This window comes from Pseudoalteromonas sp. NJ631 (assembly GCF_000276645.1).
Taxonomy (GTDB): Bacteria; Pseudomonadota; Gammaproteobacteria; order Enterobacterales; family Alteromonadaceae; genus Pseudoalteromonas; species Pseudoalteromonas piscicida.
Map to the genome: position 1 here is coordinate 403,700 of NZ_AKXJ01000002.1, position 57,671 is coordinate 461,370.

The 57,671-nt window shown below is 42.1% G+C and carries 46 protein-coding genes (2 of these 46 running past the window's edge); 31 read left to right on the top strand and 15 right to left on the bottom strand.

The genetic code is table 11. The features are described from left to right. Positions 1 to 666, bottom strand: partial view of a phosphoenolpyruvate synthase gene (gene ppsA / locus A587_RS0106245; protein WP_010378656.1) — the 5' portion only. 1,710 nt of this gene lie to the left of the window's left edge; 666 of the gene's 2,376 nt are visible here — the first part of the coding sequence; the start codon lies at positions 664 to 666; its stop codon lies beyond the left edge, outside the window. 143 nt (positions 667 to 809) lie between these two features. On the opposite strand from ppsA, the gene ppsR reads away from it, so the two are divergent. Beyond that, the gene (gene ppsR / locus A587_RS0106250) at positions 810 to 1,619 is read left to right on the top strand and encodes a posphoenolpyruvate synthetase regulatory kinase/phosphorylase PpsR (protein WP_010378654.1); all 810 of its coding nucleotides are present in this window, start codon (positions 810 to 812) and stop codon (positions 1,617 to 1,619) included. 31 nt (positions 1,620 to 1,650) lie between these two features. Here ppsR and A587_RS0106255 read toward each other — a convergent pair whose 3' ends face one another. Further along, positions 1,651 to 3,006, bottom strand: a complete 1,356-nt coding sequence (locus A587_RS0106255; RefSeq protein ID WP_010378652.1) for a class II 3-deoxy-7-phosphoheptulonate synthase — start codon at positions 3,004 to 3,006, stop codon at positions 1,651 to 1,653. A gap of 2,535 nt (positions 3,007 to 5,541) precedes the next feature. Between A587_RS0106255 and A587_RS0106260 the strand changes: the two genes are divergently transcribed. Next, positions 5,542 to 6,408 (top strand): DNA replication terminus site-binding protein, encoded by an 867-nt coding sequence (locus tag A587_RS0106260; RefSeq protein ID WP_017216874.1) that lies wholly within the window; start codon positions 5,542 to 5,544, stop codon positions 6,406 to 6,408. 593 nt (positions 6,409 to 7,001) lie between these two features. On the opposite strand, the gene A587_RS0106265 is transcribed toward A587_RS0106260, so the two are convergent. Beyond that, positions 7,002 to 8,216 (bottom strand): hypothetical protein, encoded by a 1,215-nt coding sequence (locus tag A587_RS0106265; protein WP_017216875.1) that lies wholly within the window; start codon positions 8,214 to 8,216, stop codon positions 7,002 to 7,004. Positions 8,217 to 8,918: 702 nt separating this feature from the next. Between A587_RS0106265 and A587_RS0106270 the strand changes: the two genes are divergently transcribed. The 7 genes from A587_RS0106270 to rmuC all read left to right on the top strand — a co-directional run bounded on the left by A587_RS0106270 (position 8,919) and on the right by rmuC (position 17,334). Beyond that, the gene (locus tag A587_RS0106270) at positions 8,919 to 10,151 is read left to right on the top strand and encodes an AAA family ATPase (RefSeq protein ID WP_017216876.1); all 1,233 of its coding nucleotides are present in this window, start codon (positions 8,919 to 8,921) and stop codon (positions 10,149 to 10,151) included. 13 nt (positions 10,152 to 10,164) lie between these two features. Further along, positions 10,165 to 11,127: a ParB N-terminal domain-containing protein gene (locus tag A587_RS0106275; protein WP_017216877.1), complete on the top strand. Its 963-nt coding sequence runs from the start codon at positions 10,165 to 10,167 to the stop codon at positions 11,125 to 11,127. 170 nt (positions 11,128 to 11,297) lie between these two features. Then, positions 11,298 to 14,390 (top strand): DEAD/DEAH box helicase, encoded by a 3,093-nt coding sequence (locus A587_RS0106280; protein ID WP_017216878.1) that lies wholly within the window; start codon positions 11,298 to 11,300, stop codon positions 14,388 to 14,390. Between the two features lie 264 nt (positions 14,391 to 14,654). Then, complete coding sequence (locus A587_RS25245) at positions 14,655 to 14,876, top strand: hypothetical protein (protein WP_083838438.1); 222 nt, start codon at positions 14,655 to 14,657, stop codon at positions 14,874 to 14,876. An 18-nt stretch (positions 14,877 to 14,894) separates the two neighbouring features. Continuing rightward, positions 14,895 to 15,098: a hypothetical protein gene (locus A587_RS0106285; protein WP_010376203.1), complete on the top strand. Its 204-nt coding sequence runs from the start codon at positions 14,895 to 14,897 to the stop codon at positions 15,096 to 15,098. A gap of 5 nt (positions 15,099 to 15,103) precedes the next feature. Beyond that, positions 15,104 to 15,790, top strand: a complete 687-nt coding sequence (locus A587_RS0106290; protein ID WP_017216879.1) for a response regulator — start codon at positions 15,104 to 15,106, stop codon at positions 15,788 to 15,790. A gap of 62 nt (positions 15,791 to 15,852) precedes the next feature. Then, positions 15,853 to 17,334 carry a DNA recombination protein RmuC gene (gene rmuC, locus A587_RS0106295; protein WP_017216880.1) on the top strand — a complete coding sequence of 494 codons (1,482 nt, stop codon included), beginning with the start codon at positions 15,853 to 15,855 and terminating at the stop codon, positions 17,332 to 17,334. Between the two features lie 72 nt (positions 17,335 to 17,406). Here the strand turns inward: rmuC and A587_RS0106300 are convergent, their stop codons facing one another. Then, the gene (locus tag A587_RS0106300; protein WP_010376200.1) at positions 17,407 to 17,892 is read right to left on the bottom strand and encodes a hypothetical protein; all 486 of its coding nucleotides are present in this window, start codon (positions 17,890 to 17,892) and stop codon (positions 17,407 to 17,409) included. Positions 17,893 to 18,250: 358 nt separating this feature from the next. On the opposite strand from A587_RS0106300, the gene A587_RS0106305 reads away from it, so the two are divergent. After that, on the top strand, positions 18,251 to 20,794 hold the full coding sequence (locus A587_RS0106305) for a TonB-dependent receptor plug domain-containing protein (protein ID WP_017216881.1): 2,544 nt from the start codon (positions 18,251 to 18,253) through the stop codon (positions 20,792 to 20,794). A gap of 288 nt (positions 20,795 to 21,082) precedes the next feature. Here the strand turns inward: A587_RS0106305 and A587_RS0106310 are convergent, their stop codons facing one another. Both A587_RS0106310 and A587_RS0106315 read right to left on the bottom strand, forming a co-directional pair. Further along, a complete protein-coding gene (locus tag A587_RS0106310) occupies positions 21,083 to 23,131 on the bottom strand; it encodes an ATP-binding protein (protein WP_017216882.1) in 2,049 nt (682 codons plus the stop codon). Positions 23,132 to 23,619: 488 nt separating this feature from the next. Next, the gene (locus A587_RS0106315) at positions 23,620 to 25,224 is read right to left on the bottom strand and encodes an isocitrate lyase (RefSeq protein ID WP_017216883.1); all 1,605 of its coding nucleotides are present in this window, start codon (positions 25,222 to 25,224) and stop codon (positions 23,620 to 23,622) included. A gap of 247 nt (positions 25,225 to 25,471) precedes the next feature. Here A587_RS0106315 and A587_RS0106320 point away from each other — a divergent pair, with 247 nt between their 5' ends. Further along, complete coding sequence (locus tag A587_RS0106320) at positions 25,472 to 27,649, top strand: malate synthase G (protein WP_017216884.1); 2,178 nt, start codon at positions 25,472 to 25,474, stop codon at positions 27,647 to 27,649. A 350-nt stretch (positions 27,650 to 27,999) separates the two neighbouring features. On the opposite strand, the gene A587_RS0106325 is transcribed toward A587_RS0106320, so the two are convergent. Beyond that, positions 28,000 to 28,515 (bottom strand): cysteine hydrolase family protein, encoded by a 516-nt coding sequence (locus tag A587_RS0106325; protein ID WP_017216885.1) that lies wholly within the window; start codon positions 28,513 to 28,515, stop codon positions 28,000 to 28,002. A 101-nt stretch (positions 28,516 to 28,616) separates the two neighbouring features. On the opposite strand from A587_RS0106325, the gene A587_RS0106330 reads away from it, so the two are divergent. From A587_RS0106330 to A587_RS0106380, 11 genes are all read left to right on the top strand, one after another. Further along, the gene (locus tag A587_RS0106330) at positions 28,617 to 29,528 is read left to right on the top strand and encodes a GlxA family transcriptional regulator (RefSeq protein ID WP_010376188.1); all 912 of its coding nucleotides are present in this window, start codon (positions 28,617 to 28,619) and stop codon (positions 29,526 to 29,528) included. Between the two features lie 304 nt (positions 29,529 to 29,832). Continuing rightward, a complete protein-coding gene (locus A587_RS0106335; protein WP_010376186.1) occupies positions 29,833 to 30,333 on the top strand; it encodes a hypothetical protein in 501 nt (166 codons plus the stop codon). Beyond that, positions 30,326 to 30,538, top strand: coding sequence for a helix-turn-helix transcriptional regulator (locus tag A587_RS0106340; RefSeq protein ID WP_010376185.1), 213 nt, complete (start codon positions 30,326 to 30,328; stop codon positions 30,536 to 30,538). Before A587_RS0106335 ends, A587_RS0106340 begins: the two co-directional genes overlap by 8 nt. A 215-nt stretch (positions 30,539 to 30,753) precedes the next feature. Beyond that, positions 30,754 to 31,605 (top strand): substrate-binding periplasmic protein, encoded by an 852-nt coding sequence (locus tag A587_RS0106345; protein ID WP_017216887.1) that lies wholly within the window; start codon positions 30,754 to 30,756, stop codon positions 31,603 to 31,605. 301 nt (positions 31,606 to 31,906) lie between these two features. Further along, positions 31,907 to 32,497, top strand: coding sequence for a transcriptional regulator BetI (gene betI / locus A587_RS0106350; RefSeq protein WP_017216888.1), 591 nt, complete (start codon positions 31,907 to 31,909; stop codon positions 32,495 to 32,497). Position 32,498: 1 nt separating this feature from the next. Continuing rightward, complete coding sequence (betB, locus tag A587_RS0106355) at positions 32,499 to 33,962, top strand: betaine-aldehyde dehydrogenase (RefSeq protein WP_017216889.1); 1,464 nt, start codon at positions 32,499 to 32,501, stop codon at positions 33,960 to 33,962. 9 nt (positions 33,963 to 33,971) lie between these two features. Continuing rightward, complete coding sequence (betA, locus tag A587_RS0106360; RefSeq protein ID WP_026000894.1) at positions 33,972 to 35,639, top strand: choline dehydrogenase; 1,668 nt, start codon at positions 33,972 to 33,974, stop codon at positions 35,637 to 35,639. A 151-nt stretch (positions 35,640 to 35,790) separates the two neighbouring features. Beyond that, on the top strand, positions 35,791 to 37,008 hold the full coding sequence (locus tag A587_RS0106365; RefSeq protein ID WP_017216891.1) for a choline transporter: 1,218 nt from the start codon (positions 35,791 to 35,793) through the stop codon (positions 37,006 to 37,008). A 12-nt stretch (positions 37,009 to 37,020) separates the two neighbouring features. After that, positions 37,021 to 37,722, top strand: coding sequence for a TorF family putative porin (locus tag A587_RS0106370; protein ID WP_017216892.1), 702 nt, complete (start codon positions 37,021 to 37,023; stop codon positions 37,720 to 37,722). A gap of 100 nt (positions 37,723 to 37,822) precedes the next feature. After that, a complete protein-coding gene (locus A587_RS0106375) occupies positions 37,823 to 38,206 on the top strand; it encodes a VOC family protein (RefSeq protein ID WP_017216893.1) in 384 nt (127 codons plus the stop codon). A gap of 297 nt (positions 38,207 to 38,503) precedes the next feature. Next, positions 38,504 to 38,812 carry a cupin domain-containing protein gene (locus A587_RS0106380; protein WP_017216894.1) on the top strand — a complete coding sequence of 103 codons (309 nt, stop codon included), beginning with the start codon at positions 38,504 to 38,506 and terminating at the stop codon, positions 38,810 to 38,812. A gap of 25 nt (positions 38,813 to 38,837) precedes the next feature. Here the strand turns inward: A587_RS0106380 and A587_RS0106385 are convergent, their stop codons facing one another. Beyond that, the gene (locus A587_RS0106385; protein ID WP_017216895.1) at positions 38,838 to 39,773 is read right to left on the bottom strand and encodes a LysR family transcriptional regulator; all 936 of its coding nucleotides are present in this window, start codon (positions 39,771 to 39,773) and stop codon (positions 38,838 to 38,840) included. 122 nt (positions 39,774 to 39,895) lie between these two features. Between A587_RS0106385 and A587_RS0106390 the strand changes: the two genes are divergently transcribed. From A587_RS0106390 to A587_RS0106400, 3 genes are read left to right on the top strand one after another with little or no spacing between them, the layout of a single operon-like run. Continuing rightward, positions 39,896 to 41,890: a ligand-gated channel protein gene (locus A587_RS0106390; protein WP_017216896.1), complete on the top strand. Its 1,995-nt coding sequence runs from the start codon at positions 39,896 to 39,898 to the stop codon at positions 41,888 to 41,890. After that, entirely contained in the window at positions 41,890 to 42,981 is a 1,092-nt protein-coding gene (locus A587_RS0106395) for a PepSY-associated TM helix domain-containing protein (RefSeq protein WP_017216897.1), read from the top strand. The genes A587_RS0106390 and A587_RS0106395 overlap by 1 nt, the downstream gene beginning before the upstream one ends. Before the next feature lie 2 nt (positions 42,982 to 42,983). Beyond that, positions 42,984 to 43,811: a DUF4198 domain-containing protein gene (locus tag A587_RS0106400; RefSeq protein WP_017216898.1), complete on the top strand. Its 828-nt coding sequence runs from the start codon at positions 42,984 to 42,986 to the stop codon at positions 43,809 to 43,811. Positions 43,812 to 43,943: 132 nt separating this feature from the next. On the opposite strand, the gene A587_RS0106405 is transcribed toward A587_RS0106400, so the two are convergent. Then, positions 43,944 to 45,473 carry an ATP-binding cassette domain-containing protein gene (locus A587_RS0106405; RefSeq protein ID WP_017216899.1) on the bottom strand — a complete coding sequence of 510 codons (1,530 nt, stop codon included), beginning with the start codon at positions 45,471 to 45,473 and terminating at the stop codon, positions 43,944 to 43,946. 368 nt (positions 45,474 to 45,841) lie between these two features. On the opposite strand from A587_RS0106405, the gene A587_RS0106410 reads away from it, so the two are divergent. Further along, a complete protein-coding gene (locus A587_RS0106410; protein WP_017216900.1) occupies positions 45,842 to 48,394 on the top strand; it encodes an insulinase family protein in 2,553 nt (850 codons plus the stop codon). Between the two features lie 568 nt (positions 48,395 to 48,962). Here A587_RS0106410 and A587_RS0106415 read toward each other — a convergent pair. Continuing rightward, positions 48,963 to 49,718 carry a DUF3307 domain-containing protein gene (locus A587_RS0106415; RefSeq protein WP_017216901.1) on the bottom strand — a complete coding sequence of 252 codons (756 nt, stop codon included), beginning with the start codon at positions 49,716 to 49,718 and terminating at the stop codon, positions 48,963 to 48,965. Positions 49,719 to 49,756: 38 nt separating this feature from the next. Next, positions 49,757 to 50,365 carry a hypothetical protein gene (locus A587_RS0106420; RefSeq protein ID WP_017216902.1) on the bottom strand — a complete coding sequence of 203 codons (609 nt, stop codon included), beginning with the start codon at positions 50,363 to 50,365 and terminating at the stop codon, positions 49,757 to 49,759. Positions 50,366 to 50,680: 315 nt separating this feature from the next. Between A587_RS0106420 and A587_RS0106425 the strand changes: the two genes are divergently transcribed. Beyond that, on the top strand, positions 50,681 to 52,813 hold the full coding sequence (locus tag A587_RS0106425; RefSeq protein WP_017216903.1) for a winged helix-turn-helix domain-containing protein: 2,133 nt from the start codon (positions 50,681 to 50,683) through the stop codon (positions 52,811 to 52,813). A gap of 15 nt (positions 52,814 to 52,828) precedes the next feature. Beyond that, positions 52,829 to 53,056 (top strand): hypothetical protein, encoded by a 228-nt coding sequence (locus tag A587_RS0106430; RefSeq protein WP_017216904.1) that lies wholly within the window; start codon positions 52,829 to 52,831, stop codon positions 53,054 to 53,056. Between the two features lie 116 nt (positions 53,057 to 53,172). Here the strand turns inward: A587_RS0106430 and A587_RS0106435 are convergent, their stop codons facing one another. Continuing rightward, on the bottom strand, positions 53,173 to 55,005 hold the full coding sequence (locus A587_RS0106435; RefSeq protein WP_017216905.1) for a S41 family peptidase: 1,833 nt from the start codon (positions 55,003 to 55,005) through the stop codon (positions 53,173 to 53,175). A gap of 294 nt (positions 55,006 to 55,299) precedes the next feature. Between A587_RS0106435 and A587_RS0106440 the strand changes: the two genes are divergently transcribed. From A587_RS0106440 to A587_RS0106450, 3 genes are read left to right on the top strand one after another with little or no spacing between them, the layout of a single operon-like run. After that, entirely contained in the window at positions 55,300 to 55,860 is a 561-nt protein-coding gene (locus A587_RS0106440; protein WP_017216906.1) for a hypothetical protein, read from the top strand. A gap of 11 nt (positions 55,861 to 55,871) precedes the next feature. Then, the gene (locus A587_RS25345) at positions 55,872 to 55,994 is read left to right on the top strand and encodes a hypothetical protein (RefSeq protein WP_017216907.1); all 123 of its coding nucleotides are present in this window, start codon (positions 55,872 to 55,874) and stop codon (positions 55,992 to 55,994) included. Between the two features lie 46 nt (positions 55,995 to 56,040). Beyond that, positions 56,041 to 56,400, top strand: coding sequence for a nuclear transport factor 2 family protein (locus A587_RS0106450; protein ID WP_017216908.1), 360 nt, complete (start codon positions 56,041 to 56,043; stop codon positions 56,398 to 56,400). A gap of 93 nt (positions 56,401 to 56,493) precedes the next feature. Here the strand turns inward: A587_RS0106450 and A587_RS0106455 are convergent, their stop codons facing one another. The 3 genes from A587_RS0106455 to A587_RS0106465 form a co-directional block, all read right to left on the bottom strand. Beyond that, the gene (locus A587_RS0106455) at positions 56,494 to 56,868 is read right to left on the bottom strand and encodes a PH domain-containing protein (protein ID WP_017216909.1); all 375 of its coding nucleotides are present in this window, start codon (positions 56,866 to 56,868) and stop codon (positions 56,494 to 56,496) included. A gap of 146 nt (positions 56,869 to 57,014) precedes the next feature. Next, positions 57,015 to 57,383, bottom strand: a complete 369-nt coding sequence (locus A587_RS0106460) for a nuclear transport factor 2 family protein (RefSeq protein WP_010376139.1) — start codon at positions 57,381 to 57,383, stop codon at positions 57,015 to 57,017. A gap of 24 nt (positions 57,384 to 57,407) precedes the next feature. Then, positions 57,408 to 57,671: the end of a glutathione S-transferase family protein gene (locus tag A587_RS0106465; RefSeq protein ID WP_017216910.1), read on the bottom strand. It continues 372 nt past the right edge of the window; the window shows 264 of its 636 coding nt (coding positions 373–636); the start codon falls outside the window, past its right edge; the stop codon is at positions 57,408 to 57,410.

Genomic DNA, 57,671 nt, shown 5'->3' on the forward strand with positions numbered 1-57,671 from the left:
ACCATAGCTAGAAGTAACGAAGACAACGTCTTCGAAGCCTGATTCGGTATCGATTGAGAACATAACTCCAGACGACGCTTTGTCTGAACGCACCATACGCTGAATACCAGCAGAAAGCGCCACGCCTCTGTGATCATAGCCTTGGTGTACACGATAAGATATTGCACGGTCATTGAATAGCGAAGCAAAAACATGCTTGATAGCGACCATTACGGCATCAATGCCACGAACATTTAGGAAAGTTTCTTGTTGGCCAGCGAAGGAGGCGTCTGGCATATCTTCTGCGGTTGCTGATGAACGAACAGCAAAGGAGACATCTTGGCTTGCGTCACCGTGTAACTGGCTATAGGCCTCACGGATTGCTTTATCTAATTCTGGTTGGAATGGTGTATCGATAACCCATTGTCTAATTTGGGCGCCGACTTTGGCTAATTCGTTGACATCATCAACATCGAGAGTATCTAGGATTGAGTGGATTTTTTCATTGAGGCCTGATTGCTCAAGAAATTCATTAAACGCATCAGCTGTTGTTGCGAATCCACCAGGTACTTGTACACCAGCGTTAGCAAGGTTAGATATCATTTCACCTAGAGAAGCGTTTTTACCACCAACTCGAGGTACATCTTGCATACCCAACTCTTGATACCAGAGAACGTAGTCTTGCACGGAACTGTCTCCAAAACAAATTGTATTAAATGTGAGAGATTAATTGACCTTTCCACTTGGTCAAGGGCATTCTACAACGGTAAGGCAGTCTTCGTAAACCGCGATGGCTTATTTTCAACAATTTCTGAATGAATAATAGCAAAATGAGAACAGCATTTTATATTTCCGATGGTACCGCTATCACCTCTGAAGTGTTTGGTCACGCAACGCTTTCAATGTTCCCTGTAGAATTTAATCATCAAACGATACCATTTGTAGAAACAGTGAAAAAAGCAAATGAAATCAAAAAACTAATAGACTCTGTTGCTGAGACTTCAGGTGAAAAACCATTGGTGTTTTTTACATTCGTTAATCCAGAATTGTCCGATATTATTTTATCGTCGCAAGGGGTTTGTTACGACTTTTTATCTTATGCGAGCGAAATTGTAAAAAGAGAGCTAAAAGTTCAGCCGGTGCCAAAAATGCACCGCACGCATAGCATTCATGAATCTTCGTATGATTTTAGAATAGATGCAGTTAACTACGCACTTGCAAATGATGACGGTGCAAATATTAAAGATTATGACGAGGCAGACATCATATTGGTGGGTGTCAGCCGCAGCGGTAAAACGCCGACAAGCTTATATTTAGCTTTGCAATATGGGATAAAGGCCGCGAATTATCCGATGACAGAAGATGATTTAGAAAGTGGAAAACTACCCAAATGTCTGGATAAATACAAAGGTAAGCTCTTTGGCTTAACCATAGATCCTGAAAGACTAGCTGCAATCAGGCAAGAGAGAATGGCAAACTCCAAGTACGCATCAATTAGACAATGCCGTATTGAAGTCAAAGAAGTCGAGATGCTATTTAAAAAGAATAAAACGCCTTACTTGAACAGTACACGCTATTCCGTTGAGGAAATCTCAGCAAAAATTATTTCTGAAACTGGGCTAAAGCGCCATAAATACTAAAAAGGCCGCTATGCGGCCCTTTGTTTGCTATTTATACTGTTTTACGAGCATCTTTTAGTAGATCAGCAACTAAAAAGCCTAGCTCTAAAACTTGGTCTGCGTTTAGACGCGGATCACACTGGGTGCGGTAACGCTGAGATAAGTCTTCGTCTGATAGACCATAGGCACCACCAACACACTCAGTAACGTGTTGCCCTGTCATTTCTAAGTGCACCCCACCAGGATAGCTACCCTCAGCTTTATGAACTGCGAAGAACTGACTGATTTCTCTTAGGATATTGTTAAAGCTACGTGTCTTATATCCAGTGGTCGCTTTTTCAGTGTTTCCGTGCATGGGATCCGAAGTCCAAATAACTTTGCGGCCTTCTTCTTGAATTCTGCGAACTAATTTAGGCAGCTTTTCCGGCAGCACATCTGCACCCATGCGTGTGATAAGTGTTAGACGACCAGGAATATTATCAGGGTTAAGCGCATCGACAAGTTTAATTAACTCATCTTCTTGCATCCCTGGGCCAACTTTTACGCCAATAGGGTTTTTAATACCACGGAAAAATTCGATATGTGCGTGATCTAATTGACGCGTACGTTCACCAATCCATACAAAGTGAGCAGAACAGTCGTACCAATCACCGGATAAGTGATCTCTTCTCGTTAACGCTTCTTCATAACCTAATAGTAGCGCTTCGTGTGAAGTATAAAGCGGAGTTTCCTTCAGACTTGGTGCAACTGTTGAATCAATGCCACAAACTTCCATAAACTCAAGTGCTTCTTGAATACGCTCTGCGAGTTGTTGAAACTTGTCTTTTAACGGATTTGCAGCTACGAAACTCATATTCCAGCGATTTACCTGATGCAGATCTGCAAGACCACCCTGCGCAAACGCGCGAAGTAGGTTAAGCGTTGCTGCAGACTGGTGATACGCTTTCATCAATCTATCAGGATCTGGGATACGTGCTTCTTCCGTAAACTCAAAGCTATTAACGATATCGCCACGATATGAAGGTAAGGATGTACCATCAATAGTCTCAAAATCAGAAGAACGGGGTTTTGCATACTGCCCTGCCATTCGAGCAATTTTAACTACCGGGCATTTACCGCCATAGGTTAATACGACAGCCATTTGCAAAAGTGTTTTGAACGTATCACGAATATTAGCGGCACTGAAATCAGAAAACGATTCGGCGCAATCACCACCTTGCAATATAAAAGCTTTACCTTCACAAACATCTGCTAGGCTTTTATACAAGCTTCGCGTCTCTTCTGCAAAAACGAGCGGAGGGGCTGAATTTAGTTCTTTTTCAACTGATTTTAACTTCTCTGAATTTGGGTATTCAGGTTGCTGCAAGATAGGTTTATCTCTCCAGCTATTTGGGCTCCAATTAGCCATTGTATTTTCCTCATTCCAATATGTGTTACCACCATTGAACAGTACCCCAAGCCCCCTTATTCATCAAGGAAAAACTTTAGTTTGTTTTGACAAAGAACACATCATACAATAGTAGTTTAAGAAAATAGACACAATAGCTAAAACTGTTCAAAAAATTCTCTCAAGATATGAACCTTGTTTAAGAAAGTTGATTTTTAATACATCTCTTCAACCAGAACGAAAGCGAACTTCAATTTGACAAATATCGGACTTTTAAGATCTAGGCCGTTATAATGGGCTTTATTGTCGATTTAAGATCCTAAAAGCGATATTAATATCAAACATAATCTTGTAGACCTACTAAATGGCGCTGTCGGATGGTAGCCAGTTCAAGACTTTGTTCGCAACAATGGAATTCTACCCTATCTCTTCAATAAACCGTTTTACGAAGTATTTATATAGCAAGACAACAGACAGATTTTGGTCACCTGTTTGCATTATGTTAAATTGATTGCTTTTTAAAGTTTCATCTACGAGAGGTAAAGGTGAAAGTTAGCAACTCGTAGTATTTTATGAGCAGGAAGGGAGTAAGAAAAATGAGTCGTATTGTGATAGTTACTAGTACAAATCACACATAGTTTTTGGAAGTGTTAACTCACACAGATACTTCCAGCTGGCCTCTCCCCAAATGAGAGCTCATTACTTAAAAAACTGGAGAGATCGTTCTTCAGTTCATTGGGTTATTTAAATAAAATGAATTTTCTTGATTAAGCTATCTTATACGATGAAATCTCGCCGACCAATCTAGACTAACTAGATAAAACTCTACTGTTAAAAAGGTGGTATTGCTTACTATAGTACTACTGAGTTTGCTCTTGACCCTCATCCTTTTCTTGATTTCTAACACAACGACTTTTTTCGTTCATCTATTCTTACAGCATCAAGAGGACTCTGCCTAAGGTGACTATTAATATGATTACTCGCTAAATAACTTAAACGCTATTTTCATTTCCAAAATCCCCATCAACTTCGAGACTGTTAATTTCAGAGATATTTTCCTATAAACAACTAGCACATCCAGCTCGACTCGTTCACAACCGAGCTATTCAGACGCTTGAAGAGAGATCTATCTACTTTGCTCTTCGACATGAACACAGGTGTGAGAACGATATGATGTTGAAACTGCCTAAACATATGAGATGCGTTTTCATATTTACTCCTGCCCTTCTTTATTTGACTTCGGTACAAATCGAATAAGGAAATATTCCGGCGAAATTTGCATAATACTGAAGTGCCTGGTTTAGTTATTATAAAGTTAGTGCTAGAGTTGCAACTTCGAACTGAACATGTATCAAAAGAAACTTGCACTATATTTTAGTCAGGTAAGACTGCAGAAAATGCGGATATTACTTGAAGATTCATTGCAAAGTAAAAGAAGTGGTACGGTTGTTCTCCAAGAAAGTGTAAAATTAAATTATTTATAAGTAAGTACACACTTACATTTTACATCTTAACTTATCTATCACCCTCCCTTTACGGTCTAACTAGAATCTATTAAATCTTCACGTCTACATAAAAGCGCTCGGTCGAAATAAAGTTGGTGAATACTTACTATGGGTTTTCACTACCAAAACCTCTTGACAGTAACAAGACAATGTCGGGATCAACAAGTTGACTTTAATTTATAAAAAAGAGTATCATCGCGAGGATTTCACAGAGAACACATCATACAAATTGTTAATCAATATAAAACCACCATTAAATTTAAAAATTAATCAGGAAGCTGAAAATTAGGATTGCAATTCTGAGTGATTACTAGCCACCACTTTCTATTCGAGTATTGTCCGTTAAGAACTCCCTGAAAAAATTTATCAAAATCCAATTTTATAAGAGAAATGCAAAAAAATTTGATATAATTTAGCTCATAAAAAGGAACACATCATACAAATTATAAATTAAATAATTTGACCTCTAAAAAGCTAATTAACATTTTCATCAAAATAACATAGATTTAACTCTCTATTTATAGAATTAACTAGGGCCTGCTTATCTTTCAAGTTTGTTTTTACAGCTGTTGGCAGAACCTGCGTAGCATAGTTATCCTATGTGAGTCAGGCGATAAAGATACAAAGTACCTTTCCCCAGCACTTCTGGGGCAACAATGAACCAAAACAAAAATCAAACAATAAAAGGCCCCTAGCTGATCATTTGATTTCTCCAAAGTCTTGCCGCTCTGAATAGAGGCTAAATAAGTGAAGATAAATATGAGCTATCAGAATATTTTTGATATAATCTGGATACATCTAGGAGAACACATCATACTTATTTGTTAGGTAAACATGCACACTGTTACTGCATCACTCACAACTAATTGGTCAAATAACTAACTACTTAACACTGATATTCTATATAAGATATCCAGCTTAATTTAGCAAACGGAGGTCTAGTGAAAATGATATGGTTAGTTTTTCCATTAAATACTCATAGTAAAATCGCTTAGCGAGGTTCCATTATTTTTGATATAATATTAAAGAGATAATAAGAACACATCATACAATGAATAAATTCAATATACGTTCAACTTTCGATATTCTTAACGAACATATTAATCAGCTATGCCATGAACTGACTGAAGCCGATATAAAAAAGGCAACTTTTTATGAACTGCCTGATATAAAAAAACAAGATGAAGAAACCGCTCCAACAAATATAGCAGTTACAAAAATAGAAGGTGAAAAAGCACTCACTAAATGTTTAGATGCTTATCGCGATCTCTATTTAAACGACCGGGAAAGCGGAAAGTTGTTGCAAAGGTTTCCTGGTCTTTTATTAGTCAATGACCCTAAAGAAATTATCAAGTCTAGGGTGAATGCTGTGAATCTTGCCAAAGAAAATTTTAAAAATGCTATTCTGGAAATTTCTAACAATGATGCCAGGTTCGAAGCTGTTCATAGTGCAGTTCCTAACTTAATGACTTTGGCTGCCTATCGAAAAATACATAGCGAATCCACAGCGCCCTACTCCGTTCGATTTACCTGGATGAAAAAACATGCAACCAGAGTTTTGAGTAAAGAACTTGCTATGGAGATGTTGAATCGCTCGTCACTTTATTCAAATCCGAGGATGATAGATCAGGAAAAATGGCAACAGCTAGTAGAACAAGAAAAATATAGAGTTTCTAGTCTATCAGAAAATGCCAAGCTCAGAATTAGAAGGCCAACCAGAGTAACACCTGAGGTGAATGTAAGATATACAGCTCAAAATCGCTATCATGTAAGTGCCGCACTCCCATTTATACTCTTTAACCCGCATCCAGACACTAAACTTGGAGAGTTAAGTCATTTTACACAAAAAGATGATCATCCAAGAAAGCGAGAGTACAACTTTCTAGTCGATAGAATTTATTTAGAAAGATTTGAATAATAATAAGATAATTCCACACAGAATTTAATAATGTAACGCAATTTAACATAATATTGATAGATGAGCATAGTCCATGCAAGTACTAACTGTACTTGTCCTCATTATCGTATGATGTGTTCTACACCATTTTCGAACTTATAGGCTAAGATGAAATCATTATCTTCACAGATTAAGTACTCAATTTCTTTAGGTTAAATTTTGATTTATCATTAAATTTTAAGCTCTGAAATAGCTTATCGATCACGGGCTAGTATCTAGCAATCACTAACAAATCAACGTCTGTTATATAACAAGTTTTTCTATTAGATTGTTCTAAATAGGAAGGTTTGAATTATTGATATGCTTGTTCTCTCTTCTAAGGATTAGAGAATTAATTTGATCCGCAGATGTAGTTTCAAGATTTATTGATGTCAGTATTTTTCACCGCAGAAAATTTTAAAGAAAGCTTTTAGCTCTTTAGTTTTCATCGTGTTGAAAAATTGGATTGTAATAACTTTCAGTTAGAAAGTATCTTCAGTTGAAATAGAAATTAGCTTTGATATAAAAGCTTTTTATTTTGGCTAGAAGTACCACTCTAGCCAAAATAAGAAATCCTATTTTTTAACGATTTCTTCTAATGTATCTTCATCAATTACTTCAACATTTTCGACGATACGTTTTCCACCTTGAATTTCGATACGTTTATGATGTTTATTGAGAGCCAATATTTCGTCACAGAATTGAGCAGATGGATGCATTTCGTACACATAATCAACGATTTTCCCGGACTTTTCATCCTTAACATTTGAAATATTGTATTCGGATATTGCCCCTTTCTCGATCAAATCTTTCATTGTTGTGGTCATATCACGACGAAGTGCCTTTAATTTATTCTCTGTAATTTCATCATCAGAATAAATTGAGCCGTATTTTTCCATAATTGAAATTAGGCGAAAATGATAAGTTTTACCTGGGGCAGCGTAACGCCATAGATGATACAAACGTAGCATCATCCAACGAGATAAACCGCGTTTTAACTCTTGAGCACTGTTGAAGTAATAACCTTTATACTCCAAGTTATCGATCATGTTATGAACAAATGCATTTAAACATGCAACACATTTGATATTCCCGCCCTGTCCTTTTTTGCCACTGAAGTGTAGCGATGACAGAAAGTTCATGTTTGATTCGTAAAATGAATCATCAATACTTGGGTTTTTAGTATCTGTAGCCGTATACTTGAACGAAAGTTTAGAACCTTGAAGGGCTTCCAAAGATTCCTTAATTTGCGGATAAGGCATTGATTGACCAACAGCTTTTAATTCTTGAGCAAGCTCGTTCATCGAAAAAATGACTGCGTATTGAATACCGGACTTAAAATTTATTTTAACAATCTTGCCTTTGGAAGCTAGACGGATCAGCGCGCGCTCTACCTTTTCTTCTCGATCAGATGGCCAAACTAAAAACTCTTCGTCATCACCATCTTTTTTAGTACTAACAACAGCAGGTGTAATTTTTATCTCACCTTCGTATAAAATACCATCTACTTTTTCAGATATTTTTCTCGTTACGATCGTTTTTTTAGGTGCTTCTTCTAACGGTAATTTTTTATGTCCCGAACGAACAAAGCGCCCCCATAAATCGTAATGATTAAAGGTGTTAGAATAAGCTCTTAACCCATGGGCGGCATTTTCTAAAGATACTCGAACATCTTTATTATCCGTAAACAATGCCAAACTTTCGTTATCGATTGCACTTTCTACACCATGGATCTGTCCACGAAGTGAATCGGGCAAATTGTCAACAGAGATGTTCACCTTCCGGCTCATTGTTTTACTTCCAAATTTTCATGACGTCTAATAACAACATATTCGACAGAAAAAGTTAATGATTAAAGTTAGTAAAAAAGTGATCCGAAGTAACTTTTTTTGTTGGGATCGTTCTTTTACTAAGTAGAGCCTATTTTCAGATCAAGTTTTTACTAACAAAGATAAAATGAACGCAGAAAAACCTTTGTTTAAGGCCTATTTAGCGGATTTACAAGGACAAACCAGACGTCCTTGTGGAAAACTCTACAATTAATTAGTAAAGATCTGATCTATGCTAGGTAGAGATCAGATCTATACATACCTTAAAGCACTTGAGCTTATATCATCTGTGCATAACTGTTTGATCTTACTTAGTAAAAAATTGATCTGCACCATAAGAAATGTGAATAATTCTGTGTATAAGCTGTTTATATATAACTTTTGGAAATAGTAGTTAGTAAAATTTCGATCTCGGAGTTATAAGAGATCTGATCTTAACCTAGTAAAAAGTAGATCTATAAAAATAAAAAAAAATGATGTAAAACAGTTGGATAGAGTATAATTTCTTTACCTTAGCCTTTAATACCTATATATCTAACCATATCTAAACTTTCTTATTTATACTTAGATGTAAATCAAAATTACAAATGTCTTTGTTTTTTTGTGTTTACAGCAAAATATATGGACATTATAATAATCGTTATCAAATAAAGGATAATGTGTATGTCTATAAATAACAATGCGCTATCAACGTACCGGCTGTTGAAAGCTACAGCAGAAGTAGCGGAACAATCACTTGCTGGTCGTATTCAACATTATAGAGCTCATCTTAAAACTGAAGAAAAAGAGCTTAGAACTTACACGCAGAAAGCTGCCGCAGACCTGCTTGGTGTAAATAATAGAACACTCAAAAGACGTCATGACCAAGGTGACTTTGATACCATCAATATAAAGAAAGGTGCAAACGGTCATTATGCATACACATTAGCAAATATCTTTGCGATGGCAGATGTTCTCGGTGTAAATGCTGATCAACGAAAGTCCAGCGATAAATTACAAGTCATTGTGATTAATAGTTTGAAAGGCGGTTGTGGTAAAACAACAAGTTTGGTGAATATTGCAGCAGCACTAGCTACAACAAATATTAAGCGCTATCGCATCGGGATCATAGATCTTGATCCACAAGGATCATCATCAAGCTTTTTTCCATCTAATGATCATGAGCCGATCACGGTTGGCGATCTAATGAGAGATTGCATTGAGTTAGATGAAGGTGAAACATGGAAAGATCTGGTCTCTAATTCCTTCCAAGAAACCCACATTCCAAATATTCGCGTATTACCTTCTGGTATGGATGACTTTTACTTTGAACACGAAACAGCAACAGAGTTAAAAGAAAGTTCAAGCTACGAAAAGACACGTCATTACCATAAGCTTAAAGAGAAGGTTATAGAGCCCGTACAAGACGAGTTTGATATTATCCTAGTAGATACCGCACCTTCACTTAATTTTATGTTCTACAACGCATTGATGGCGTCTACGGCTATGTTGATACCTGTACACCCAGAGGCCGTAGACTTCGACGCTAATAATAAATACCTGAAGCGTCTTGGTGAGATATACCATACCGTTGCAGCTCTTGGTCACGAAGGTTGGGACTTTATGCAATTCTTGGTCACTAACTATGTTAAAGGCAACCATTCTCAGCGCGATATCGTTAAAGATGTACGTAGTGCTTTTGGTCGTCAAGTAATGAGCTATCCAATCAATCACAGCTCAGCAATTACTGCGAGCTCTTCATCGTTTAACACAATTTTTGACCAAAAGACTTCAGATAGTTTAGCAAGTCGTGAAGCATTGCTAAAAGCGCAAGAAAATATCAAAGACGTGGTTGATGAATTAGAGATGCTGATCCGTTCAAATTGGCCTTCAACACAATCCTCGCTAGCAGAATAAAAAGGTATTAATAATGGCTAGAAAACGTAAAAATGATACACGAATTGATCCTTTTGCTACTGCGGTTGAAGGCAGTAGCCTCGACGATCTTTTAGATCAGGCTAAAGTAGGCGATGTGGTTACTATGCCTGCGCCAAGCGATCCGACAAAAACCATAGTACTGACCTGTGAAGTAGTGCCGTTTAGCGAAATTGAGAGTAAAACCACAGTTTATGGGCAGAATCGCCGCGAGCAATCCTTATTAAGCGAAAAAGCGGTCGCTGATATATTACCTGCCATTAAAAAAGATAAGCGAAATCTCCACCCTGCCCTATGTTGGCATCACAATGGCAAACTTCACGTTTTATCAGGCTCAAGACGCCGTAAAGCCTGTTTGCTAGCCGAAGCTGATTATGTGGTGTTGAGCTCGAAAGACTTTAGTGACGAAGATGCAAAAACATTAGCGGTATCTTCCGATCAATACATCGCCCCGAGCCTTTGGGAATTGGGTAAAGCCTATTTTGATACTAAGCATAACTTGATCGAACAAGGCCAAAAAGGATCGTATCGAGAAATCGCTGCCGTGGAAGGTGTTTCTCACACAGCTATCGCAGACGCATTGAAAGCTTATGAAAGTATTCCGGTCGAAGTATTGCAGTTGTATCCAACGGCGAATCATTTAGGCCGTGAAGCGGCTAAAAAGCTCATCACTGCGAAACAAGAACAACCTGAGCAGTTTTCTGAGCAAATTGCTGCACTTAAAGCGCAAGATTTTATGACTGAAGAGATGTCAGATGAGAAACGTGCTGTTCAGATCACCAAATTCTTGACTACGTTCGGAAGTAGCGATTCACGCGTGGAGTCCATGCTAGAGAACGACTACATTCGAGTACAAAGAAATCTTAAAAGCGGTGATGTTACCGTGAAAATAGATAATCGAGTATTGACTGATAAGCGTTTGGAACAATTGCAAAAGTTACTTAGCAGTTATAACTAAGGTTCGTTCAAAAATTGCCGCGTTGGTTGAATTATCAGGCAACTCGGCGCTTTTTCTAGTCAGTTGACCTCCAACCAGTCCTTTTTTAGCGAATTTCTCGCATTTCTCTCTTTAGCTCAAATCACTAATTTCATATACTGGCTTTTTATTTTAATTTTGACGTGCACTTAATGTCTTCGCAGTTATCTAAAGAGCAACTTTTCGCCTTATTTGAAGAAATCAAACAGGAGCAGGCTAATCAATTTCCCTTGTCTGAACGTTTTCTTCGTCAGTACTTCAATTCAGCTTTACTTGCGAAAGCTAAGGAGTATTTGAAAGACGAACAAGTCTGCTACCTTCAACACAGCGAAAACTTTGCGCAAATCGATGCGCAGGTATTGGGAAATTACGGCAATACCTTCACTCAGCACATCAAAATAAACCAATCACAAGGTACCGTTTCGGTCGAAGCAAACTGCTCTTGTTCAAATAATCCGAAATGTCGGCACATTGCCGCGGTATTGCTCAAACTTAAAATCGAACATTCTGGCGGCTTTGGTGAGGCTTATTTGGTTAATGACTGGTTTAATGAGCTCGGGCAGTTGCAGCAAGTTGATAAAGCAGACGCGGAAAACGTCTTACTCTTCGTGTTAGAGCCTCGAGCAAACGAAGTCCTTGTAAGCCCTAAGGTATCGCCAAATCGGCCCGATGGTGTTTACCCCTTAGGTCGAGTGTTAACCGAGCAGCAGCTCAATAGTCAGGTCGCTCCTGCTGGTTTATTAGAAAACGATTTTCGCTTATTTAGCTGGATCCGCTCGCAAAATACACCGGGTCATTTTGAGCTATTTGGCGCCTGGGGCTTTAATGCACTCACACAACTTGTACATACCCATCGCTGTTTTTATCGTAACCAGCGTCAACCTTTGGAGCTTGGGCACAAGCAAACGCTAGATTTTTACTGGTATCAAGAAGGCAATGAATACCAACTTAAAAGCCGTCTGGCGAATGTTGAACACTGGCGTTTGATTAAAACCGAACCTCCGGTGTATCTAGATACTGAAAACTTGGTCGTTGGCCGAATTGAGTCAGAGCTTACCGCGCAGGAAATCGCCCACCTTCATACTATGCCTACCATCACGGCTGAAAAGCTGGAGCAGGTGATGGCGCGTTTCCAAGATATCTTTACGGATGATGTTATTGCGCCTCCTGCTGGGTTTTCGCAGTTAGCGAGTAAGCAATCTAATGTTGCTAAGCTTATAAAACTAGATAGGCCAAATAAAATTCGTTTTGCAATTGAGCCGCTTGGAAAAGGCGCGACGAAAAAGCAGTTAGCAAGGCTGGAGCAGGTACTCACAGGTCTGGGCTTTGTCCACGAGGGCGACGAGTTTTTATTACCAACTGAGGATGGCGTTGAAGTCCATTGGTTTAACAGGGAGATCAGGCCGCTTTTACAGGGTAAACGTTGGATTGTTGACGAGCTGCCAAGCAATGGCCTTGTTGTTACACCAAAAGTGCTGTTAAGCCTTAAACGAGATAAACAACATCATGTGCTCGGAAAGGTGATGTTAGATGACAAGCCCGTTACGCTCAACTGGGATAAGCATCCGGTTCATGAGCTTAACAACCTCGCCCATGAATATCGCTACGTCGAAATTGGCGAGCAGTTCTATGCCATTAGCAAATCCATATTTGATGAATTGCTGGAGCTGAAGTCTCGTTTTAGTTATTACCTTTCGAGCTCACAATTTAAATTTCCGTTGTCGTATGCCAAAAAGCTGTTTGAACTGACTCATATTCATGCCGACTCAGACGATCAAAAGCTACTTGAGTATCTCGCTGAGCTAGATAAACCGATAGAAAATCTAGACGTGATCCCAGCCAGCGAAGGACAATGCTTCATCCTACGAGATTATCAAGTACAAGGTGTTAACTGGCTTAAGTTCCTTAATCGTCATCAGTTAGGTGGCATTCTGGCAGATGATATGGGCCTTGGAAAAACGCTTCAGGTTATTGCTTACTTTATTTCTCAGCACAATACGCTAGTGACACAACCAAGTTTAATTGTCTGTCCGACGAGTTTAGTGGGAAACTGGCGTGACGAATTTAAACGTTTCGCACCGCATCTACCTCTCACTATTATTCATGGATCTAATAGAGAGGAAGCACTTACTAACTTGTCAGGTGCACGATTTATTCTAACGACGTATCCGCTACTTAAGCGCGATGTGGCGTATTATAAAGGGCTTGATTTTGATTCAATTGTGTTGGATGAAGCACAATATATTAAAAACGAAAGCGCACAAATATCTAAATGCGTAAAGAGCCTATCCGCGCGTTTCAAACTTTGTTTAAGTGGCACTCCGGTAGAGAACAATTTACTCGAGCTTAAATCGCTGCTCGATTTTGTCATGCCTGATGTGCTGGGCACTAAGCAGCAGTTTAAGCAACACTTCCAGATCCCAATTGAAAAAGAACAAGATCGCCCAAGAGCCCGAGAGCTTAGATCGCTGATCGCGCCATTTATTCTTCGTCGTACAAAAGCTGAGGTAGTGAAAGAGCTACCCAATAAGACAGAACTCATCAAAGAGTTAGAGTTCTCTGATGAACAACATAAATTATATCAAGGTGTTCAGCACCAAGTAGAAAGCAAATTACTCAATCTATTTCAGGAGCAAGGCGTTGAAAGAAGTAAGCTGGCGTTCCTCGATGCCTTGTTAAAGTTACGTCAGATCTGCTGTCACCCGCAATTAGTTGATAAATCACTGACCGACCAACATGGCGCTAAATTTGAGTGGCTTGCGCAACACCTGCCTGTACTACTCAGTGAGGGCCGTAAGATAATTATCTTCAGCCAGTTCACCAGCGTGTTAGATCTCATTGCTGAGCAGTGCCAACAGCAACAGTTGAAATACACTATGCTGACAGGGCAGACAAGGCAACGGGATAAAGCCATTGAGGCGTTTACTCAAGGCAAGTGCAATGTCTTTTTGATAAGCCTAAAAGCTGGGGGAACTGGTTTGAATTTGACTCAAGCAGATACGGTTATCCATTTCGATCCTTGGTGGAATCCTGCGGTAGAAAATCAAGCAACAGATCGCGCCTATCGTATCGGCCAAGATAAGCCGGTATTTGTGTACAAATTGATTATGGCGAACTCTATCGAAGAGAAAGTGTTTAAGATGCAGCGCGATAAACAAGCCCTTGTTGACGCCCTATTTGCTGAGTCTGGTGTCAATCTTGGTCAGTTTGATGAGTCGCAAATGCTAGCGCTGATAAAAAATTAAAAATAATTTGGAACTAATCAACAAAGGTGAAGGTCTATGATAGTGCTTGTTGTGACATTGTTGAAACAGTAGGCATATGTTGATTTTCCCCCTTTGTTACTGATTGTAATAAGCCAGCTTAATTAAGTTGGCTTTTCTTTTTTCTGGCTCTAGGGCCTGTTTATCTTTCAAGTTTGTTTTTGCAGCAGTTTGATTGGTATTTATACAAGGCAGAGCCTACGTAGCATAGTCATTCTATGTAAGTCTGGCGATAACACAGTAGAAATGCCAATCAAGCGCTGCCCTTTGGGTTCACCTGAGTACGCTTTGTCCATTGTTGCTCAACTTTTGCTTAGATCACTAGGCGGCAAGTCGAGCGTCGCGATCAAAACACACTCAGAAGAACAAAAATCAAACAGCAAAGGTCAACAGGCCCTAAAACATCTTTCACTCCATTTTTATTCCATAATCTCGCGCTTTAATAGCTACAACGGAGAAACGCCATAGACCAATTAGGATAACCTTATGCTTTGCTACGACGCGACAATTTCACACTTAAACTTTATTGAGACACAATCAGAATCTGACTATGATCTACTTAATGAAGTTGCGAGTTCAGAAGACTTGTCTAGTATACTGACCATGTTACTGTTCGATGACACGCTTTCAGACAAGTTAAAGCGTCAAGTTAGACAACAATTGAAAAAGTTAAAAGCAAAGAGTAAATAAATCCTATGTCTACCCCATCAAGAATTTTGCTCGTCGAAGACGACCAAGATATTGCAGAGCAGGTGCTGTTGTTTTTTAGAGCATCCGGTTTTGAAATGTTTCATATTGCAGACGGTGCCGAAGTTGTACCTTGGGTAAAGTTAAACCAACCAAATGCAATCTTGATGGATATAATGTTGCCGAACCAAGACGGCGTAGAGTGTATGCGTCAAATTCGAGAGTTTTCTGAAGTACCTATTGTGATGCTGACTGCCAAAGTGGCAGAAGCGGACCGTTTAAAGGGCTTAGAAGTCGGTGCAGATGATTATGTATGTAAACCTTTTAGCGCCGCTGAATTAGTGATGCGCATGAAAGCGATCTTACGTCGTTGTGTGAACACCAATGCGTATCAAAAGCCTATCGAAGTAAATCGCGAAGAATTAACGGTTAAGCTGAATGGCAGTACATTAGGCTTAACCAAAGTTGAGTTTGACGTCTTTGCGCTTTTATATGATGCACCAAACCGTGTCTTTTCAAGACAGCAAATTCTTGATTATATTCAACCGGATAACTTTGATATTTCGGATCGCGTAATCGACAGCCACATTAAAAATATCAGAAAGAAAATCAAAGGATTAGATTTATCTCCGAAAATTGTAGAGTCGGTATATGGCGCCGGGTATCGCTACAATGGTCAACAGATCACTGAATGACTAAGTGATTGAAATTTATATCTAAGGTATTATCAAAGTAGAAGAACCGATGAGATCTCAATATGCTTTGGTCAATGCTCTCCAATACGCCTGCATGGTTTAGTCTTGCGCTATTTGCAGGCGGTGCGGCTACCCTACTCCCCGTTGTTTGGGTCATACGCAGCACTTTCAAAAATCAACTCAATACTCAACTCGCCTCCGAGCAAGCACTTAGATCGCAACTAAGCCAAGCCGAGCAACTCGCTGAGCAATTAAGAGCACAGCAACTACAAAGTCATGGCCAACAGCAGCAATTGCAAGCAAGATTAGCTGAGCGTCAACGGCAAGCCGCTGAATATCAGCAGCTGTGGCAGCGAGAGCTCGATGCCAAGGAAGAAATTCAAGTGCATGCTCATGAGTTAGAAGTTGAAATGGCCAATCTGCAAACCTTGCTGGAGCAAAAGCAACTAAGTTTTGAGCAGCAGCTCGCGCAGCTTGAGCAAGCAAAAGTCCAGTTGAAAGAAGAGTTTCACAATCTCGCGAATCAAATATTTGATGAGAAAAGCGAGCGTTTTAGTCACCAAAGTAAAGAAAAAATCCAGCAGTTGTTGCAGCCTGTACAAGGTGAATTAAAGGGCTTTAGAGATAAAATGGAAGCCATTCATAGTGAAGAGCTTAAGCAACGGGCGTCATTAAAAACTGAATTGCTGCACTTACAAGCCAACAATAAAGCCATGACTGAGCAAGCAGATCGTTTGACCACTGCGCTACAGGGGCAAAAGAAAGCACAAGGTAACTGGGGCGAACTCATGCTCGAAAATGTGCTTGATAGCGCTGGGCTACGTCCCGGTTACGACTATCAGCGAGAAGTAAGCTTTAATACCGACGAAGGCAAGTTTCGCCCTGACGTCGTGGTTTACTTACCGCAATCTCGTCATCTGGTTATTGACGCTAAAACCTCATTGAATGCCTATACACGGTATATTAATGCCACAACAGATAGTGAAGCGAATCAAGCCATTGTGGCACACACCGAAGCCATCACTGCACGGATCAAAGAGTTGGGTAGTAAGTCTTATGAGCGCTTACCTGGTCTTAACTCCCCAGAGGTAGTCATTATGTTTATCCCTGTGGAATCTGCATTTGTTGAGGCGGTTAAGCATAAGCCAACGCTTTATCAGGACGCTTTACAAAACAATGTATTGGTGGCAACGCCAACAACGCTTTTAACCAGCCTTAATATAGTCAAACAGCTATGGCGTTTTGAAGAACAAAGCAAGCACACCAGAGAGCTGGCGCTTCGAGCTGAGAAGTTTTATAACAAGCTCAATAGCTTCCTACATAGTATGGAAGGGGTGGGCAAACAGCTTGATAAAGCGAAAGAGAGTTACGAGCGCGCGTTTTCTCAGTTGTATATGGGTAAGGGCAACTTAATAAAGCAAGCCTCTGAATTTAAAGAGCTAGGTGTTGCTGTAGTCAAAGAGCTACCCGAAGAACTCGAAGAAAAAGCCAAACTTGAGCTTGAGCCGGTAAGCCCGCTTGGCAACCACGATAGCTCGAAATAAATATTGAATTAAAAAACAAAAAAGGCCCATCGGGCCTTCGAACGAAAGATAAAAGAATTTAACCTGAAATGATTAAGGTGCCTTGCACTTGGCATAATCGCTGTGGCGTGGCGTGTCCGAGTACAAATGCATATAAAGCGCAAACTGGCTGACATCACGCCAAACATTACTACTGGCCGGTGGGCATAGTGACTGCTCGATATAACCTTTAAGTGCCTGTCCCGTTAATGCGAGTTTAGTCGGGATACGGATAAACACATTGATGTCATCTTTACTGGTTTTTAAGTGTGAGAACTGCCAGCTTCCAACCATATACTGTTTGGTAAAGTAGCGATTGATACGCATTTGGGATTCTTTACTAAGCTGCTGAGTGGGTGCCTCAGGCGTTTCGGTAACAAATGACCATGCACTGACCAGCGAAATAATAGTGGCTAGTACAAAAGTCCAAATCACAGCAGGTGATAGTTTATTTTTTGGCTTTATTTGAAGCTGCTGCTGGTTCGCTCTAGATTCAACAATTTTCAACCATTCAGCATGTTTTAGCGTCCGTTGTGTCATTGGTACTCTCCGTTTCTGCATGCTGGTATTTAAGCGCTTCAATGTGGAGTAAAGATGGAGTGGGAAAACATCAGACCAGTGCCCTTATGAGGTATAAGGTAGATCAAAAAATTCTTTATTATCGGTGAAAGAATAATTCTAAAATCCGCGTCTTTTCTTATGATAGTGACTTAATTTTAGGCTGGTATTGAATTAGTAAGTACCAACATTTTGGTCATAAGTCGAATGGGTATCGTACCGCATTTTGTGTTATTTACTTGGGTACCTTATTCAGTCTTGATTTATCTTCATATTGACTAAATTAAGTAGTAATCGGTCTTTTACAGACTCTGCGTTCAACATATTCACGGGACAAACTATGCAATTTATTAATAACAAGCTGGAAAACGCTGTTCGCAAGCCAATCTCGTTGGCTGTCGGTGCCGCGCTTCTTTCAACTATTTCAATTCATGCGCAAGCAGAAAGTAACAACACTGAAGCCAAAGAAAGTGTTGAAGTCATCGAAATCACCGGTACGCGAAGAAGTCTTCGTAGTGTTGCCGAGAGCACGGTGCCAGTAGATGTTATTTCTTTAGAAGATATGCAAAGTACCGGTCAGCTGGAGCTGAGCCAAGTACTAACTACGCTCGTGCCTAGTTTTAACTTCCCAAATTCAACACTGGCGGATGGTACGGATCACGCCCGTCCGGCAGTGCTTAGAGGTTTAGCACCAGATCACACCTTAGTGCTGGTAAATGGTAAGCGTCGTCATGCTGGCGCATTATTGAATTTAAACGGTACTGTTGGTCGTGGTTCAACGGCGGTTGATTTAAATACCATTCCAGCTGCCGCGATTAAGCGTATAGAAGTACTGCGTGATGGCGCTGCTGCTCAATACGGCTCAGATGCCATTGCTGGCGTTATTAATATTGTGCTTAAAGATGCCGAAGAAGGCGGCAGTATTAGTGTGACCTATGGTGAGCACGATACGCAGATGGCCGGTGTGCCTGACTTATTACAAACCCGTGCAAACGCTGCGGGCGATTTAGACTTTGTATTAGGAAATGACCGCAAGCGTAATGATGGTGGTACTACAACAATTGGTGCCAACATTGGTTTTGCTTTAGGTAATGATGGTTTTATTAATCTGTCTGCCGAATATAGAGATAAAAAACCGACTAATCGTTCAGGCTTCGATCCAAGAGAGCAATATGCTCGTGATGAAAATGGTCAACTTGACTCAAGAGAGTTTTCATTCGATCGCTACAACCACCGTTTTGGTAAAGCCGAAGTGGAAGACTTTGCACTATTTTACAATGCGGGTTACAACCTAGATGCGGAAACCGAACTTTATTCATTTGGTAGCTACTCGACACGTGAAGGTAACTCCGGTGGTTTCTATCGTCGCGCAAATGACAGCCGCAACTTAACTGCGGTATACCCTGATGGCTTCTTGCCTCAAATCGTCAGCGATGTAGATGATTACTCTTTTGCGGTTGGTGTAAAAGGCACTCAAAGTGAGTGGGATTACGATATCAGTACAAACTATGGTGTGAATGACTTCGCTTTGGGTGTCGTAAATAGTTTGAATACTTCGATGGGGGTAACAAGCCCGACTGAGTTTAATAACGGCGCTTTAGTTTATTCACAGTGGCTTGTGAATGCCGATGCTAAAACGGCATTAGATTTGGGCTTACCGGATGACGTATTTTTCACGATTGGTGCAGAATATCGCCGCGAAACCTATGAAATTGAAGTCGGTGAAGAAGCGTCTTACCTCACTGTACTCGATGCAGAAGGCAATCCCGTTGCAGCAGGTGGTGCGCAGGTGCTTGCTGGTTTCTCACCAGCAAGTGCTGTTGATGAATCTCGTCACAATATCGCTTTATTCGCAGAGTTTGATACCTACTTAACGCAGGACTGGAATGTCGTTTTGGCGGGTCGTTTTGAAGATTATAGTGATTTTGGCAGCACCTTCACCAGTAAACTGGCATCGCGCTATGTGGTGTCGGATAACTTTTCACTACGTGGTGCTGTAAGCACAGGTTTTAGAGCGCCTTCATTGGCTCAAACGTCCTATAAATCCATTGCTACGGTATTTGAAAATGGCGTACCTAGTGAAGTAGGTCACTTTCCTGTTGATACGCCAGCTGCAAAAGCGCTAGGTGCTCGAGAGCTTGAGCCTGAAGAGTCGGTCAATATGACGGCGGGCTTTGTCTATACACTAGACGCGTTCTCATTTACTGTGGATGCCTATCGAATTGACATCGACGATCGCATCGTACTTTCTGAGAATTTAGGTGGTCCTGAAGTCATTAATATTTTGCAGCAAGCGGGTGAGCTCAATACGCAAAGTGTAAGGTACTTCACTAATGCTATCGACTCGCGTACTCGAGGTGTGGATATCGTAGCAACGTACAGTTTTGATCTTGCTGACTACGGTGATCTGCGTTTAAGTGCTGCGGTAAACATCAATGACACTGAAGTGACGCATGTAAAAGCAAATCCTGCTGAGCTTGAAGCCCTTGGTGACAGCTATGAGTACTTTGCTCGTCGTGAAATTGCACGATTTGAAGATGGGACACCAAAAGACAAATGGAACCTAGCTGCAATTTGGCAATTTGGCGATTGGCAGACGACATTACGTGCCACACGCTATGGTGAAACGGTGGACTCTTCGAGTGCAGTAGAAGGCGATGAAGTATTAGACGCTAAATGGATCACTGATTTAGAAGTGGCTTATAACCTAGGTGACAACTGGAAGTTTGCTGTAGGCGCTAACAATCTATTTGATCAATATCCACAAGATACTGTTAGTAATATTGGTTATACAACGTTTAACCAGATCTTTCCTTACTCTGCGTTCTCGGCATATAACACCGATGGTCGTTTTGTGTATGGCAATATCAGCTACCGTTTCTAAGCAAGCTTAGAAAGAGGAAGGGCCAAGCATCTGCTCGGCCTTTTGTACTTTACTTACTTAACCTGAGGTTTGGATAAGGAATGAACTAACTAATTGTTTTTAAACACACATTAAATTATCCCCTTATCTAGCCAGAGAGTTTTAGGGATAACTAGACGAGTTTACGCACCAATAGCTGGCTATTGGAAGTGAATTCAACGCAGTTAGCGCTAAAACTGGCTGCTAGAAAGGCATTAATTATCCGAAGCTCAGGTTACTTAATATCAACTCGCATTTTATGCGGGTACTTTATGCTGGTACATCTACCGCGTGAGGTAAGTTTATCTGAATACACAAACCACCATACTTCCCTGACTTCACTGTGATTTTTCCATTCATCGCTTCAATTAAACTCTTACAAATAGATAAACCAAGACCTGAGCCTCCTGTCGCACGACTTCTCGATGCCTCGACACGGTACAAGCGTTCAAACAGTTTGTTCTGCTCGGTCTCAGATACGCCTGGTGAGCTATCATCGACTTGTAGAAATAGTCCTTGTTTATTGACCACAGCTTTAAACCTTACCTTGCCGGGTTTATCTGTATATAAACATGCATTCTTAGCTAGATTATCGATAACCCTATCCAGCTTAGGTTTATCAATATAAATACTCATATCATCGACGTGAATGTCGGCGATAAATTGCAGCTGATTGCTTGTTACTAATCTTTCAATATCGTACACATAGCTTTGGATAACCGTTTTCGCGCCATGCTGCTGAGGATGGATCACAAGTGCGTCATGATCTGCTTGAGACAATTGATATACGTTCGAGATCAATTCATTTAGCTGATTTATCTTGTTGTTGATCTTGGCATATGCAATTGTGCTGTCATCAATAAGATTGTGTTCCATCGCTTCTATATGGAGTTTTAAGACACTGAGTGGTGTGCGTAACTCGTGGGAAATATCGGCCAGCATTTTATCTTTATGCTCAATATTCAATTGATACATTTTTGCTTTTAGTGCCGCATTTCTATGTTTGACGACAAAAAATCCGACTAGAAATAATCCAGCTAAAAAGGTCGAGATTGCTGCGGTTACCCACATTTGTGTGGATAGCTTAGCATTTTGTAAGTTAACCTCGGTTATGGCTTGTGCTGAGCGGGCCTGCTCCAGTTGTTGAGATTGAATAAGCGCATCAATACTGGCTTTATAGGTACTTACTTGTTTTTCTAGTAATGCTTCATGAAGTCGAGTCTGCAGCTCTGAAGTCGATTTCATAAATTGATAGGCTTGGGCGTATTCATGATGTGCAGCAAGCGTTATCGCTTTAAGGCGATGATATTTTTCGAGCAGTAGCTCTGCCGTTTCAATTTCGGTTAGGGCGTCCAGCTTAGTGAGTAGTGTTTTTGCCTTGTTTAATTCTTTGCGTTTTAGCCTTACTTCTAACTCCGTCAGGTAGGCGTAAAATTGTTGCAGTGTTGAACTGGTTTGAGTGGCATATTCAATGCCTGCTTGTGCATCCGACAGGGCACTGTCTAAGTCAGCCTTAGCTATATGGATCAGTGCGGAAGTACGATATGCTCTGGCTAGAGAAACCCTTGCATTAAGCTCTTTTAGAAATTCAATGGCCTCTTTTGTTTGCGCTAACGCTTCGTCCGTCTTGCCGTTCTTAAACTTCAGCTCGCCCAAGCGAAGGGCTGTGCCTGCGACGTTGCGTAATTCTTTTGAAGCTTTATCTGCAACGAGAGCTTGTTGAAAGAAATACTCAGCATTTTCCTCATCCCCCATGCGCACAGAAATATCACCGAGATTATAAAAATTAGCCCCTTGCTTTTCGTACTGATCAGTTCCTTTTAGTAATTCATAGGCTTTTAAGTGGTATTGCATAGATTGCGCAAGCAGATTTCTATGGTCGGCAACAACGCCTAGATTATTATAGGTTTGCGCAACTAAATTTGATTTATTCATTGCTTCGGCTGATGTGAGCGCTTTTAAATAAAAAGACTCGGCTTGCTCAAGCTGACTTAGGTTACGATAGTTAATACCTATCTCTCTGTATACTTCATACTTGCGCGCTTCGGTAAGGAAAAACTGCTTTTCGATATAGCTAAGGGTAGATATTGATTTCTCATATAAATCTTGCTTTCGATAAATCATGGCCTGCAAATAAATCGCTTGATATCGCGTTTCTTCTTCTTCACTGACACTGGCCGTTTCAATTTTAACTAAGGCTTCGGTGTATTTGCCTGCCTTTTCTAAATCTTCTATTTCCTTGATAACTGTATTCCCGGCCTGGCAATGCATCGCTGTAAGCAGTGCTACTGCTTTTATTAAGTTCTTAATGGGGGTCATGTATCGACTTCAATGTACTGTAATCAGTTTTATAGTTTTACATGGAAAAGTGGGGTAAATATGGAAAGTGTAAAGGGGGTTTACAGCAGAATGAAGTGCTTATAAATCTGAGGTTCGTTATATTTTTATTTTTAGTCAAAATAAACTCAGAACAAAATTTTACTAAGTAAGTTAGTAAAAATGTGACCTGTCGCTGGTTTAGTTAGTAAAATTTTGGTTTGTGAAAGTGAAAAAAGTCACAAATGCGCTCTTTTTTGTCTGGATCTTAGATCTTTACTGTAAAGATCGGGATCGTTAGGTGTTGAGTTAATAAAATTCTGATCTCAAATAGGTCTAGGTTAGTAAAAATATGATCTGAACAACTGACGTTGGTAAATATGTGATCTAAGTTATCAGTGGCTAGTAAAAATCTGATCCACAATAGATAAAAGGGCCTGACGGCCCTTGCTGATTAAGGAACTATATAAGTCGTTATCTAAATCGAGTGTTTAGAACTGGTTCATGGTATTGGCTTCACCACCTGCTTTGAGTGCGTTCTCACCAGAGAAATACTCTTTGTGCGTGTCACCGATATTAGAGCCCGCCAAGTCTTGGTGTTTAACTGATGCTTGTTCGCGACGGATTTCTTGTCGTTGCACATCGCGTACATAGGCAAGCATACCCGCGTCACCGAAATAACCTTCAGCCAGAATATCCGTGCTGAGCGCTGCTGTATGGTAAGTTGGCAGTGTAATAAGGTGGTGGAAAATCCCCGCTTCTCTTGCCGAGTCACGCTGGAAGTTTTGCACCAGTAGATCGGCTTCTGTTGCCAATTCGGTTGCGTCTAACTCTGGCGCCATCAACACTTTTGCATCCGCGCTTGGATTTGGGTATGCCGATAAGTCTTTACCTTGCTCCTGCCATTGTTGGTATACCTGTTCACGGAATTTTAATGTCCAGTTGAACGATGGCGAGTTGTTGTATACAAGCTTAGCGTTAGGCACTTGTTCGCGAACTCGGTTAACTAGCTCGGCAATTTGCTCGATATTTGGCTTTTCGGTTTCAATCCACAATAGATCTGCGCCTGATTGAAGACTGGTTACACAGTCTAGTACCACACGATCTTTTTCTGTGCCTGCTCTGAACTGGTATAGACCGTTGTCTAAGCGAACTGGCTTTTGCAGTTCGCCACCCAATTTAATTGCCATCTCACCTTCTTGTAAGTCAGCGGCCGAGGTCACTGGCGTGGTGTCTAAATAGCTTGTGTATTGACTCGCAAGGTCGCCCGGCGCTTTTGATACTGGCACTTTTTGCGTCAAACTTGCACCCAATGAGTCGGTGCGTGCGACGATAACGCCATCTTCAACACCAAGCTCAAGGAAAGCATATCGTACAGCGTTAATCTTAGCTAAAAAGTCCTCATGGGGAACCGTTACTTTACCTGCTTGGTGGCCACACTGTTTTGCATCCGATACTTGGTTTTCGATTTGAATTGCACAAGCACCCGCTTCAATCATTTGTTTAGCTAATAGGTAGGTTGCTTCTTCGTTACCAAAACCAGCATCAATATCAGCAATGATAGGCACTACATGGGTTTCGAAGTTGTCGATTTTGTTAAGGATCTCTGTTGTATCTTGGCCTTTTGCTCTTGCTGCATCAAGATCTTTGTAGAGATGATCTAGCTCTCGTGCATCGGCTTGCTTGAGGAAAGTGTAGATCTCTTCAATCAAAGCTGGAACCGCTGTTTTTTCATGCATACTTTGGTCAGGTAGTGGGCCAAACTCTGAGCGCAGTGCAGCAACCATCCAGCCACTTAGGTATACGTAAGAGCGTTTTGTGGTTTTATTGTGACGCTTTAATGCCATCATCATTTGTTGCGCGGTAAAACCGTGCCAACAACCAAGCGATTGCGTGTATTGGCTGCTATCTGCATCGTACGCTGCCATGTCTTCACGCATCACTTTTGCCGTGTATTTTGCAATGTCCAAACCGGTTTTGAAACGGTTTTGTAGGTGCATACGGCTGGCATACTCAGGACTGATAGATTGCCAAGTTTTTCCTTGGCTTTGGCATAGACTAGAGAAATGATCTAACTGAGTTTGATACTGAGACATAATTAGCTTCCTTTGAACGGGTACTATAAATCAAATTAAATTCTGGTTGTTTGTTACACGAAACCAACCGGTGTGAGAGTGGTTGGCTGCGGGCTTAATTAAACACTAGGCCGATAAATTAGATTTTTTAAATTTATAGTTATTATTACGAGTATATTTTTTGTGAATGGGAAAAGGGGTTCGTTTTTCCAAAAATTGTTTTATGTTTGACCTATCCCGTTCAAAAAATGTTAATCAAGGACTCTCCATGAGCAAGTATGTCACTCATTCAGGCTTCCAAATTGCGACTCCACTGGCGCAATTTGTTGAGCAATCTTTACTTCCCGGTACGGGGATCGCGGTCAATCAATTTTGGCAAGGCGTAGCGGATATTTTTTCGGAACTTGGGAAGCGAAACCAAGCGTTACTCAACAAACGCGATACCCTGCAACAGCAAATTGACGATTACCACCTCTCTCATCCTGATTGGCAATCTGCAGAATATCGGACATTTCTTGAATCTATTGGTTATTTGCAGCCTGAGCCCGAAGATTTTGCCATCGAAACCGAGCATGTGGAGCCTGAAATTGCGAGCGCAGCCGGTCCTCAGTTAGTGGTGCCTGTCAGTAACGCAAGATTTGCGCTCAATGCGGCGAATGCGCGTTGGGGCTCCTTGTATGATGCGCTCTATGGAACGGATGTCCTTGGCGAAGAGGATGGTGCTGAGCGTACTCAAGCCTATAATCCGAATCGTGGGTTTAAAGTCATGGCTTATGCTAGGCAATTCCTCGATAAAGCACTGCCGTTGGCTGAAGGTTCTCACATAGAAAGTACGAACTACGCGATTCTAGACGGCAACTTGGTGATTACACTCAACGACAGCACCCAAGTTGCACTGCAAAAGCCTGATCAGCTAGTGGGTTATCAGGGGGAGGCACAAAATCCAAGCGTGGTATTGCTGCGCCACCATGATCTGCATATTGAGATCCAAATTGATCCACACCATCCGATAGGACAGGCAGACAAAGCCGGGATCAAAGATGTCGTCCTTGAGGCTGCACTGACGACAATTATGGATTGTGAAGACTCAGTTGCGGCGGTGGATGCACAAGACAAAGTATTGGTATACCAAAATTGGTTAGGCTTGATGAAAGGGAGCTTGAGTGAGACCTTCGAAAAGTCAGGTCAATCGCTGACTCGGACGCTAAATGCCGACCGAAGTTACGTAGATACACAAGGCCAGCGTATGACACTAAAAGGTCGCTCTATGATGTTCGTGCGCAATGTTGGCCACCTAATGACAACGCCAGCGATACTGGATGCAGAAGGAAACGAGCAGTTCGAAGGGATTTTAGATGCCATCATGACAAGCACGGCTGCGCTGCATGATTTACAAGGTAATAGTCCGTTTAAAAACTCGACGGCAGCAAGTATCAATATCGTGAAGCCAAAGATGCACGGGCCTGAAGAAGTCGCTTTCACTGATACCCTATTTAGCCGAGTTGAAGCGCTGCTCTCGCTACCCAAAAATACCATTAAAATGGGGATTATGGATGAAGAACGCCGTACTTCGGTAAACTTAAAAGCGTGTATTGCTGCCGCTAAGCAGCGTGTAGTATTTATCAATACTGGCTTTTTGGATAGAACAGGCGATGAAATTCATACCTCAATGCTGGCGGGCCCTGTATTGCCCAAAGTGGCAATTAAAGGACAGTCTTGGATAGCGGCCTATGAAGATCAAAACGTGGATATTGGCCTTAAAACCGGTTTTAGGAAAAAGGCACAAATAGGCAAAGGAATGTGGCCAATGCCAGATAAAATGGCGCTGATGATGGAGCAAAAGCAAGGCCATCCGGAGTCTGGTGCTAATACTGCGTGGGTGCCCTCTCCTACCGCAGCAACGCTCCATGCAATGCACTATCACTATGTGGATGTGTTTGCACGCCAACTTGAGATAAAAACACGTCAACAAGCATCGCTCGATAACTTACTTACGCCCCCGTTGATGTTAGAAAACGATTTGTCTGCGGAGGATATTCAAGCCGAATTAGACAATAATGCGCAGGGCATTTTGGGCTACGTGGTGCGCTGGATAGACCAAGGCGTAGGTTGCTCAAAAGTGCCTGATATCAATCACGTTGGATTAATGGAAGACAGAGCAACGCTTAGGATTTCAAGCCAGCATATCGCTAACTGGTTATATCATGGCATTTGTAGCGAAGAGCAAGTAGAAAAAACCTTTAGGCGCATGGCGGCTGTAGTAGATGGTCAAAACGAAGGTGACAGCCTATACCAACCAATGCTCAATGACCATAAACCGCTTAGTGAAAACCTTGCCTATAAAGCGGCGTTATCTTTGGTATTTGAAGGCCGAGTTCAACCCAATGGTTATACCGAGCCGCTACTTCACGCCTATCGACAAGCCTATAAGCAGCAGGCTAATTAGTACCTTTTCATTTCGATGTCACTCAAATCAAGGCTGGTCAATCCAGCCTTTTTGGTTTTTCTACTTGTGTCGAGGTAAACCTCGACCTACGTTGGGTTCGTAGGTCGTGATTTATCACGACGAGCTTCTTCATCGAGGATTATTTAGGTGCTTGTCGAGGTTTTTGTTGAGATATGTGTCGAGGCAAGCCTCGACCTACGTGTTGGGGTTGTAGGTCGTGATTCATCACGACGATCTTTTTCATCATGGGTTGTTAAGATGCTTGTCGAGGTTTTTGTTGAGATATGTGTCGAGGCAAGCCTCGACCTACGTTGGATTTGTAGGTTGTGATTTATCACGACGAGCATAGGCTACATTTGCGATGAGGTGACTAACGGTACTCGTGTTGAAACACCGTTGAGTGCAATTTTGTGGATCATTTCATCTAGGGTTGTGCAGCAATCACTGAGAATGTAGACATTGTATTGCTCCGCCGATTTCGATAGCGCGGTATGGGTTACGCAGTTTTGTGTCATCATGCCGCAGATATACAAAGTGTCGATACTTTTAGATTGGAGCAAATCGTTTAAAGAGGTTTGCTCAAAGCTGTCGGCGTAGGACTTTACGATATGGTGGCCGCTTTTTTGCGCTTGGCGTAGGCCATTATGAAGCTCAACACCGCAAGTGTCGGCATTGAAAAATGGTGCTTTTCCTTGCTCTGGATTAGCTATGTGCTGGACATAAATGACTTCCATATTTTGCTCTGCTGCTTTTTTGATAGCTGTATTGATGTTTGCTAGTGTATTTTCGGTATTCCATAACGGGAAAAGCCCTCCAGGAAAGTAGTCATTTTGAATGTCGATCACCAATAGTGCGCTGTTGTTCATTTTTTACCTCGTTAGTTAATTTGCAGAGGTATTGTGCTGGAGTTGTAACTTTGACTGGAGTGTCTAAAATGACATTTTTGAGTTCAAATTCGACAATGTAGATGAAACCAATCAAAGTGGCGATTTGTCACTATCCTCACGCGATGAAGTCGGCTGTGTATGGTCTAGAAGAGCTGTTTTTTCTAGCAGATAGAATTTGTATCGAAGAGTCACAGGATACCCGCTTTACAACACATGTTGTTACCTTCAGTTGTGCTGTAAAGGGGGATTACAATATTGTGTTATTGCCGCCGAGTGTTAATTCTGATTACTATCTTAAACCTGAGCCTCAATTACTTGCTTGGTTAACTCAGCAACACCGACAAGGTGCAGTTATCGCCTCTGCCTGTGCGGGGGCTTTTATACTTGCGGCCTCGGGGCTAAGTCATCAGCGCTTACTTACCACGCATTGGGGGTTAACTGAGGCATTTAAACGGCATTTTCCTAACCAGCCTATCGATACGCGGAAAATTTTAATCGATCACAATGATATTATGTCGGCTGGTGGCGTAATGTCATGGCTTGATCTTGGATTAGAGCTAGTCAAAAAATATAGCGGTCACTTAGTCATGCGCAAGTTAGGCAAAACGCTAGTCGTAGATACGGCTCAGCGGGAGCAGAGCTACTATCATCAATTTCAGCCAAACTTTCAACATGGTGATGATGCTGTGCTGCGCGCTCAGCAATACATTAACACCCATTATAGTCGTAATATTTCAATTACAGAACTAGCTGATATCGCTCTACTTACGCAAAGAACCTTACAGCGACGGTTTGCTAAGGTGCTCGAACTCAATCCAAATCAATATCTGCAACGGTTTCGGGTGCAGAAAATGTGTGATTTATTAGAAAGCACGAGCAAGCCATTTGATTGGATTGCGCACCAGGTAGGATACGAGGATACGACAGCCTGCCGTAAGGTGTTTAATAAGTGTATGGGCTTAACGCCAAACGAGTTTCGAAAACGTTTCTAGTTAACCCGAACCCGGAATAACAACTTGTTCTCTAGCAGCTGTTATCCCTTACTACTGCGTTAAATTTGCTTGCAATAGGCCAGCTATTGACGCACAAATTTGCCTTGTATTAAGAAATAACTTCTGGCTAGAGTGATATTACGCTTTTGAACTTAGGTATTTTAGTACCTTAACTAACTTCTTATCCCGAATTCAGGTTAGTTATTAAAACTTGACTTAAAGTAAAAAATATTTGACTTGAAGTTGGTCAAAGTTTACGCTTTCAATGTAAAGAATATTTAACCTTGAGTAAAGTGAGGGTAACATGGAAAGCAACAATAAGATTAAAGCGTTTTTAGACTCGTTGAGTTTCCGTGACTTAACGATTGCGATAGAGTTTTTGGTAACAGGTTATATCTTGTTTTTTTATTTAGGCGAAATAACAGCGGCTACAGAGCAGTTACGTCAAGATCCGAGTTGGGTATCAGGACTGTTGTTCAAGGTGATTGTTATTTCTATCGTGACATCTATTGCAGGTCAGCTGCTACTAAGCTTTGTTAGCGATAAAGATATGGATAAGCCGCTAGATGAGCGTGAAAAGTTGATTGCGCTATCTGGGTGTAAACCTGCCTATTGGGTGCTTCAGGTTGGTGTATGTATCTCTATTTTCCAGTATTCTGCCGAAGCGCAAAATTGGTCGCAAGCGCTTCCTTTTGAACTACCATTTGCACCACTTCATATTTTAGTGATTGCATTTTTGCTGGCTGAATTGGTCGGTTATGGAACCCAGCTCGTCAAAGCTCGTTTGGGAGCTGTGTATGGCTGATTTACCAATAAAAAACAAAATCAGAATGCTACGTTTTATGAGCAGTGAAATGACACAAAAAGAGCTTGCAGAGCGAGTGGGTGTCACGAGGCAAACGATTATGGCGATCGAGGCTGCAAAATACTCACCTTCGCTCGAAGTAGCATTTAAGATAGCGCATGTATTTAATGTCTCTATTGAAGAGGTATTCGAATATCAGCCATAAAGTGCCCAAAACAAGCGTGATGTAAAGGGGGTTTACGTCACGCTCTTTTGTTCCTGTGAGCACAGATGCGCTTTTTGATTTAAATAGTTTAATAATTAGGCATTGTGATCTAGGCTTTAGGTAAATATATTGTTACTACTAAAGATAGTGCCTATACGATGAACTGAGTCGTCATATTATAAGGCCGATTGTCATAGACTTGCTCACGAGGTGTCATGGTTAAGCAGTACATATCAGTGAATAACTTGATTGGCATGGCTATATTGGTGTGGGGTTTGGTATTTTCTTCTGCCAGTGCAAGCGAATGCAGTAAAACGGTGAATATCGGCGTTGTTGCCGATTGGCCGCCATTAACTGTATTTGATGAGCTTGGACCTTGGGGCCTAGACGTAGACATTGCTGAGATGGTGTTCCAGCATGTTGCCGTGTGTACCACCTATATTCGCCTCCCTTCCAGCGCTCGCACTTTTGAAGAAATGTCAAAAGGAGTGATAGATGTCGCAGTAATGGTTAGCTACACTAAAGATAGAGAAGCATACGGAGATTTCTCTCTGCCCTACCGTTTTGAACGTATGCGATTATTCTCGTTATCACCTCCCACAGCGCTTGCCGAGCTCGCTTCATTACTAAAGCAATCGAAAACCATAGGATTAAGCATCGGATCTTACTATGGAGAGGAGCTTGGTAAGCTTAAACAAGATCCCCGCTATAAAGATCAGTTTGTGAGTATTGCCAGTGCGCAGCGGCGGGTTGAAATGTTAATGAAAGCGCGCGTTGATTTTATTGTGGATGATATGATCACGGGGAACTATTTTATCAAAGAGCGAGGACTTGACGCTGCACAGGCTTGGCCTTATGTGGTACATGATAACCAAGTACATTTTTTGCTGCGTAAAAATGTTTTTAGTACGAGGCTGAAAGGTAAAATTGATGAAGCGATCATAGCGCTTAAACCTAAGATTGAGTTGTTAGTAGCGAGTTATCAGTCAAACGCTTCTTTTGGGATTTCAACTGTCTCAAATAGATTTCCTAGTTACCAACCGTTACCGCTTTCAAATCCTAACTAGCAAGGATGTTTTGTGCTAACTTAAGCCCCCTCATTTGCTTAAATTATGATTATTTTCTAGCCAAACCAAACTTAATCAAATTGTCACATCAAAACGGTAAATTATCGCAAATACCTGCAAAATCTCAGATTTTTTAAAATTTTTTAAGATTTTTTGTAATCCTTTAAAACCCCTTAGCTATCATGGGATTAACCTAGGTACAAACGTCAAAAATTTGGCTTTTTACAAAAAGTCAACCTTGAAGTCTCATCTTTATCACCCTAAGATTTATTTTAATTGAACGGTCAATTAATAAAAAGCTATGCCAAAAGTCGGAATGGAACCTGTTCGTCGTCAGCAGCTAATTGACGCCACTTTAGAGTCAGTTGCCGAGTTAGGATTACAAGCAACCACTATTAATAGTATCAGTAAAAGAGCCGGTCTCTCATCGGGGATCATCAGTCACTATTTTGGTGGTAAACAAGGCTTGATTGAAGCAACCGTGCGCTATCTATTAAACAACTTGAAATACAGTTTGTTGGACAAAACCTTTGGTGGTTGTAGTGCCGAGCAGCGACTCATGTATATCGTAGAAGCTAACTTTGCCATGGTGCAGCAGCAGTCAAATACGACGCGCACCTGGTTGAGTTTCTGGGCGCAGTCTATGCACGATGACGAGCTACACCGACTACAGCGTGTTAACAGTCGCCGTCTGCAGAGTAACTTAGCGACTTCGTTTGCTGCTTTTATGTCGCGAGCACAAGCAAAAGAAGCGGCTGAGCTTGCCGCCGGTATGATTGACGGACTCTGGTTAAGAGCCGTGCTAAGCAAAGCTGACCATCATGCGTTTCATCACAGTGAAACGCTCGCAAAACGCTACATTCAATCACTTATTAAGCAGTTTGGAGGATAATGTGACAGTCCCTGTATATCAAAATTTTATTCATGGCCAGTTCTTGGCAAATCACTCAGGCGAAAAGTTTGCAGTAAAAAATCCAGCAACTGATGAAGTGATCTACGAGGTAGAGGTTGCTGACAGTCATGTTCAGCAAGCTGCGATTGAAAGTGCCAAAGCGGGCTTTGCATTATGGTCAGCGATGGCGCCAATTGAGCGTAGTCGTGTTTTACATAAAGCGGTATCTCTGTTGCGCGAGCGTAACGATGAGCTAGCCAAGATTGAAGTGTTAGATACAGGTAAACCTTGGCAAGAGGCGGAATGTGTAGACATTCAAACAGGCGCTGATGTGATTGAATACTTTGCAGGGTTGGCTCCTGCTCAAGTTGGCACTCAGCAGCCTGTGGGAGGGGACTTTTTCTATACTCGTAAAGAGCCCTTGGGGATTTGTGCAGGCATTGGCGCGTGGAATTATCCACTGCAAATTGCGTGTTGGAAATCAGGCCCTGCACTTGCCGCTGGTAACGCCCTCATTTTTAAGCCATCGGAAGAAACACCACTAGGCGCGATTAAGCTGGCCGAAATCTTTATTGAAGCAGGTGTCCCTGCGGGCGTATTCAATGTGGTACAAGGTGCCGCTGAGGTGGGCCAATGGCTTACTACCAGCCCTGATATTGAAAAAGTATCGTTCACCGGTGAAGTGGGTACTGGCAAAAAAGTAATGCAAAGTGCGGCAAGCAATTTAAAAGAAGTGACGATGGAGCTAGGCGGCAAATCACCACTTATCGTCTTTGAAGACGCTGATATCTCTCAAGCCATAAGTGCCGCGATGTTGGGCAACTTCTACACCCAAGGTGAAGTGTGTACCAACTGCACACGCGTATTTGTTCAGCGTAAGGTTTACGACGCCTTTTTAGCTGAGTTAAAGCAGCGTACCGAACAAAATATCATCGCGGGTGATCCACTCGATCCAAACGTAAATCTTGGCGCCCTAATCTCAAAGCAGCATCACACACTGGTGATGGATTACATTGCAAAAGGTAAAGCTGAAGGCGCAACCGTACTGACCGGTGGTGAGGCACTTTGCCCTGAAACGGCGCCAAACGGCTACTTTGTCGCACCGACCGTATTTATCGACTGTCATGATGACATGACCATAGTGAAAGAAGAGATCTTTGGTCCAGTGATGTCGATATTGGTATTTGATGATGAGGACGAAGTCATTCAGCGTGCAAACAACACCCACTTAGGTTTGGCTGCGGGTGTGTTTAGTAAGGATATTCAACGTGCACACCGTGTCACCCACCAGCTAGAGGCTGGCATTTGTTGGATCAATAGTTATGGCAACTCACCCGCTGAAATGCCCGTTGGAGGCTATAAGCAGTCGGGCATTGGCCGCGAAAATGGCATCGAGACGCTAGATCAATATACCCAGACTAAGTCCGTGTATGTTGGTATGAGCGATATTGAAAGTCCATTTTAATCGAGGAGTATGATGACTGATTTTGATTATATTATTGTAGGTGCAGGTTCAGCAGGCTGTGTGCTTGCAAACCGCCTATCGGAAAATCCAGCGCACAAAGTGCTACTACTCGAAACTGGCGGTAGTGATAAGAGTATTTTTATTCAGATGCCAACCGCGCTATCTATTCCAATGAATACCGATAAATATGCTTGGCAGTTCCACACTGAGCCCGAGCCGCACTTAGACAATCGCGTTATGCATTGTCCTCGCGGCAAGGTACTTGGTGGTTCATCGTCAATCAATGGCATGGTGTACGTTCGAGGTCATGCTAAAGATTTTGACGAGTGGCAAGACAGTGGTGCACAAGGTTGGGATTATCAGTCTTGTTTACCTTACTTCAAGCGCGCTGAATCTTGGTATTTAGGTGGCGACGAGTACCGTGGTGAGCAAGGTCCGCTTGGCACCAATAATGGTAATGAAATGGCAAACCCGCTCTATCGTGCGTTTATTAGCGCTGGTGAGCAAGCGGGTTATGCGTTTACCAAAGACTATAACGGTGAGCAGCAAGAAGGCTTTGGGCCAATGCATATGACCGTAAAAGGTGGTAAGCGTTGTTCATCAAGTCGCGCCTATTTAGACCCAATTAAACATCGTAGCAACCTGACAGTTGTAACGGGAGCACTGGTACAAAAAGTGTTGCTAGAAGACAAAGTCGCAACCGGTGTTGAGTACAGCGCTAAAGGTAACCTGAAAGCAGCGAATGCTGCAAAAGAAGTCATTTTGAGTGCAGGTTCAATCGGTTCACCGCACTTATTACAATTATCTGGCATTGGCGATAAAGAAGCGTTGACTGCCGCAGGCGTTGAAGTAAAACACCATTTACCCGGAGTGGGCAAAAACCTTCAAGATCACTTGGAGTTTTATTTCCAATACAAGTGTAAGCAGCCCATCACCTTGAATGGCAAGTTGGGGTTAATTTCTAAAGGCTTGATCGGTGCAAGATGGTTACTTGATAAGTCAGGTCTTGGCGCGACCAATCACTTTGAATCTTGTGCCTTTATTCGTTCGAAAGCAGGCGTTGAGTGGCCAGATCTTCAGTACCACTTTTTACCTGCGGCCATTCGCTACGATGGTAAAAGTGCCTTTGATGGTCATGGGTTCCAAGTTCATGTCGGCCACAATAAACCAAAGAGCCGTGGTGAAGTAACGATTAAATCCGCAGATCCAACGGTTGCGCCTAAAATACAGTTTAATTACCTAGCTGAACAAGAAGACATTGAAGGCTTTAGGGCTTGTGTCAGGTTGACTCGTGAAATCATTGAGCAAAGTGCGTTTGATGACTTTAGACAGAGCGAGATCCAACCAGGTGAACATATCCAAACCGATGAAGAAATTGATGCCTTCGTACGTCAAGCGGTAGAAAGTGCTTATCACCCTTCTTGTTCATGCAAAATGGGTGAGGATGAAATGGCGGTTGTAGACTCGCAAACCCGTGTGCACGGTACAAAGGGGCTACGCGTTGTGGATTCATCTATCTTCCCGACCATTCCAAACGGTAACCTCAATGCGCCGACTATTATGGTCGCGGAAAAAGCAGCGGATATGATTTTAGGCAATTCGCCACTTGCCGCTGAGGGAGCAAACGTTGCTATGACACAAAACTGGCAACAGGTTCAACGTAGTTCGGAGATCTAGTTTCGCCACTCGTATGGGAAAGTTCGTGCCCCATATGAGACCTGCAGTGGCATGCAGTGCAAATCGTTTGCACTGCATTAATGCGGGAATAATGTAAATAAAAACAACGGAGAAAAAATGAGTTACTTCTATCAATTTTGGGAGGGTGACAATGACAGTATGGCTTAGTGCAGGCATCATTTTCACCCTATTGGCAATTGCCTTTATTTTATTGAAGTGGGGGAATTTACAGTGCGTTGGTGTTACACCGGTTAAAACGTTCACTTTTATTGCAATCTTATTTACTTCTGGCCTAGATGTTGGCCTGATCATGTTTCCGCTTACGGAGTTTGCGGGTTACGCAGACATAAAAGCAAGCCCAGAGTATGCATTTACTAATCCGCTGGCCATAGAATTTGGTTTTTGGGGATTTTTAATCTGGGGGTTCTACTTTCTTACGTGCTTTTATTTCTGCGTAATAGAGCCCAAAGTGAAATTCTTTGAAATTCCTTGGGTTAAATTCATTAATAACCTAGTTATTATCGGTACTTGTGCGTTTACCGCATTCTTATTGTTGTCTAATCTACCTTGGTATTTACCTAGTTTAGGCGATGGTGAGTCGATTATTCCTAGTTTCTATCTGATTGTGTTTGCGGCGATCGCCTTTGCGGTTTACTCAAGCACTAGCCTTAAGTACGTGCGTTTTTTAAGTATCACAACGACATGGGTCTTTATCGGTTTGATCGCCTTTATGTGGGCGTCAGCGTTTGTCTTTGGTGACAGTGCGATGTCGAGTTATACCAATAACTTGGCGCTGATCGGCGGTTACTTTGCCAATTTAGATCAGTTTGTGTTGCCACTGAATGACTATCACGAGTTTTATCTGTTTTGGTGGTTTGCGTGGAGTATCATGATTGGGCAATTCACATCGCGTTTTGTCGGTGGTTTGAAAACCTATCAAGTGCTAGCGGCGATGTTGATTTTCCCGTCTATTCCAATCGCAGCGTGGTTTAGTGTGCTTTATCACTACCATGAGGCTGGGATCCCAACTGCGGGTATTAAAAACTTTGCAATGGTCTTTGTTGGCGTGGTGTTTGTAATTAACTCACTCGACTCTTTGATCCGCCTATATACAGACAACCTTAACCTCACGGTTAGCCGTTTAGGAAAAAGAAACTATATTTTATTTAATATCGTGGCGTTATCACTGCTTACGCTGTTATTTAAACTCAACTTTTTACAGATCCAATGGGTTGGTGCGTTAGTTATAGGCTTGTTCTTCTCATGTTTTGGTTACATTGCTTATAGCAAATACAAAACAGTGAGCAAGATTGATAGCTCGCCAAAAGACAACCTTATCGACTTTAGAAAAATTGAATCAGTAAACTAGGGATACAACTACATGACAACTTTAAAGAAAACACTTTGTGCACTCCCACTTGTACTGGCGTCTAACTATGCGGCGGCAGACTGGTCTGCAACGCTTACAGGTGCATCTGACTATACCTTTAACGGTGTGAGTCAAACGCAAAATGACCCAGCCCTACAAGGCAGCATCGATAAAGCCTTTGCTAATGGCGTGTATGCTGGAAGCTGGGCGTCTAACGTCGATTTTGGTGGTGACACGGATCTAGAGTGGGACTTTTACGTTGGTCGCTTTATCGAGCTAGACCAAAGTTGGAGCCTTGACTATGGTATTGCTTACTACTCTTATCATGGTGGTGACAACTCAAGCGATGGTAACTATCCAGAGATATATACTAAGTTTGGTTACGCGAGTGAGTTTGGCCAAACTGAGTTTAATTTTTGGTACAGTTGGGATTATTTCGGAACCGAAGCGGGTCACACTATTGCGATGGTAGCACATACTTTTGAAATTGCAGAAGGTCATGCATTACGAGCAAGCTTTGATATCTCCAATTCATTGGATGGCGATAAATATACATGGGATGGTAACGATAAGTCTTACAATCACTATCGCCTTGCTTATCAAACGGCATTTAAAGGCTTTGATATTGAAGTGGCGGCTGAAAATACGAGCTTAGATTGGGATACGGCTGATGAACGTATCGTACTTTCTGTGTCGAGAACATTTGATTTGTAACTCACATTAGATGTGATGACTGTAATACCAGCCTAACCTAGGCTGGTATTTTTTTGCCTACAAGGCACAATGATTCAGTATTGTTATAAGGATGATGATTATGAACCTTAACCAAGTTACCCTGCCCGTTGATGATATGGATGCAGCTTGTCAATTCTATCGAACGCTAGGTTTCACTCAAATTGTTGATACACCTCACTATGCTCGATTTGAATGCCCTGAAGGTAATGCAACCTTCTCGTTATCGTTAGAAATGCCTCCCATCAATAATGGTGCAGTTATTTACTTTGAACATGAACAGTTAGATGAGTGGGTCACTGAGCTTGAGGCCCGGGGTATCGTATTTGAGCAACTGCCGACAGAGCAGCGCTATCTGTGGCGAGAAGCCATACTGTTTGACCCTGCAGGGAACAAGATCAAATTATACTGGGCTGGTGAGAATCGACTGGATCCTCCTTGGCGTGTAGAACTTAAAGGATTTTAGTAAGTTCATTATTGTTTATTTAATGTTAAATTTTGTTTTACAAACATTGTTAAATTGTGTAACTTTAATGGTGACTGTACAACTGGGTAAGAAGTCCGAGTGGAGTCGCTTAAGTTAGGGGATTTTTCACCAATCGCCTGATGGATTGTTTTGAAAGATTGAGAACGACGTATTGAACATTTCTACAGATCAAGTTGTACCATTCTCCCAATTTGCCGTTACCAGATAAACGGATGTGCTGTTGCGGCAAATTATTTCTCTATCCTTGACTAATTGCTAGGCCCTAGTTTCAAGCTTATGAACTTTCTAAAAGATATTCCAGCTGATGTAACCGAAGAAATTTCTGAAACGGTGCTGTCTCATCCAAATATTCGTATTGAACGGATAGTATCAAATGGTCATACCTCGCCAAGCTCTGGATACTACGACCAAGATGAAAATGAATGGGTGCTGGTATTAAAGGGCTGTGGTGAGTTGACTTTTGATGACGGTAAAATAGTAACCTTAAAGGCGGGCGATAGTCTTAATATTCCCGCACATCAAAAGCATAAAGTAAGTTATACAGACATTTCTGAGCCAACTATATGGCTCGCCATCTTTTATTAACTACCAAAGTTCAACTGAGCGAAGCTTAGATAAAACTAAAGTCGCCAACAAACACTTGGTTGTCGTTGGAAACTTGGGTAAACCACTCTTTTAGGCTTTCAATTGCAGCGGTTGTTTTTGCCGCAACGGTATCGCGATGCGGCGTCACGGCGTAAACGCTATATTTTTGTAATGACCACTCTGAACATAGCTGTTTTAGCCTCCCCGATGAAAGGTGATGTCTAATTTCGGGTTCAGGTAATACCCCATAGCCAATGCCATCTAGAGTGAGCTGAATGCAAGCCTGCATATTATTCACCATAAAACGCGCTGTTGGCAGCGCCACTTGTTGATGAGTTTGTTGGTGGCTCAAATGGTAAGGGTTTTGTTTACTACTCGAATGACCAATCAAGGCGTGAGGCGCTAAGCTTTCAGGATGCGATAAATTGAGTTGTGCCAGTGGATGATGGCAACTGACACAGGGGATCAGTTGCCAGTCAGCAAGGTGACGGGCAATAAGGTTTGAGTCCTGTAAAGGGCCTATACAGATAGCCAAGTCGACGCCCTCAGTAATGATGTCAATGGGCTCATCGGTTAGGATTAAATCGACTTTTATTTGTGGAAACTGCTCACTCAAGTAGCGCAGAGGCTTACTGAGTAGCCCGCCTCCAAACCCGATGGGGGCAGAGATCTTCAATATGCCAGAAGGCGTATGTTGTAATAACTCGAGTTCATGCTCCGCTTGCTCTGCGGTTTGCAGTATTTGTATCGCGGATTTGTAATAGATAGAGCCCGCTTCGGTGAGCGTGAGGTTACGAGTATTTCGATTAAATAAACTTAGGCCTATGTCTTGCTCTAATTTGCTGATCTGCTGGCTGACGGCCGAGGTGGTCATATGCAATAAGTCAGCGGCTTTACTCATACTGCCAGCTTCTACTGTTTTTGCGAACACTTTAAGTCCGCGAGTCAATTTCTGATTCATTGTTAAGACCTGCTTAAAATACCTTTAAGAAAAACCGCATTGCTCCAAAATACGCAATCATCATACCATTACAAATGAAAATAATTGTTATTTATCTTGTATTCTATCATGGAGGTTTCTCGATGTTGATGGCCTGTCGTAGTTTGGCGCCACTCTCTTTAGCTGTTGCAGCTGCCCTGCCTTTTTCCTCACTTGCGCAAAGTGATGCAAAATCAGAAATAAAAGAAGAGGTGGAAGTGATCGTCGTATCCGCTTCTGGATTTGAGCAACTGCTAAAAAATGCCCCGGCGTCTGTTAGCGTTATCAATCAAGAAGCGCTACAGCAGCGCTTTTATCGAGATCTTACCGATGCCATGACAGATGTTCCCGGAGTTGTAGTAACTGGAGGCGGAGACAGGGAAGATATTAGCCTTCGCGGTATGGGCAGTCAGTACACGCTTATCTTAGTCGACGGGCAAAGACAAAGTTCGCGTGAGACTCGGCCAAATAGTGACGGTCCTGGTGTTGAAGGTGCATGGACGCCTCCAGTTGCTGCCATCGAACGTATCGAAGTTGTGCGCGGGCCTATGTCCTCGCTGTATGGCTCTGATGCAATTGGTGGCGTAATTAACATTATCACTAAAAAAACGCCTGACGAGTGGCATGGAGAAGTTAGAGTTGACGCAACCAGCCAAGAAAACAGTCGCTCAGGTGATATTTATCAGGCAAATTTCTTTGCTGCAGGCTCGCTGATCAAAGATACCTTAGGGGTACAAATTTACGGCCAAACTACGCACAGAGACGAAGACGAAATCGTCTCTGGCTTTAGAGGTCGGGATGCAGATACGCTGAAGGTAAAACTGGCCTATACACCATCAGATGAACACGAATGGTTATTGGATTATGGTATTGCTTCACAAACGCTTGATGCGACGCTCGGCAAAACGGTGGCAACGCTTGCGCCAGGTGAGCCGTGTGGCCGTCGTGGCTGTCCTGAGTCCACCACAACCGAATATGATAGTGAGTCAATCTCTTTGACGCATAACGGTTACTGGTCATTTGGTAGCTCGCGTAGTTACTTAAAACATGAAGAGTTTGATAATAAATCCCGTGAGATGACGGTCAAAAACGTAGACTTCCAGTCTCTTTGGACGTTACCGCTTGGCGAGTTTCATACTAGCTCAATCGGTGTCGCTTATCTCAATGAAGATTTGACCGACAAAACCAGTAACCGCATTAGTGATTTGCAGCAAGTCGACAACGATCAGTGGTCGGTATTTGCTGAGGATGAGTGGCGCATCGTTGAGCCATTTGCCCTAACTATGGGCCTACGCTACGACAAAGACGGTAACTTTGGCGGCCACGTTAGCCCGCGTTTATACGGTGTTTATACTGCATCAGACGCCGTGACGGTTAAAGGTGGGATCTCAACCGGCTTTAGAGCGCCGAACTTACGTCAAAGTACTGCGGCGTGGGGCCAAGTGAGTCGTGGTGGCAATATTTATGGTAATCCAGATTTAAGCCCTGAAACCTCAATTAATTACGAGGTAGGCGTTTACGTTGAACTGGCTAAAGGGATCAGTACTTCAGCAACGGTATTCTATAACGAATTCGACGATAAAATTTCACGGGTTTCGTGCCCACTAACTCAATGCACGGACGGCCCTAATGAATTTGGCTCGTTACCGACAACCTATGTCAACGTTGATGAAGCCGTAACCCAAGGTGGTGAAATTAGCTTCTCGGGTCAATTGACGGAAAAACTAAAGCTTAGCGCAAACTATACTTACACAGATTCGGAGCAAAAAACCGGAGTGTATGCTGGTAGCCCATTAAACCAGTTACCTAAACATCTGTTCCAAACGTCGCTTAATTATCAGTATTCTGATGAGCTGAGCACGTGGTTACGCTTCCATTATCGTGGTGAAGAAAGCCAGCCTGTAACAGGGCCTTCGCAAAGTAGCTTAGTCGCACCTTCGTATAACCTAACTGATTTAGGTGCAAATTATCAGCTGAACGAAGCAATTAAGCTTGGATTTGGGATTTACAACCTCTTCGATGAAGAAATTACTGAAGCAGAATACGGCTACTTTGAAGATGGTCGTCGCTATTGGGCTTCATTGGCGTGGAGCTTTTAATGACACGAGCTCGCTCAGCGGCTAAGTCGTCGAATCGGCGACTTAAAAAGCTGGTTGATTGGCGCACTTGGCATTGGATGAGTTCTGCCGTGTGTTTGGTGGGAATGCTGCTGTTTGCCGTGACTGGGATCACCTTAAATCACGCAAGCCAGATAGAAGCTACGCCTACTACATATGCTAAAGAAGCGGTGCTGCCAAGTGCTCTGTTGACCCAGCTTAACGCAGCGGCAGAGCAAACTGCACTGCCACACAGCTTTCAATCTTGGTATCAGTCACACACAGGTGCGGCGTTACCTGCACTACAGCAAGTGCAGTGGAGCGAGTACGAATTGTATGTTGCGCTGCCAAGAGCTGGTGGCGATGGCTGGTTTAGCATTGCCCTTGATAGCGGTGAGTTTTATCAAGAGATCACGGATCGCGGTTGGGTATCATACCTTAACGATCTTCACAAAGGACGTAATACAGGATTTGCATGGCGTATGTTTATTGACGTGTTTTCAGTAGCTTGTGTAGTGTTTTCACTCACAGGGTTATGGCTTTTATACAAGCATTCTCGAGGAAGAAAGTCGACTTGGCCGCTCGTCGCAGCAGGCTTTGTATTGCCTGTTTTAGTGCTGATGGTACCCGCGCACGCTAAGGCTGATGAGGTTGAAATCACGATCCCGCGCTTAAACGTTGCGGAATATCACCCACCTTATGTAGCAGTATGGCTGGCGGACAGCAAACAACAGCGAGTTGCCGATATTGCCGTTTGGTATGACGTTAATATGGCCGATAAAGAAGGTGAAAAGTGGCTAAAAGACTTACGCCTTTGGTGGCGTAGAAGCGGCCGTAGCCTATCCATGCCTGTAGATGGCGTGACTGGTGCGACAAGACGTCCAGGTACGGCAAAGATTGATTTAACCCCTTGGCGCGATGAGTTTAAAGCCTTACCTGCGGGTGAATACACGCTGTTTGTAGAGGCTGCTCGTGAGCTTGGAGGTCGTGAAGTATTGAAACTGCCAGTGACCTTACCTATCGCTGCGCCTGTCACTGTGATTGCAGAAGGTAAATCTGAACTCGCTACAACAATTTTAACAATGGAGCCTTAATCGTGAAAATTTCAACGTTAGTTTCTGGTGTCTTAGTTGCCTTAGCTGCATATAGCCCGTTAAGTGAAGCACACCGAGTATGGATAAAGCCAAGTACCACCGTGGTGTCTGGTGACAGCGAATGGATCACGTTTGATGCTGCCATCGCCAATGGGATCTTTAACCCAGATCATTATGCTTATCCACTAGAGCGTCTATCTGCACTGTCTCCTTCTGGTAGCAAGGTTGAGCTTAAGAACGCCGCAAAACTTAAGTATCGTAGTGTGTTTGACATTGAGCTCAATCAGCAAGGCACTTACAAAGTGTTTAATCAAAGTCGCTCGCTGGTGGCGCGCTGGACTGATGAAAACGGTGAAAAGCATTATTGGCCAGGACGCGGAAAAATTGGCTCAGTAGAGGCCTTTAACAAAGAAGTACCAAAAACGGCAAAAGATTTAAGTGTGACCGACGTTGCAAGACGATTAGAAGTATTTGTAACTTTGGGCGCACCAAATAATACCGCGCTTAAGCCAACCGGCAAAGGGCTAGAACTAAACCCCGTTACTCACCCTAATGATTTGTACACCGGTGAACCAATTACCTTGCAGTATACGATGGATGGTGAACCTGCAAAGGGTGCAGAAGTGATAGTGGTACGCCAAGATGAAAAGTACCGTGATAACAGTCAACCAAGCAAATATACAACGAATGCCAAAGGTGAAGTGACGCTAACGCTATCTGAGCCAGGCATGTATTGGTTTGAAGTGGAATATGACGACGACAAAGCACAAGCACCCGCCACAAAACGTGCCGGCAGCTATGTCACGACCCTCGAGGTATTACCGCTTTAACCCATCGTCCCCATGTGGTTTGAGACGTGCAGTCGTCTCAGCCCATTTAATTTAGTGGTCATAACAGAGACGCCACTAAGTGCCCAAAGGGGGAGGCGTTCCTTCCTCCCCCTTTTCTTCCTTCTATGACTATTAATCACGCAGCGGTAGAACTTTTATGTTGGTAAGTTGACTGCAAAAATATTCATTGTGAGAGACCAGTATAAATCCACAAGGAAGCTGATTAAGCATGGCAGCAAGCTCTTCTTGTGCTTCGAGGTCGAGGTGATTATCTGGCTCGTCAAGCAGTAAAAAGCCTTGCAGTTGTACCGCCAGCACGATGGCCGCTTTCATTCTCTCGCCACCACTTAGGTTCATGATAGGTCCTGAAATCTTATCTAGATTCAGACCAACGCTTGCAAAGCTGGTGATTATATTATGATGTGGCGTATCAAGTGAGCGCTCGGCAATGTCTAAAACGCAAGGGCCCTGTTCAAGCCAAGCGCAGTGCTGATCTAAGTAAACAGATGTTGTAGGGCGCTGGATTTCTCCGCGCTTTAACTCTAGCTTACCTGCAAGGGTTTTAAGCAAGGTCGATTTTCCGATGCCATTTTCTCCAATTATCCTGAGCTTTTGTGTTGTATCCGCAAAAAGGTTCAGTGTCTTTTCCGGCCCAAAGCACAATTCGGCTTCGCATAAGCGGATCTTTTCTTTTGCTCGCAGAGTTGAATTAAAATGAAACTGCTGTTTGTCTTCTCGATAGTAAACTGCATTTTTCTTAACCTTATCTAGAGCTTGCTGAATTTTATGGGTTTGTCCGGCATGACACTTACTCCCTCTGTCTGACTTAAAGTCAGTAACCAGTTTACTTTGGCTACCAGCGCGCACTTGTGCTTTTCCTTTACTGGCCTGCCTTTGATGTTGCAGATCCGCTGCAATCATGGCTTGTTTAAGTGCTTTTTGTGCTGCGCGATTTGCCAAATGTTGTTGTTTTTGTCGAGCTTGAGTTTGAAGTAGTGTCTCTCTGAAGGCATCAAATCCAAGCGAGTGATGAATTAGCTCCCCCTGTTTTATGTGCAGAATATGGTCGGCTGCATCTAATAAAATAGGATCGTGTGTGACGGCAACCACACCATGTTTGTGGTGCTTTAGCTGCTCGGCTAGCCAGTGCTTATTGTTGCTGTCCATGTGGTTACTCGGCTCATCCAGTAATAGGATTGCAGGCTGAGATTGCAGTATCTCAATATAAACTCGCATTCGCTTTCCTGGACTAAGCTTTGTAAAGGGGGTTTCCAAAGAGAGTTCTAGCGGTGCAAGTGTTGCTTGCCAAGTTGATTCTAACTGCCAATCATCTGAGATTAAGTCAAAGTCGTGCTCAGAGGCTAATCCCTGATGGGCCCGATGCAGTGCTGCTAGCTTCTCTTTAAGCCCTAGTAGTTCAGAAACGGTAGCAAAGCGGTTAGTTGCATCTTGTGGGAGATAAAAGCATTTCCCATGACTTTGGCGCTCGCCCGAGGTTAGAGGCTGTTCACCGGATAGGGCTTTGAGTAAGTGTGATTTTCCTGCCCCATTTGGGCCTGTTATCGCAATAAATTGTCGCTCTATTGTTAGGTCGACATCGCAAAATAAACATTGACCATTTGCAAGCGTCAAGCTTGCTTGCTTTACCTGTATCCAAGGCATAATTACTGCTCCTAGTCGCAGCAGTGCAAAAGGCTAAAGGCACAAAGACTCGTAAAAGCCGTAAAAAGTAAAACAGAAAAAGAGTCTATAGATTGGTCTGAGAAGCCCCAAAGATAACCATAAGCCTTGCACTGGAAATTAATAATAAGTTCGTCAGTTACAAAGGGCTTAGTTATTCATTGTGATGGCAGCTCCTAATAAGAGGGGTAACAGGCGGATATAAATATCAAGCAGCTGATAGTTTGCCGACACTAGGTGAAATGTCAAGGTGGCATCAGAGAATTCGTCGGTTTTATTTTAAACAATTGTTTCTCCAAGTTGTCATGTGGTAATGTTTGGCGACAAATTGTAAGGAAGCTAATACCAACATGCTAAGAAGAAGCCTTTCTCCGATTTTTTCCTTTCTTTATTGCGCCTTGCTTATTTTTAATAGCAGCTCGTTTGCTCTGGAGCAACGCAGCCAAAACACTTTACCAACACTAAGCAATGGCATTGTATATCAACATATTCAATCTGATATTAACGTAGCTAGACTGGCTATTTTTGTAAAAGCGGGGCACTTATATAACGGTGATGCCCATGGTGTTTCCCATTTAACAGAACACTTATTCAATTTAGGGGGAGATGCAAAAAACGTATCGAAAATTGACGACTTTCTCGCATCAGTAAATGGCACCAGAAGAGCAACTTTAAATACATCTGGGGTTAGATATTGGTACGAAATTCCCACAGAATATCTAGGTGGCTTGTTACCTCTTATTCAAGAGTCATTAGTTGGAGTCACAGCTTCTGAAGATGCGATTGCAGCTCAAATAGCTGCAATCGATAATGAATGGAAGCAAGGGCAACGCTACCAAGAGCTGATTGATTGGGAGCAAACTTTCAGGGTATTTGCGCATACTGATCTAACGCTTAAGGATGGGTCGTTTTTTATGGGGAATACCGCTGAATTTCAAAAATATGCAGCTAGGTTACAAGACGAGCTAAAAAGGTTATTTAATAGGTATAACGGTAAAAACATCACGATTTTAAGTGAGTCATCGCATAGCAAAGAAAACGCTTTTAAGTTGATGGAAAAGGCGATAGGCACTGTAGAGTTGAGTGAACGAGATCACGCACAAAGAATGACTCAAGAGCCTTCTTTGCACTTTACACCAGTGACTGAAGTCAGAAAAAAACAAAATCATGATGACAAGGAAATTCAATTCACATTTGCGGTTCCCCCTATTGCTAGCGCGCCTCCTGTTTTTACACAGTTCTTAACACACCTTTTAAAGCATTCATCCATCCATACTGTTAGTTTAGGGCAAGCAACACTTCAGTTTTCACCCACATCAATTGAGTTTTCACCAAACGCATTTCATCAATTTGATAGCTTACAAATCACTTTTCCCCGGCGCGAAGTTGAAGGGGGATCTATATATGAGGATGCGCGGCAATTTCTGTCGATTTTTAACTCTGTACTGTTAAGCTTGGCGGCAGTAGAACGAGAAGCGGAATTGGTATCGGCATACAATGATTTTGCAATGGAATATAGGCTGACATGTTCACAGAAAAACCTATCATTTGAATTGGCTAAAGAGTTAGATAATCAAGTTCACTTTGGTAGATTGACCGACTGGCTTAACGCTTGTCATATACCTCAAAAGCTTGATAGAGCCTTGTTTAGGCGCTTCGTTGAAACGTTTGTTTCCGCAAAAACTTACACTAAGCTATTTGTGAATGATGATGAGTGGGTTTCACTTAAGAATAAAGATGTGATGGAACATTACGACCAGCCTTATGTTTTGCTTGAGTCAACAAGAAAGAATGAGGTGAATGCTCCACTATCTTTTCGTTTTCCAAGAAAAAACGCCTTGATAGAAATGGTTGAAAAATCAATTGTCGCGAAGAAAGACGTGAGATTGCGAGCTGTAGAAGATGGCAAATTTGCATCCCATCGTGTGCTAAAGGCTGGTATTTCTCACATTCATGACTATGCAGAGGCATTAATAATTAAAGCACACCTGGAAGCCAAATATAGCAAATGGTTAAGTGATGCTGATGCGTTAGATACCCCTGTAAAGTTTTTGATTGACGATAAGTTGAGTATTGTTGCAAACGGCAGGAAATCGCTCGCCACCTATCTGGCAAATGCTATTGAAGTTCCAACTTCGGTTTTAGGTGATGATCTTGCAAAAGCCAAGACTGACGCGATTAGCGCGATTGAGAAAAAGGTCAATGACAATCAAGTGTTCAGAATGAATGAGTTTTTGGCACGGATCCAATCGAACCATATTTGGTCTGATGAGCAACTGCTTGCTGCTATTAGGCGTTATCCTACAAAGTCACCTGATAGCGTGAGTCACGCTTTACCGGCACCCAGCTCGCAAAAGCTAGAACTCAAAAATAATGCGCCAGTAAACATACTGGCATCGTTAAGACAGGTGCAAACAGGCTCACTAGAAGAGAAAGTATATGCGGTTTTGCTCAACTCGATTATAAGAAGTGATTACAAGGAAAAGTTTAGGAATACACTTAAAATTGCCTACACAGCAATAACAGGTCACAAGGTGAGTGATAAAGGAACCGGCTTTGTTACCTTGCTACAGACATCGACACATTCAATCGGTGATATGAAAAAAATGAACCATCATTTTTTTACTGATATGTTGAGTAAGGTACAAAGGTTAACAGAGCAGGAGTTTTTACAACTGAGTGCTGAAAGCAAAAAAGAGGTAATTAGATTGAGCAATCAGCTTGATTATGTATTCGCTGACCGGCTAATTTCTCAAGCTGATGAGACTAGTATTAACTCGATGAAACTATCTTTGTCGGAATTTAAAAGGTTTTCGAAGCGATTACTCAGTAATGATTTGGCTGAGCGGTATGTTGCAATTATAGGCATAGAAAATAACACAAGTAATAATGAAAACCTGTAGCTGCAGTGCCTCCAAGCACAATATAAACCTTTGACATTCAAGTTAGGCAGGAGGCAAAGCTTAATGTCCACGGCTGACATCAGGAGAGCAGTAATTCACGACGTAAACATGCGCGAGTTGTTGCCCGTCGGGCGTAAATCGACTGGCCTCTAGCAGAGTTTTACTCATAGAAAGTTGGTGTGTTTGGCTCTCGTAACCTCTCAGCGTCTTGGTTAGCAAAAATCGCGAACTGATGTTAATAGTTTGACTTTTGTTCTCCTGAGTGTGTTTTGGTCGCGACGCTCGATTTGCCGCCTAGTAATCTAGGCAAAAGTTGAGCAACAATGAACAAAGCGCACTCAGGTGAACCCAAAGGGCAGCGCTTGATTGGCATTTCTACTGTGTTGCCCCACAAGGATGTGGGGTAAGGTGACTTTGCAGGAGCACAAAGTCTTTATCGCCAGACTCACATAGAACAACTATGCTACGCAGGCTCTGCCTTGTATAAATACCAATCAAACTGCGGCAAAAACAAACTTGAAGGATAAACAGGCCCTAGGTTAAATGTCAAGGCGTGGAATTGATTAAATTACAATTGAATGGGCATAAATGGTTTGATTAAGACGCCGGTCACAAGGGCCAGCAACACACTGACAAGCGTGCCCAACATCACGTATTCGGTGAGCTTTCTGTCTTGGCTTTGGGTTAGATCGCCAAAGCGAAATACCGATTTAGCGGCGAGAATAAAGCCGATAGCAGCCCAGCTATCCAGTAACACGCAGCTCAGTAGTAATACACGTTCAAGTTGACCAATTAAACTTCCTGCTTGCGGCAGGCTATCAAGAGCGGAATTATTGAGTTGCCAACGCTCAAGCAGCATGCTGGTGAATATCGATGCAGGATGCAATACCATTAAATACCCCACAACCAGTATTAGCAGCTGGACATTGGCAAAAGGCTTGGCAAAGGCACTGAGGGCAATCTCAGGCTCTGCAATTTGCCAAGTGACGGCCACTAATATGGTGATATGTGCACATTGGTCTAGCACAAAAGGAATAACGCCTTTACTAGAATAGGATTTAGCTAAGTCGATACAATAGTGGCTAATACCTACCGCTAGCGCAAAGAGCAGCGCATTCCACTGTACTCCCCAAAACAAAGTCGACTGCCAAAGTAGGATGATTGCAAGTGCAGCCCCGCCATGCGCCACACTATGCCACAACAACTTGATGGACTTATAGTGGCGGGTATTTCTGTCATGCACCCAGCTCATAGGTTGGAGGTAAAAGTCAGTGATTGTGTGGCCTATTACTAACCACAATAACAATACTTGCCATTCGTTCATTAAGTCCACCTCGTGATATGTAAGTGTTGAGCATTCGACTATTGGTGCGAGCGTGCAATTGCTAAAAATTGACCTAATAAAGCATAGTGTGCGCTATTGAGTAATTTAGTCACGTTCACCCGACTGGTGTTGAGTTGTTTTGCAATATCGGCATGGCTCAACTTAGGGTGTGAAATATGAATAAAAGCGGCCTCTGCTTGTTTTTGGGTTAAGTTCGAAAGTAATAAATCCACGAATGCCAGATTTAGTGCAAAGTGGGCATTGCTGTCATTGTTATACCTGAGTCTTGCTTGTCCAATTGCGTCCAACCCTCGGCCCGCAAGCACCAGTGCAGCACCTGTTGCGGTTGATAAATCTGCTGCTGTGATATTAACTTCACCGACCGCGAGGCTGAGTCTGGCATCGCTATGTCGGCTAATTAAAAACAACCGTAGCTGTAATGCCACATTGAACAGTTTCGTAGCATCTGGCAACACAAGCTGAAAACCGTCGCCGCGGTAAAAACTATAATAGCCCTGCTCCGCAGTCGCTATTTCAGCTAAGTAGTTCTTTAACTCACTTTGCAGCCTTGTAAGTTGTAATTGTGACAGTGATTGGGAGCCGACAATGTCTGCTGTGATCACCGCACCTTGAGGTATTGACGTCATAAAAGTAACTTAATTTGGTTACATTTAGGTATGTAACTAATATTGGTTACATTTATTTTGGTCTGAAGTTGGGTAAAAAGCAAGCAGCCGGTAAGTTTTGTTCACTTTAGTAGTATTTTACCAAAGCGAACGTAGGTATGGAGGCAGATAAAGCTTCCATAGATGTGAGAAATAGACGTTTATCAACAGTCCTTAAGCTTACAGGTTGATGAAGTTTAAGTTTTTGATTTTGTTTATTTTTACCCTGCTTATCCTTATACTGATAATTATAATAATTGGCGTTGTTAGCGCGTGCGCTAAGCACACTGGGGATTTATGGTAGAACAATATTGGGTTGGTGATTTTTTTGTCGATTTATCACGTAACCAGATTTCACACCAAGGTGAATGTCAAACACTGGCACCAAAGGCTCTGGCGGTACTCACTTGCTTGGCTCAGAATCAAGGCAAAGTGATGAGCCTTGATACCTTGCTCGATACAGTATGGCCAGATACGGTAGTCTCTCCTAATACTTTGCAGCGTAGTATTGCGCAATTGAGAAAGGCGCTTGGGGATGATGGTAAGGTGCAAGGTTACATCCAAACGCATGCTAAAAAAGGATATAGCTTAGAGTGTGAAGTACGTTGGGGGGAGCAAACGAGCGAGCTGACGAATACTGAGCCGCAACTTGAGGTAATGCCAGTCCCTGAGCCTGAAGTGCAACAAGATAAACACGTAAATCAAAGTCAGAATAAACATAAACTCAGTCTTTATGTGTTTGTTTTACTTGCCTTTACTATTTTGCTTGGGGCTATCGGTTATCAATATTTTTCCATCAAAAAACCTTCACCACTGATCTTTGATACTTTGCGCTCACTGACCGCAACTGACGATAAAGAATTTGATGCAAGCTATTCCCCTGATGGTCAGTACATTGTTTTTCACCGCTATTTAGATAAGTTTTGCGATAATAAGATATGGGCAAAAAAAGCGGATACCCAGCAAGAGATCCTACTCACAGAGCGCTTTGGAGCATATGGCAGGCATAGTTTCTCAAAAGATGGTGAGCAGTTACTGTTTTTGGCCACCGACGCTTGTAGCGAGCCCGCTACACAAAAGCGCTGCTACGACCTTGTTACACTCGATTTTACTAAAGCATTGAAAAGCCCTCAACAGCCAAAAGTTATTCTCCAGTGTAAAAACTCAGTGGTTGATAAGCCTATCTGGCTGAACGATGGCAATGTGGTATTGAAGCAAAAACAAGGCGAGCGCTGGAAGCTGATCAATTATTCCATAGATGACGACAGTGGTGTCGACCTTTATACCGTAGAAGAGGGAACGTTGATTGATTACGCCTACTCACCTCAAGATGATTTAATCGCGGTCAGTAGTATTCATGCCGATGGCCTACATTATATCGATATGCTAAAATCCGACGGTGAGTTGATCTCTAGCCATCAGATCCAGCGGCCGCCGGAAATTACTAAATTTCACGATATCTACCCAAGTTTTGACCCACTCAACCAACAATTGATTTTCAGTACCGGACGTCAGCTATTTAGCCTGACTTATGAAGGACTTGTGAGTAAAATTCAATTGCCGTTTTCAGATCGAATGAGGCAGCCCGAATTTCGCCCTGATGGCAAAAGTGTACTGATGATCAAAGGGCCTTACGACGGTGATATCGTCAAATTACCACTGACACAGCTAGCACAAGGCGCTCAAACATATACCAGCTTTGCACGAACCAACCTTGGTGAAGATCAGGCTGTTTTTCAGCCAGATGGAGACTTAGTGGCATTTTGGTCGGAGCGCTCTGGTACTGAACAGGTGTGGCTAAGCGATGGCAATAACACGCGACAACTGACTAATTTCCCGTTAGATACTTTTATTCGCGGGATCCACTGGGCCGAGGATGGTCAAAGCATATTGGTCAGTGCCAGTGGTGTACTGACACAAATTGCTTTAGATGGTAGCTTGACACCTTACCCGCACGCCTACCCTGTTTTACGCTTATATCAATGGAAAAGTGCAACACAACGTGCACTAACACAGATTAGGGTAAAGGGAGAAATGAAGTTAGCTGCTTATGATTTTGCTCAACAATCGTTTGAAATACTGACGCAGCGACCTGTGCTTTGGGCACTTGAAAGTGAACACGGTAAAATCGTGTATAAGGATAGACTTGATCAGTTTTGGCAAATCGGCGCTGTTGAACCTCAGCGGATCAGTGCACTAAACAATCAAGGCGGCAGAGGAAAATCTTTTGTAATGCGCGGCAATGGGATATATGGCGTCAATGAAGACAATCAACTTTGGTCCTATGATTTAGACAAAACGTCGTTTACTATACTCGGCGAAGTGCCTACCAGTGTTGACTATCTCACCGACATTAACGATAACGATGTATTATTGATAAATCGAATATCGGCCAAGAAAGAAGTGGTAGAGCTTACGGTTGCGAATTAATAACTGGAGTATAAAATGAGTCAATTAGCTCAATATCAGCGTTTTAGGCAAGAACTGGGGCAATTGCTCGCACAATACAAAGGCTATGGGTTTGTACTCGGTTTTTTGCTAAATCTGAGTATTTGGCATATTGCATCTCAGTTTGTTGCTGATCCCTTTGTCTCTAACTTTTGGAGTCAAGTGTTTGTTTCCTTGCTCTTTTCTGCGGTTTTTTATCTGCGTTCAGAGCGTACGGTAAGTTGATGTGGCGCTAACTCCTCATTCTGAGTTAGTTCATAAAGTTTGGGTCCACTTAAAAGCTAATTACCTGTTGTCATAGCTTTTAAGCGGATCATTCAATTAAGTGAGCTGTTATAAGACTAAAGCTCTGATTTTAGAATATCAATGGCACGTTCTACTTGATTATCAGTGCCATTGATAATGCTCTCTCTAGTTCTCGGCACTAAATAATCTGGCGCAATACCTGCGTTGATCAGAGGGTCACCATTATAGCGGCTTGATAGAGTATTGGTGTAATAAAGTTCAACACCTAAATTCCCCTCTCCTACTCCCCCGAAAAAAGAGATCCCAAATACTGTTCCGTTAATTCCTGATGTGTGTTCTCCTAATATGGGCAAGCCGCCACTGCGTGCAAATATTAACGCATGTTCCCCTTGGCTTTGGCTTCTCCTAGAGGAAAGTACAATGGCGGGTATCGAGAGTGGGTTGGCATCTCTATGAATTATTTGCAGAAATGACTGAACCTTTTTATCTGCTTGATTTGGTGCTCCTTGCCATAGCACAGACAAAGTATCATTAATCGCATCTTGTTTGATAAACCAACTTAATACGCTTCGCCATCCGTCCCAGCTTTGTGGGTAATGGCGAAAGTCGATCACGACGGCTTGTGCATTTTTTAACGTTTCTTTTATCGCGTTCAGGTCATCTGGTGTAACGTTATAGATATTGAGTTTATATATATTGTCACCCAGATATTCAATGTTTGATGGTGAGTGAGGCACGTAGGGTGAGCTAACAAGAGGTTTTATTTCACCGGGTTCTATTGGCGTTATAGTTGCTTGATAAGTAGTGCCCGTTGACTTTTTAAGGGTAAAACTAAGCGGGATCTTTTCTGTAAAAAAGAACTGCTGTCTCGCAGTATGACTCAATCTTTGTAATTCACTTTTCAAAGAGTAAAGCGCTTTCCTTGAAAGGTACTCAATAATATCTTCACCATTGACGGTAAGTAGCTCATCTCCAACCTCAACGCCATTTGGATCATCTTGTTGAGCGCTTGTAACAATCGCTTTGCCTTCTACTATCTCGTAATAAAAAGTACCATAATATGTATTGTTATTCGTAAGCATATTAGTCGTTTTGATTATGATGTGGTTGTCATTCAATTTTGTGAACTCGGTATTAATTAGTTGCAGCCTTTTATTTGGCTCTTCAATTAAGCATGCGGCTAGTAGTGGATTCAAACTTGCTGGCCAGTCGACATCAATCTGTTCAAAGTAAGGCCAGAAATGTTGAATGTTGGCCCACATTCCTGACACAGTAGCCATACATGTTTCAATATGCGCGAAGTTAGGTTCAACTTGCCATCGTCCTAACTCTGTATATGTGCCACCTGTGAGTTCTGTTTTAAGTGGTAGGTAGAGTGGTAAGTAGAGGGAACTCTGATAAAAGTTGAGGGTTATAAACAGTTCGTTGGGCGCGAATTCTCTCTCTTGAAGCTCGTTAAACGTGCCTGCGGTAAGCAAACTCGTATAAGCACTTACGTTTGCCGGCGCATTTTGTATCCAAGTATATGTTTGCGCATTGGGTAACAATTTTGGAATGTGATTTTGTTGTGTAACCAAGTAAGGCGCAATTTGTCTTAAGAGTTCAATCCCTTTTTCTCTGCGATTTGTACTCGATGTTTGGTTTAATTCGACAATGCTTTCTGCGATGAAAAGTGACCAATCTGAGCCTCTCACCTCGGCAGAAGGATAAAAATACTGAACAGCATGCGCTAATTTAACAAACTCAGAAACATCATCAATAAAGCTTTGGTCAAAGCTCATATTAGGAAGAGGTGTGGGTGATGATGGTAAAGGCGTATTTGTTGGAGGCTTGTTAGAGGTTATATCTGTTGGAGTTGTATCACTTGTGTCACTGCCACATGCCGTCAGTACAAAACATAAAATTATGCTAGTAAGTTGCTTTATCATTTTTATATCCTTACGCAATGTTTTAGGTACAAGTTAGCTGTTATTTGAACAGCTGTAAACTTTAAGGAGTAAGTGGGCAAGTTTGAATTGGCAAACGTGTAGCTAGATTGCCTAATTTTACTGTTATTAATTCAATTCATTTGCTGTGTTTAAATTCATTAAAGCCAGTTGAAATTCGGTAGCAGGAGCATGTTTATTGTTTCATGTGAGTAATCAATTAGGGGCAGAATCACTTTGACTAATTAAAGTGAGACGTATACCTTAAGGCTGTTGCTGAGATGGAGACGGGATTTAATGAAAGCAATTGAGGGTAAGGAAAACGCGGTCGATTTCATTGAAAACTATAAGTTTGACGAAGCTGTACTGGAGTGGTTTGACTGGTATATAGAAACGCACTTTGAATATAAATTATCTGATGATGAGATCCAGGTGGTCGTTGAGGGTCTAAAAGATTATCTAATATTTGTGGTTATTTCACCAAAAGCAGTTGCTGCAGCAAGCAAATTAGTTGATGAGTTATTCCATGCATTTATTTTGCATACAGAACTATACCAAGTATTTTGCAAAGGTGTTGGGCAGTTTATACATCATTATCCAATTAGAAAAAAAGTGGTTCTTGGGAATGAAACTCCACTAGAAAAGATTGAATATAATGATCATTACCAATCCATAATAAGAACATACTGTCTAGCTTGTCAGTCATCAGATCTCGATCCGCTAACCACTAATCAAGTTCCCTACCTATTTAAAGTCGATTCAATATTGCCTGAAAAACACGCCGTCTTATTCGACATCAAGTTTTTTCAATCTGTATTACCTAAGTTAGGTGTACATAACTTTATAATTCAAGAGTAAAGGAGATAGTCATGTCATATTTAAAAAATCGTGCTAAGCGTAATGAAGCTGCCCATTCACAAGTTGAGATTGAGCTGACGAAACCTAAAAAGTTTGTAGATGTATGCCTAGCAGGTGTTTGGCCTCGAAAATAAGTAGCCCAGAAGCAAAGCCGGTTTATGCTGGCTTTTTGGAAAGAGTATGCTGGATAAAATTGAAGCTTTAGAGCGAGCGTTACATTCGCCAGAGCTACGAAAAAATATTAATCTGATCTCGGACTACATCCATGATGAGTTTTCAGAAAGTGGACTATTTTGTGATGGTATGACAAAGGATGACATTATTGAAGGCTTGAAGAGTGAAGATCTCAGTGAGCATAAAATAATTAGCGAGGATTATAAGTTAGTTGAGCAGTGTCCCAATAAGGTTGTGATTGAGTACGTCTCCGCACTGGAGAATACCTTGGGTGAGAGGTCATATGACGCACTAAGGCAGTCTATTTGGTATTTATGTAGCGATGAAAAATGGCGCTTGATAGGTCACTCTGCAAATTTGTTATAATGCCAAGTCTGCACTCTATTGATAAAAGAGTGGACGAATATGTGTGGAAGAAGCACGCATCCTGCGTGCCTATTCATAGTTAACTGCATGTGGCTATAAACAATATTGTGAAATGATCTTATATACTTGGTTGATATTGTCGCCCGCTTTAAATTCTTTACTAATTGGTGTCGGATCTGAGCCAATCCATATTTTTAGTTCCGCATCGAGGTCGAAGTGACCCGCAGATTCTTTGCTGTATTTTGTGATTTTGCTATACGGAATGCTGAGCATTTCTACTTTGCTGCCCGTCATGCCTTGCTTGTCGATTAAAATTAGGCGTTTATTGGTAAAAATAAACAAGTCGCGGATCACCTTGTAAGCTTGTGCAACTTCTTCCCCTGGAATTAGCGTATCTGCTAATAACTTATCTACTTCGCTACTGTCTACTTCACTTGCATTACCGAGTAAACCACTTAATAGTCCCATTGTTGTTCTCCGTTTTATTTCATTCGTCTTAGGCTGATCGCAAGATAGTGCTTAGGTCGAAATGAATTAATGATGAAAGTGACAAAACTAGCATAGAAAAGCACGCTGATTTTGCCAAATTAATAACCCGAGGTTGGAGTAAGGAGTTAGCTTATATCTCTTATCAAACAAATTTTACCATCGCGAAATGCAAACTCTGAGCGGCCTTGCAAGGAGATGCTTTGCCCAGCTTTCATGCCATTGGCCAAGTCTTGGGCTAATTTCGCTTTGTAGGTCACATGAACAATAAACAGATCATTGTCTTGCGTGGTGGCGGTTAAAGATTGATTACGTTCGGAAAATAACTTAGCAGACTGATTTGCTAATTCTGCAAATTCCATTTTACTGGTTGTACGCGTTGTAATTTCACCATTGGCGAGATTTTCAAACACGACATCATCAGTAAGCTGAGCTAGCATACCCGGAATATCAAAGTGATTGTAGGCAGAGATATAGTTTTTCACTAAGGTTTCCATTTTTCCTCCTTGGTGTAATGGATGCTAATAAAAACTTAGATCGGTTTGTTCAATTTCACACACTCTTTTTACCACTTTTTGCTGTGCCATCATTCGCATAAATCGGCCCAAATGCGTATAGTCTTTTGGCGCAGTATTAAACCCACTTGCCCAATGAGCCAGCATAAATAAATAATAATCACAAAGCGTGAGCTGTTCATCAACTAAGTAGGTGTGTGTTGCCAACTGCTTGTCGATGAGTGCAAACATGTCGCCGACTCGTTGCTCCGCGGCTTGAGACATGGTCTT

Coding starts and splice junctions, on each gene's coding strand:
- A587_RS0106330 (WP_010376188.1), top strand. CDS start 28,617: ATGAAACCAATCAAAGTGGCGATTTGTCACTATCCTCACGCGATGAAG.
- A587_RS0106255 (WP_010378652.1), bottom strand. CDS start 3,006: ATGGCTAATTGGAGCCCAAATAGCTGGAGAGATAAACCTATCTTGCAG.
- A587_RS25245 (WP_083838438.1), top strand. CDS start 14,655: ATGCCAATCAAGCGCTGCCCTTTGGGTTCACCTGAGTACGCTTTGTCC.
- A587_RS0106380 (WP_017216894.1), top strand. CDS start 38,504: ATGAACTTTCTAAAAGATATTCCAGCTGATGTAACCGAAGAAATTTCT.
- A587_RS0106420 (WP_017216902.1), bottom strand. CDS start 50,365: ATGACGTCAATACCTCAAGGTGCGGTGATCACAGCAGACATTGTCGGC.
- A587_RS0106365 (WP_017216891.1), top strand. CDS start 35,791: ATGACAGTATGGCTTAGTGCAGGCATCATTTTCACCCTATTGGCAATT.
- A587_RS0106260 (WP_017216874.1), top strand. CDS start 5,542: ATGAATAAATTCAATATACGTTCAACTTTCGATATTCTTAACGAACAT.
- A587_RS0106415 (WP_017216901.1), bottom strand. CDS start 49,718: ATGAACGAATGGCAAGTATTGTTATTGTGGTTAGTAATAGGCCACACA.
- A587_RS0106335 (WP_010376186.1), top strand. CDS start 29,833: ATGGAAAGCAACAATAAGATTAAAGCGTTTTTAGACTCGTTGAGTTTC.
- A587_RS25345 (WP_017216907.1), top strand. CDS start 55,872: ATGTCATATTTAAAAAATCGTGCTAAGCGTAATGAAGCTGCCCATTCA.
- A587_RS0106410 (WP_017216900.1), top strand. CDS start 45,842: ATGCTAAGAAGAAGCCTTTCTCCGATTTTTTCCTTTCTTTATTGCGCC.
- A587_RS0106440 (WP_017216906.1), top strand. CDS start 55,300: ATGAAAGCAATTGAGGGTAAGGAAAACGCGGTCGATTTCATTGAAAAC.
- rmuC (WP_017216880.1), top strand. CDS start 15,853: ATGCTTTGGTCAATGCTCTCCAATACGCCTGCATGGTTTAGTCTTGCG.
- A587_RS0106320 (WP_017216884.1), top strand. CDS start 25,472: ATGAGCAAGTATGTCACTCATTCAGGCTTCCAAATTGCGACTCCACTG.
- A587_RS0106455 (WP_017216909.1), bottom strand. CDS start 56,868: ATGGGACTATTAAGTGGTTTACTCGGTAATGCAAGTGAAGTAGACAGT.
- A587_RS0106435 (WP_017216905.1), bottom strand. CDS start 55,005: ATGATAAAGCAACTTACTAGCATAATTTTATGTTTTGTACTGACGGCA.
- betA (WP_026000894.1), top strand. CDS start 33,972: ATGATGACTGATTTTGATTATATTATTGTAGGTGCAGGTTCAGCAGGC.
- A587_RS0106300 (WP_010376200.1), bottom strand. CDS start 17,892: ATGACACAACGGACGCTAAAACATGCTGAATGGTTGAAAATTGTTGAA.
- A587_RS0106460 (WP_010376139.1), bottom strand. CDS start 57,383: ATGGAAACCTTAGTGAAAAACTATATCTCTGCCTACAATCACTTTGAT.
- A587_RS0106345 (WP_017216887.1), top strand. CDS start 30,754: ATGGTTAAGCAGTACATATCAGTGAATAACTTGATTGGCATGGCTATA.
- A587_RS0106280 (WP_017216878.1), top strand. CDS start 11,298: ATGTCTTCGCAGTTATCTAAAGAGCAACTTTTCGCCTTATTTGAAGAA.
- A587_RS0106395 (WP_017216897.1), top strand. CDS start 41,890: ATGACACGAGCTCGCTCAGCGGCTAAGTCGTCGAATCGGCGACTTAAA.
- A587_RS0106270 (WP_017216876.1), top strand. CDS start 8,919: ATGTCTATAAATAACAATGCGCTATCAACGTACCGGCTGTTGAAAGCT.
- A587_RS0106340 (WP_010376185.1), top strand. CDS start 30,326: ATGGCTGATTTACCAATAAAAAACAAAATCAGAATGCTACGTTTTATG.
- A587_RS0106315 (WP_017216883.1), bottom strand. CDS start 25,224: ATGTCTCAGTATCAAACTCAGTTAGATCATTTCTCTAGTCTATGCCAA.
- A587_RS0106375 (WP_017216893.1), top strand. CDS start 37,823: ATGAACCTTAACCAAGTTACCCTGCCCGTTGATGATATGGATGCAGCT.
- A587_RS0106390 (WP_017216896.1), top strand. CDS start 39,896: ATGTTGATGGCCTGTCGTAGTTTGGCGCCACTCTCTTTAGCTGTTGCA.
- A587_RS0106370 (WP_017216892.1), top strand. CDS start 37,021: ATGACAACTTTAAAGAAAACACTTTGTGCACTCCCACTTGTACTGGCG.
- A587_RS0106285 (WP_010376203.1), top strand. CDS start 14,895: ATGCTTTGCTACGACGCGACAATTTCACACTTAAACTTTATTGAGACA.
- betI (WP_017216888.1), top strand. CDS start 31,907: ATGCCAAAAGTCGGAATGGAACCTGTTCGTCGTCAGCAGCTAATTGAC.
- A587_RS0106325 (WP_017216885.1), bottom strand. CDS start 28,515: ATGAACAACAGCGCACTATTGGTGATCGACATTCAAAATGACTACTTT.
- A587_RS0106385 (WP_017216895.1), bottom strand. CDS start 39,773: ATGAATCAGAAATTGACTCGCGGACTTAAAGTGTTCGCAAAAACAGTA.
- A587_RS0106310 (WP_017216882.1), bottom strand. CDS start 23,131: ATGACCCCCATTAAGAACTTAATAAAAGCAGTAGCACTGCTTACAGCG.
- A587_RS0106305 (WP_017216881.1), top strand. CDS start 18,251: ATGCAATTTATTAATAACAAGCTGGAAAACGCTGTTCGCAAGCCAATC.
- A587_RS0106425 (WP_017216903.1), top strand. CDS start 50,681: ATGGTAGAACAATATTGGGTTGGTGATTTTTTTGTCGATTTATCACGT.
- A587_RS0106290 (WP_017216879.1), top strand. CDS start 15,104: ATGTCTACCCCATCAAGAATTTTGCTCGTCGAAGACGACCAAGATATT.
- A587_RS0106450 (WP_017216908.1), top strand. CDS start 56,041: ATGCTGGATAAAATTGAAGCTTTAGAGCGAGCGTTACATTCGCCAGAG.
- A587_RS0106265 (WP_017216875.1), bottom strand. CDS start 8,216: ATGAGCCGGAAGGTGAACATCTCTGTTGACAATTTGCCCGATTCACTT.
- A587_RS0106275 (WP_017216877.1), top strand. CDS start 10,165: ATGGCTAGAAAACGTAAAAATGATACACGAATTGATCCTTTTGCTACT.
- A587_RS0106430 (WP_017216904.1), top strand. CDS start 52,829: ATGAGTCAATTAGCTCAATATCAGCGTTTTAGGCAAGAACTGGGGCAA.
- A587_RS0106405 (WP_017216899.1), bottom strand. CDS start 45,473: ATGCCTTGGATACAGGTAAAGCAAGCAAGCTTGACGCTTGCAAATGGT.
- ppsR (WP_010378654.1), top strand. CDS start 810: ATGAGAACAGCATTTTATATTTCCGATGGTACCGCTATCACCTCTGAA.